At 48.2% G+C, this 57671-nt stretch carries 47 protein-coding genes, 2 other RNA genes and 2 pseudogenes (1 of these 51 running past the window's edge); 10 read left to right on the top strand and 41 right to left on the bottom strand.

Annotated features, from left to right (window positions below):
- The 11 genes from rodA to miaA form a co-directional block, all read right to left on the bottom strand.
- Nucleotides 1-216 carry the 5' portion of a rod shape-determining protein RodA gene (gene rodA, locus V6Z81_03225; protein ID MEG9861500.1) on the bottom strand. It extends 975 nt beyond the left edge of the window, so the window shows 216 of its 1191 coding nt (coding positions 1-216); the start codon lies at nt 214-216; the stop codon falls past the left edge of the window.
- Nucleotides 217-243: 27 nt separating this feature from the next.
- Nucleotides 244-2148: a penicillin-binding protein 2 gene (gene mrdA / locus V6Z81_03220; protein MEG9861499.1), complete on the bottom strand. Its 1905-nt coding sequence runs from the start codon at nt 2146-2148 to the stop codon at nt 244-246.
- Nucleotides 2145-2681 (bottom strand): rod shape-determining protein MreD, encoded by a 537-nt coding sequence (gene mreD, locus V6Z81_03215; protein ID MEG9861498.1) that lies wholly within the window; start codon nt 2679-2681, stop codon nt 2145-2147. The genes mrdA and mreD overlap by 4 nt, the downstream gene beginning before the upstream one ends.
- Before the next feature lie 55 nt (nt 2682-2736).
- Nucleotides 2737-3579: a rod shape-determining protein MreC gene (gene mreC, locus V6Z81_03210; protein ID MEG9861497.1), complete on the bottom strand. Its 843-nt coding sequence runs from the start codon at nt 3577-3579 to the stop codon at nt 2737-2739.
- 114 nt (nt 3580-3693) lie between these two features.
- The gene (locus tag V6Z81_03205) at nt 3694-4728 is read right to left on the bottom strand and encodes a rod shape-determining protein (GenBank protein MEG9861496.1); all 1035 of its coding nucleotides are present in this window, start codon (nt 4726-4728) and stop codon (nt 3694-3696) included.
- A gap of 177 nt (nt 4729-4905) precedes the next feature.
- Complete coding sequence (locus V6Z81_03200; protein MEG9861495.1) at nt 4906-6483, bottom strand: 2-isopropylmalate synthase; 1578 nt, start codon at nt 6481-6483, stop codon at nt 4906-4908.
- Nucleotides 6484-6823: 340 nt separating this feature from the next.
- The gene (locus V6Z81_03195) at nt 6824-7795 is read right to left on the bottom strand and encodes a LysR family transcriptional regulator (GenBank protein MEG9861494.1); all 972 of its coding nucleotides are present in this window, start codon (nt 7793-7795) and stop codon (nt 6824-6826) included.
- A gap of 358 nt (nt 7796-8153) precedes the next feature.
- On the bottom strand, nt 8154-9173 hold the full coding sequence (gene ilvC / locus V6Z81_03190) for a ketol-acid reductoisomerase (GenBank protein ID MEG9861493.1): 1020 nt from the start codon (nt 9171-9173) through the stop codon (nt 8154-8156).
- A gap of 45 nt (nt 9174-9218) precedes the next feature.
- Nucleotides 9219-9731, bottom strand: coding sequence for an acetolactate synthase small subunit (ilvN, locus tag V6Z81_03185; protein ID MEG9861492.1), 513 nt, complete (start codon nt 9729-9731; stop codon nt 9219-9221).
- Nucleotides 9732-9768: 37 nt separating this feature from the next.
- Nucleotides 9769-11529 carry an acetolactate synthase 3 large subunit gene (locus V6Z81_03180; protein MEG9861491.1) on the bottom strand — a complete coding sequence of 587 codons (1761 nt, stop codon included), beginning with the start codon at nt 11527-11529 and terminating at the stop codon, nt 9769-9771.
- A gap of 91 nt (nt 11530-11620) precedes the next feature.
- Nucleotides 11621-12574 carry a tRNA (adenosine(37)-N6)-dimethylallyltransferase MiaA gene (gene miaA, locus V6Z81_03175; GenBank protein MEG9861490.1) on the bottom strand — a complete coding sequence of 318 codons (954 nt, stop codon included), beginning with the start codon at nt 12572-12574 and terminating at the stop codon, nt 11621-11623.
- A 74-nt stretch (nt 12575-12648) separates the two neighbouring features.
- On the opposite strand from miaA, the gene serB reads away from it, so the two are divergent.
- Nucleotides 12649-13542, top strand: coding sequence for a phosphoserine phosphatase SerB (gene serB / locus V6Z81_03170; protein ID MEG9861489.1), 894 nt, complete (start codon nt 12649-12651; stop codon nt 13540-13542).
- 10 nt (nt 13543-13552) lie between these two features.
- On the opposite strand, the gene V6Z81_03165 is transcribed toward serB, so the two are convergent.
- The 4 genes from V6Z81_03165 to hflK are packed head-to-tail and all read right to left on the bottom strand — an operon-like array spanning nt 13553 to nt 17397.
- A complete protein-coding gene (locus V6Z81_03165) occupies nt 13553-15037 on the bottom strand; it encodes a Do family serine endopeptidase (GenBank protein MEG9861488.1) in 1485 nt (494 codons plus the stop codon).
- A gap of 30 nt (nt 15038-15067) precedes the next feature.
- On the bottom strand, nt 15068-15259 hold the full coding sequence (locus V6Z81_03160; GenBank protein ID MEG9861487.1) for a DUF2065 family protein: 192 nt from the start codon (nt 15257-15259) through the stop codon (nt 15068-15070).
- A gap of 9 nt (nt 15260-15268) precedes the next feature.
- Complete coding sequence (hflC, locus tag V6Z81_03155; protein ID MEG9861486.1) at nt 15269-16285, bottom strand: protease modulator HflC; 1017 nt, start codon at nt 16283-16285, stop codon at nt 15269-15271.
- On the bottom strand, nt 16282-17397 hold the full coding sequence (gene hflK, locus V6Z81_03150) for an FtsH protease activity modulator HflK (GenBank protein ID MEG9861485.1): 1116 nt from the start codon (nt 17395-17397) through the stop codon (nt 16282-16284). The genes hflC and hflK overlap by 4 nt, the downstream gene beginning before the upstream one ends.
- A gap of 128 nt (nt 17398-17525) precedes the next feature.
- On the opposite strand from hflK, the gene V6Z81_03145 reads away from it, so the two are divergent.
- The gene (locus tag V6Z81_03145) at nt 17526-18671 is read left to right on the top strand and encodes an Mrp/NBP35 family ATP-binding protein (protein ID MEG9861484.1); all 1146 of its coding nucleotides are present in this window, start codon (nt 17526-17528) and stop codon (nt 18669-18671) included.
- 63 nt (nt 18672-18734) lie between these two features.
- On the opposite strand, the gene V6Z81_03140 is transcribed toward V6Z81_03145, so the two are convergent.
- From V6Z81_03140 to thyA, 3 genes and pseudogenes are all read right to left on the bottom strand, one after another.
- Nucleotides 18735-19676, bottom strand: coding sequence for an SMP-30/gluconolactonase/LRE family protein (locus V6Z81_03140; protein MEG9861483.1), 942 nt, complete (start codon nt 19674-19676; stop codon nt 18735-18737).
- Nucleotides 19654-20202: a dihydrofolate reductase gene (locus tag V6Z81_03135; protein ID MEG9861482.1), complete on the bottom strand. Its 549-nt coding sequence runs from the start codon at nt 20200-20202 to the stop codon at nt 19654-19656. The genes V6Z81_03140 and V6Z81_03135 overlap by 23 nt, the downstream gene beginning before the upstream one ends.
- A 169-nt stretch (nt 20203-20371) precedes the next feature.
- Nucleotides 20372-21079 (bottom strand): annotated as a pseudogene (gene thyA / locus V6Z81_03130) (thymidylate synthase).
- A gap of 129 nt (nt 21080-21208) precedes the next feature.
- Here thyA and ssrA point away from each other — a divergent pair.
- The 7 genes from ssrA (at nt 21209) to V6Z81_03095 (ending at nt 29432) form a co-directional block, all read left to right on the top strand.
- Nucleotides 21209-21579, top strand: a transfer-messenger RNA (tmRNA) gene (gene ssrA, locus V6Z81_03125).
- A 63-nt stretch (nt 21580-21642) separates the two neighbouring features.
- Nucleotides 21643-22137, top strand: coding sequence for a ClpXP protease specificity-enhancing factor SspB (locus V6Z81_03120; GenBank protein MEG9861481.1), 495 nt, complete (start codon nt 21643-21645; stop codon nt 22135-22137).
- Between the two features lie 18 nt (nt 22138-22155).
- Nucleotides 22156-23550, top strand: a complete 1395-nt coding sequence (gene fumC / locus V6Z81_03115; protein ID MEG9861480.1) for a class II fumarate hydratase — start codon at nt 22156-22158, stop codon at nt 23548-23550.
- A 79-nt stretch (nt 23551-23629) separates the two neighbouring features.
- Nucleotides 23630-23923, top strand: coding sequence for a hypothetical protein (locus tag V6Z81_03110; GenBank protein ID MEG9861479.1), 294 nt, complete (start codon nt 23630-23632; stop codon nt 23921-23923).
- On the top strand, nt 23923-25296 hold the full coding sequence (locus V6Z81_03105) for a chloride channel protein (GenBank protein ID MEG9861478.1): 1374 nt from the start codon (nt 23923-23925) through the stop codon (nt 25294-25296). The genes V6Z81_03110 and V6Z81_03105 overlap by 1 nt, the downstream gene beginning before the upstream one ends.
- A 47-nt stretch (nt 25297-25343) precedes the next feature.
- The gene (locus V6Z81_03100; protein ID MEG9861477.1) at nt 25344-27554 is read left to right on the top strand and encodes a UvrD-helicase domain-containing protein; all 2211 of its coding nucleotides are present in this window, start codon (nt 25344-25346) and stop codon (nt 27552-27554) included.
- Between the two features lie 60 nt (nt 27555-27614).
- Nucleotides 27615-29432, top strand: a complete 1818-nt coding sequence (locus V6Z81_03095; protein ID MEG9861476.1) for an aminopeptidase P family protein — start codon at nt 27615-27617, stop codon at nt 29430-29432.
- Between the two features lie 440 nt (nt 29433-29872).
- Here the strand turns inward: V6Z81_03095 and ligA are convergent, their stop codons facing one another.
- The 23 genes from ligA to V6Z81_02980 form a co-directional block, all read right to left on the bottom strand.
- The gene (gene ligA, locus V6Z81_03090) at nt 29873-32014 is read right to left on the bottom strand and encodes an NAD-dependent DNA ligase LigA (GenBank protein ID MEG9861475.1); all 2142 of its coding nucleotides are present in this window, start codon (nt 32012-32014) and stop codon (nt 29873-29875) included.
- 8 nt (nt 32015-32022) lie between these two features.
- The gene (gene recN, locus V6Z81_03085) at nt 32023-33708 is read right to left on the bottom strand and encodes a DNA repair protein RecN (protein MEG9861474.1); all 1686 of its coding nucleotides are present in this window, start codon (nt 33706-33708) and stop codon (nt 32023-32025) included.
- Between the two features lie 19 nt (nt 33709-33727).
- A complete protein-coding gene (locus V6Z81_03080) occupies nt 33728-34534 on the bottom strand; it encodes an outer membrane protein assembly factor BamD (GenBank protein ID MEG9861473.1) in 807 nt (268 codons plus the stop codon).
- Nucleotides 34535-34733: 199 nt separating this feature from the next.
- Nucleotides 34734-35687, bottom strand: coding sequence for a UDP-3-O-acyl-N-acetylglucosamine deacetylase (gene lpxC / locus V6Z81_03075; protein MEG9861472.1), 954 nt, complete (start codon nt 35685-35687; stop codon nt 34734-34736).
- A gap of 192 nt (nt 35688-35879) precedes the next feature.
- Nucleotides 35880-37793 (bottom strand): cell division protein FtsZ, encoded by a 1914-nt coding sequence (gene ftsZ, locus V6Z81_03070; GenBank protein MEG9861471.1) that lies wholly within the window; start codon nt 37791-37793, stop codon nt 35880-35882.
- 64 nt (nt 37794-37857) lie between these two features.
- A complete protein-coding gene (gene ftsA, locus V6Z81_03065; GenBank protein MEG9861470.1) occupies nt 37858-39135 on the bottom strand; it encodes a cell division protein FtsA in 1278 nt (425 codons plus the stop codon).
- A 44-nt stretch (nt 39136-39179) separates the two neighbouring features.
- Nucleotides 39180-40085 carry a cell division protein FtsQ/DivIB gene (locus V6Z81_03060; protein ID MEG9861469.1) on the bottom strand — a complete coding sequence of 302 codons (906 nt, stop codon included), beginning with the start codon at nt 40083-40085 and terminating at the stop codon, nt 39180-39182.
- Entirely contained in the window at nt 40073-40990 is a 918-nt protein-coding gene (locus tag V6Z81_03055; GenBank protein MEG9861468.1) for a D-alanine--D-alanine ligase, read from the bottom strand. The genes V6Z81_03060 and V6Z81_03055 overlap by 13 nt, the downstream gene beginning before the upstream one ends.
- Nucleotides 40987-41940 (bottom strand): UDP-N-acetylmuramate dehydrogenase, encoded by a 954-nt coding sequence (murB, locus tag V6Z81_03050; GenBank protein MEG9861467.1) that lies wholly within the window; start codon nt 41938-41940, stop codon nt 40987-40989. Before murB ends, V6Z81_03055 begins: the two co-directional genes overlap by 4 nt.
- Nucleotides 41940-43367 (bottom strand): UDP-N-acetylmuramate--L-alanine ligase, encoded by a 1428-nt coding sequence (murC, locus tag V6Z81_03045; protein MEG9861466.1) that lies wholly within the window; start codon nt 43365-43367, stop codon nt 41940-41942. Before murC ends, murB begins: the two co-directional genes overlap by 1 nt.
- Nucleotides 43364-44590, bottom strand: coding sequence for an undecaprenyldiphospho-muramoylpentapeptide beta-N-acetylglucosaminyltransferase (gene murG, locus V6Z81_03040; GenBank protein ID MEG9861465.1), 1227 nt, complete (start codon nt 44588-44590; stop codon nt 43364-43366). The genes murC and murG overlap by 4 nt, the downstream gene beginning before the upstream one ends.
- The gene (locus V6Z81_03035; GenBank protein MEG9861464.1) at nt 44587-45765 is read right to left on the bottom strand and encodes a putative peptidoglycan glycosyltransferase FtsW; all 1179 of its coding nucleotides are present in this window, start codon (nt 45763-45765) and stop codon (nt 44587-44589) included. The genes murG and V6Z81_03035 overlap by 4 nt, the downstream gene beginning before the upstream one ends.
- A complete protein-coding gene (murD, locus tag V6Z81_03030) occupies nt 45762-47156 on the bottom strand; it encodes a UDP-N-acetylmuramoyl-L-alanine--D-glutamate ligase (protein MEG9861463.1) in 1395 nt (464 codons plus the stop codon). The genes V6Z81_03035 and murD overlap by 4 nt, the downstream gene beginning before the upstream one ends.
- Nucleotides 47157-47162: 6 nt before the next feature.
- Nucleotides 47163-48251 carry a phospho-N-acetylmuramoyl-pentapeptide-transferase gene (mraY, locus tag V6Z81_03025; GenBank protein ID MEG9861462.1) on the bottom strand — a complete coding sequence of 363 codons (1089 nt, stop codon included), beginning with the start codon at nt 48249-48251 and terminating at the stop codon, nt 47163-47165.
- 2 nt (nt 48252-48253) lie between these two features.
- Nucleotides 48254-49705: a UDP-N-acetylmuramoylalanyl-D-glutamyl-2,6-diaminopimelate--D-alanyl-D-alanine ligase gene (locus V6Z81_03020; protein ID MEG9861461.1), complete on the bottom strand. Its 1452-nt coding sequence runs from the start codon at nt 49703-49705 to the stop codon at nt 48254-48256.
- Nucleotides 49702-51165 carry a UDP-N-acetylmuramoyl-L-alanyl-D-glutamate--2,6-diaminopimelate ligase gene (locus tag V6Z81_03015; protein ID MEG9861460.1) on the bottom strand — a complete coding sequence of 488 codons (1464 nt, stop codon included), beginning with the start codon at nt 51163-51165 and terminating at the stop codon, nt 49702-49704. The genes V6Z81_03020 and V6Z81_03015 overlap by 4 nt, the downstream gene beginning before the upstream one ends.
- A gap of 11 nt (nt 51166-51176) precedes the next feature.
- Nucleotides 51177-52910: a penicillin-binding protein 2 gene (locus tag V6Z81_03010; protein MEG9861459.1), complete on the bottom strand. Its 1734-nt coding sequence runs from the start codon at nt 52908-52910 to the stop codon at nt 51177-51179.
- The gene (locus tag V6Z81_03005; protein MEG9861458.1) at nt 52910-53218 is read right to left on the bottom strand and encodes a hypothetical protein; all 309 of its coding nucleotides are present in this window, start codon (nt 53216-53218) and stop codon (nt 52910-52912) included. The genes V6Z81_03010 and V6Z81_03005 overlap by 1 nt, the downstream gene beginning before the upstream one ends.
- Complete coding sequence (gene rsmH, locus V6Z81_03000) at nt 53218-54234, bottom strand: 16S rRNA (cytosine(1402)-N(4))-methyltransferase RsmH (GenBank protein MEG9861457.1); 1017 nt, start codon at nt 54232-54234, stop codon at nt 53218-53220. The genes V6Z81_03005 and rsmH overlap by 1 nt, the downstream gene beginning before the upstream one ends.
- A complete protein-coding gene (locus tag V6Z81_02995) occupies nt 54227-54694 on the bottom strand; it encodes a hypothetical protein (protein ID MEG9861456.1) in 468 nt (155 codons plus the stop codon). The genes rsmH and V6Z81_02995 overlap by 8 nt, the downstream gene beginning before the upstream one ends.
- A 386-nt stretch (nt 54695-55080) precedes the next feature.
- An RNA gene (gene rnpB / locus V6Z81_02990) (RNase P RNA component class A) lies at nt 55081-55475 on the bottom strand.
- 32 nt (nt 55476-55507) lie between these two features.
- Entirely contained in the window at nt 55508-56239 is a 732-nt protein-coding gene (locus V6Z81_02985) for an N-acetylmuramoyl-L-alanine amidase (protein ID MEG9861455.1), read from the bottom strand.
- 491 nt (nt 56240-56730) lie between these two features.
- The gene (locus V6Z81_02980) at nt 56731-56913 is read right to left on the bottom strand and encodes a hypothetical protein (GenBank protein ID MEG9861454.1); all 183 of its coding nucleotides are present in this window, start codon (nt 56911-56913) and stop codon (nt 56731-56733) included.
- A 327-nt stretch (nt 56914-57240) separates the two neighbouring features.
- On the opposite strand from V6Z81_02980, the pseudogene V6Z81_02975 reads away from it, so the two are divergent.
- Nucleotides 57241-57671, top strand: a pseudogene (locus V6Z81_02975) (transposase).

The raw sequence follows: 57671 nt of genomic DNA, 5'->3' as shown, positions 1-57671 counted from the left end.
CACCAACCCTACGGCTGTGGCACACACGATGCCAATAGAAAAGCGTATCATTTGCTGAATAGGCCACGACTCCAGAACACCACGAGTGGCCGAATACAACAGAGCAAAACCTACACCAGCAAGCAATGTCAGTACCAAGACTAAACCCCAGTCTATACGCTGAACTTTTCCGTACAGCGTATCACTTTGTACCTTTTGTGTAGCTAAATTAAACATTCAACCTACCCCCTCAAAAGCTCTGCCTTAAACATCCTGACTATAAGGCCCAAGCGATGTCAGATCACGCTTGAGAACGTGAGTCATCAGATCACGAGCAATAGGAGCCGCCACCCGTGATCCACTCCCCCCATGCTCTACCACAACAGATATAGCATAACGCGGCTTATCTACCGGCGCATAACCAACAAACAGAGCATGGTCACGCATTTTCCACTCTAACTCTTCATTGTCCAAGACACCCGTAAGACGTTCACTTTCAGTAATACGACGCACCTGAGAGGTACCCGTCTTTCCCGCCAGAGCTACACCCGGAAGCCTAAGTCGCGCCCCATAAGCAGTACCGTCGGGAGTATTAGAAACCGCAATCATACCCTCCCGCACCACATTCAGAGCATAGTCAGACAATTTGGGAGAGGCCGTTTGAACATCTTGTGCTCCCAATGCCGCCCTTTCCCCATTCCACACAAGCCGAGGGGTTAGATCCAAATTACCACTAGCGAGGCGCGCCGTCATAACAGCAAGCTGCATCGGCGTAGTGAGCACATACCCCTGCCCTATACCCAAAATCAATGTTTCTCCCGCATACCAAATCTCACCAAAATTATCTTTCTTCCAATCTCGCGTTGGAATAAGACCTCCCCTTTGCTCCGCAAGACCTATATCAAAGCCTATGTTAAACTTTTGTCCTAACCCCAACCGACCTGCCATATCAGAAATCGCGTTAATTCCCACCTTACGGGCCAGTTCGTAAAAATAGATATCGCAAGAGTGTGTTATGCTCCCCACCAGATCAAGAGTGCCATGCCCCTCTTTTTTCCAACAATGAAACTGCCGTCCTCCAAAACTATAAACTCCCTGACACGTTATCTTGAGGGAAGGACTTATAATATTGTTCTCAAGAGCCGCAAGTACCACAACAAGTTTGAATGTAGACCCCGGCGGATATTGGCCAGCCAACGTGCGATCCAATAATGGTTTTTTCGGGTCCCGAAGAAGGCGTTGCCAATTTTCCTGCGTGATACCATCACTAAGCTCATTGGGATCATACGATGGAGCGGACACTATAGAGATAACGTCGCCATTTTGAGTATCCAAAACCACGCTAGCCCCACTTTTACCTTCTAACAAACGGGCAGCATAGGCTTGGGTATCCATATCCAGCGTTAGCGCTACATCCCGACCTGATTCTCCTAGTTTTCGATCTACCTCCCGTATTACACGACCAAAAGCGTTAACCTCAACCCGACTTACCCCTGCAGCACCACGTAGCAAGCGGTCAACACCTCTTTCAACACCGCGCCTGCCGATACGAAAATCCGGTAATTTCAGCAACGGATCAACAGTCTGACCATCATCAGAACTCTTACCCTCAAAAGAGATATCATCAGGAGAGGTAGCCCCTACATACCCAATAATATGAGCAGCCGACCCACGCCATGGATAATGGCGCTTATACCCCACCTCTGGATACAGACCTGGGAGATTCGGTACATTGATGTTGAGTTTGGAAAATTGCTCCCATGTTAAATTACTAGCCACCGTGATAGGGGCAAACCTCGGAGCTTGTTGGGCGTTTTCTATAACTCTGTTGTATACCGCCTCATCCAGCGTGATAATGTCCCTAACTTTATCAAGAGCATCGGGGATGCTCTCCACAGATTCGGGAACCAAAGCAACACGAAATTCTTGCCTATTAACAGCTAGAGAAACACCGCTACGATCTACAATACGGCCACGTAGTGGAATTAACAGACGAACTTTAATCCGATTGTCTTCAGCCAGCATTGAGTAATAATCATACTGCACGACCTGAAGATAAAACATCCTCGCCGCAAGACCACCAAATAATGCTGCTTGCCCCGCACCTAGTAACATCATACGCCGTGTCAACTGGCGTTGTTCAGTATCATAAAAATCGTCATAGCTCATGGTCTATCCACTCCCACTACTGCAAAGACCCGGAGGTTAAGAGCTTCAAATATAAAGCTCACAAGAGGATATAATGCTATCGCCAACAGATTATTAATAATGAGCGCCCAAATTGACCCATAACCGATAAAAATGAACCCAACAAAACCCGTCAGCCCACAAGCTATTATAACTACTACTGCAAATCCTAACCATGCTGTCTCAAAAACCCAGCGCATGCGCGTGGCACTTTGAGCAATCATGATGGCATATATCAGAGAATAAATAAGGGCATAAAATCCGGCGGGAGCCCCTATGAGAAAATCATGAAATAACCCTATAAGAAAGACTATCAGAGGGGTCATGGTTTTAGGTTGTCTTAAGGCCCAGAAATAAATCATCATGATAGGTAATCCCCCAAACAGAGAAATACTCTGGCCACTCGCAATCGGTACAATAGAAAGCAAAACACACAAAACACCAAGCACTAGAAGTACAAGTCGATGAGACAATCCGTCTGGGGGACCTATAATTTTTACTTGTGGCCAGCTCATCCAAAAAAATCAGCCATTACACTTAATTCTCATATCGGCTATCATTATTCTCAATTTAGTTATCAGAATGCCTTGGAACATCAAGATCCAAATTATATTTTAGAATACGCACGTTGTGGGTGGTTGATAAATCAGCAAAGAGCTTAACCGTAGACTTGCCCTCTTGTGACTCTGTCACAATACCGATAGGTAATCCTGGTGGTAAAAACCCCCCATAACCTGACGTAACAACTCTATTACCTCGTTCTACTTCTTGATCTGCAGGAAGATATGCTAACCACGGTGTCTCTGTATTCTTCCCAGCAAGAATAGCGTGATAATTACCCGGCTCCACCAATACCGGTATTCTGCTGTTCAAATCCGTCAATAAAAGCACCCGACTACTCCAACGGCCTACTGCAACAATACGCCCTATCAGACCAAGACTATCCATAACCGCCTGCCCGTTTTCTACACCTTGATTTTGTCCGATATTAATCAAAACCGTATGCACAAAAGGACTGTTTGAATCGCTGATGATACGGCCCGTCAGATATGTTATTTCCGGTTCAGATTGAACATTAAGAAGAGACTCATACTCAGCAATGCGAGATTCAAGCAGTAATGCCCTTTCCCGCCACACTCTAAGACGAGCTGTTTCCTCTCTTAGCTTCTGATTATCGTCAAAAACGTTAAAATAATTCTCAATCCCTTCACCCCACTGAGAAATAGTTTCTGCTGGACGTGATATGATAAGCAAAACAGGCGATAAAACATCCATTGATATTTGGCTAGCTTTTTCTAAATAGTAAGACTCAAAGCGACCAAACATCAAAAGAGTCAACCCCATAACAATAAAAAACAAAAGCGGTGCATAAAGACGCGATAATCTTTGTAACAGTTGGCTTAATGCTCTCACAGCGAATATCTTTCACTTAGGCGTATCTTACACCGTGCTTTTAGGGGTACACTTTTGATATAGCTATCATGGCAACAAACTGAAATTCCTCATGTTAAGAACTCAGTCAATGCTTTACGATAACGTATCTTTCATAGTTTTGATATGCTCAAGAGCCCTACCCGTTCCCAGCGCCACACAAAGAAGAGGTTCATCAGCTACAGAAACCGGTAAGCCTAATTCCTCCGAAAAATATTTCGTTAGATTACCAAGCAAGGCGCCGCCTCCAGTTAAAACAATACCCTTATCTACAATATCAGCAGAAAGTTCCGGTGGTGTTCCTTCCAATGTCACTTTGATCCCCTCAACAAGCTGATTGAGCGGATCAGCCAGAGCGGACACAAGAACATTACTTTCAACGTTAATTTCCTTAGGTATACCAGCCCTTACATCACGTCCCCGGATTAAAATCAGATCATTGTCCGCCTCTTCATCCGAAATAGTAGCTTTCCCATATTTCAGTTTAATGGATTCTGCTGTTGACTCCCCAATGAGCAAATTATGATGCCGACGGATATACTGGATAATGCTTTCATCCATTTTATCACCACCAACACGTACCGAATTAGAAAAAACAATACCGCCCAGTGAAAGAACGGCAATCTCGGTTGTTCCTCCACCTATATCAACAACCATAGATCCCGTTGGTTCGGTAACAGGCAACCCTGCTCCTATTGCAGCAGCCATAGGCTCTTCAATTAGAAAAACACCTCTAGCACCAGCCCCCAGTGCAGATTCTTGAATGGCACGACGCTCAACAGTAGTTGATCCGGTAGGAACACACACCACAATAAGAGGGTTTGCAAAAGAGCGGCGGTTATGAATTTTTCTGATAAAATATTTTATCATTTCCTCGGCGACGGTAAAGTCTGCAATAACCCCATCACGCATAGGCCGAATAACACGAATATTCATAGGCGATCGACCCAGCATTGATTTAGCCTCATCGCCAACGCTTAATACTTTTGAGCGTCCCCCTTTCTCATAAACAGCCACGACCGACGGTTCATCTAGAACAATCCCGCGTCCTTTGACGTACACCAATGTGTTTGCTGTGCCAAGATCAATCGCCATATCAGCGGAAAAGAAACCAAGAATAGTGGAAAGCATAATAATTCAACATCCTCTCAACAAAGGTGGCAGTGAGACAGAGCTAAAATCAGTGACGCACTCTCTTGCCCACCCCTGCCTTACTCATGGCTAACGTCTAGCATAATCTGCCATTGAAGGCCACATTCGCCACTGAAATAAAGGTGCAACTCGCTTGTAATGCCCCTACGGAGAGCGCTACTGGGTAAGTGCCATATCTTCCAGCACTTGTTTTTGGCGCTTTAATAGAAGACGATTGAGAGCGCTGATATAGGCCCGTGCTGACGCGACCATGGTATCGGTATCAGCCCCACGCCCTGTAACAGCGCGTCCTTTTTCTTCAAGCCGCACACTGACCTCCGCCTGAGCGTCTGTGCCCTCGGTGACCGCATGCACATCATAAAGAAGCAATCGTGCCTCATGGGCAAATAGATTGCGAATGGCAATAAAAATTGCATCCACCGGACCATCCCCATGCGACACAGCCGTTTGCTCCTGCCCATCAATTTCAAGGGTTAATTCAGCGGTAGGTTTCTCCCCAGTACCTGCAACAATTCGTAAAGAAACCAGTTTTACTCTGTCTGTTCCCCGCGCCATGCCATCGTCAACCAGAGCAATAATATCATCATCAAACACATGCTTCTTGCGATCCGCTAAATCCTTAAACCGCGCAAAGGCATCCTGCAGAGCATTGGCTCCTAGATCGTACCCTAACTCTGAAAGTTTCTCTCGAAACGCATGACGGCCTGAGTGTTTACCCATAACCAGAGACGTCTTTGCAATCCCAACACTCTCAGGGTTCATAATCTCATAGGTCTGATTGTTTTTCAGCATGCCATCTTGATGAATGCCTGACTCATGAGCAAAAGCGTTACGCCCCACAATAGCCTTATTGTATTGCACTGGAAAAGATGTAGAAGACGATACCAATCGTGAAGCTCGCGCCAGCAATTCCGTATTGACGCCTGTTGTATAGGGCATGCGATCGTTACGCACCTTGAGGGCCATAACGACTTCCTCAAGAGCCGCATTGCCAGCCCGCTCGCCAATACCGTTGATGGTACACTCTACCTGCCGCGCGCCTGCAGCGATGCCGGCTAGAGAATTTGCGACCCCCAGCCCCAAATCATTGTGGCAGTGAACAGAAAAAACCGCCTGATCGCTGTTCGATACACGCTCCCGCAACATGGTGATAAGATCGTAAAATTCCTCTGGCACGCTATAGCCCACAGTATCGGGGATATTAATCGTACGAGCTCCAGACTTGATGGCAGACTCCACACATCGGCACAAAAAATCATGATCTGTGCGGGTAGCATCCTCCGGTGACCATTCTACGTCTGCTGTCAAATTACGAGCCGTGGTAACACTCATAATAATAGCGTCGTGGACGTCTTCTGGCTCCATTTTCAGCTTATGCTTCATATGAATAGGACTAGTGGACAAAAACGTATGAATGCGAGGATTCCGTGCACCCACTAGCGCTTCTGCTGCGCGACGAATATCGTTCTCTCCTGCACGAGCAAGGGAGCACACAGTAGCCTCTTTCACGGTAGCGCTGATTTCCCGCACCGCTTCAAAGTCGCCGTTAGAGGCGATGGCAAAACCAGCCTCAATTACATCAACGCCAAGTATATCTAGAACGCGAGCAATTTCTACTTTTTCTTCCAGTGTCATTGATGCACCAGGCGATTGTTCGCCATCGCGCAATGTAGTATCAAAAATTACAATTTTCTCACCAGTTTCTTGACGAGGTTTGGTTGAATTATCAGTCATGGGCTTTATCCCTATTGCGGTGACCTCCGAGCCTATCATAACGCCTTGTCATGATGGATGGGCGATTCACGTAACTTAACGTATATGAAAATTTTGCTTTTATGAAACAGACTTTTTGTTTCGGTAAACCTATCCCCTGAGAGCCCGACCTACGTTATGAACGTCTATCAACGCTCAGGGGCGCATAAGGAGTAGCACAAGCACTCGTAACTGACCGGCATCACTGCTCATCATGCTCTGGACTTTCCAGTTCTTTGTGTTCCCTATGGACATTGCCGCTACCTGTATAATCATAGTGTTCCACACCATTACATATTTTTTCAGCCAACACAAGTCTTTATCATTGATAAACAGGGGCTGTAGCTTCATGGCCTATAAGAGCAGGACGAGCGGCCTCAGCGGTATTGATAATGAAATCCATTATCCGACGCACACGGTCCACATGAGCCATATCATTGCGAACCAACAGCCATAATTCCAGAAAGCCAATTTGCTCTGGGCCAAAGACGCGGGTGAGTGATGGCTCACAGTCAGCCACCAGACAAGGCAACACTGCCAATCCTCCATGACCCAAACAAACCGCAAGGCGTGCCCTAACACTAGACGACCGAAAGACAACCTCCGTTTCCCCCATAGTCCCATCTTCTCCTCCTATATTCCTTTCCATGCGCGACAACCGCCAGACCGGCCCTAGAGGTGGCTCGCTATGGGCGAATCCGATGAGCTTGTGTCCTGTGTGCAAAGCGTCCGTTTCGTGGGGATGTCCGTGAGCCTCTATATAATTATTGGTTCCATATAGACCGTAGGCCATGACTCCGATTTTGCGCACCAATATATCGCCTTGAGTAGGCCGCGAGGTACGCACAGCGATATCGGCATTCAGCAGAGGGTTCATAATGCGGGGAGCTACAGCGGCTTTGGCCATAAAAGACTCTGCCATCAAGTCAACAATAACACCTGATTGCGTCAGGGTTCCTTGGGTAATGGCGGGAGCTAGCAGATATCCTGCAACAGTCTCACCAGCTGTCAACCGCACCACACCTTCAGAGCCGGAGCCTCCTGCCAACACATCTCTCTCCAGTGCATTTAGGCGTTGTTCGACGGGGTCTAGGGCTTCCACCAATCGCTGTCCAGCGGCGGTCAGGTGGTACCCAGAGCGAGCGCGCTCAAAAAGGCGTTGGTCTAGAAGACTCTCCAGACGACCAACGCGGCGCAGAACCGTTGTGGTGTTGACTCTCAGGTTCTGGGCAGCAGCCGAAAGGCTTCCGGCAGCTGCTACAGCCATAAAATATCGTAAATCGTTCCAATCCATCAATTTTGTGCTAGCGGTGGATATACTCTTTGGCGTCTATTATAGCCTATATTTATGCACAACTGCCTTGCAAAAATGCAAATTGTTTCAAAGACCGGAAAACTTAACTGCTATTCAAATTGCCCGCGCCAATCAACTACAACACACTATCAATATTGGCTCAAGACCAGCCTTTGGTACTATCGGTCTTACTATTCCAGTTGTTCTGACCCTACCCTTATTACAGGTAAGACCATCGTGTTGGGCCTAGTCTTTCTACATTATTCTGTTGACCTTCACCTTGCTACTAAGCGCCATTATCTTTGCTAGATTCCGCACCAATATGCTACGAGGGCGGGACATTTAACACTGTTAGTCGCTAATTCTTTTTCTCATCTACTAGGCGGTTTTCAGAAATCCACGGCATCATACCTCGCAACCGACGACCAACTTCCTCAATGGGATGAGCTTGAGCACGCTCTCGCAAGGCCTTGAAACTTGTCTGGTTGACTTTGTTCTCTAATATCCAATCACGAGCGAAACGTCCACTTTGAATATCTTCCAAAATACGTTTCATCTCACGCTTTGTATGCCTGTTGATAACCCGAGGACCTGAAACATATTCTCCATACTCCGCTGTGTTAGAAACAGAATAATTCATATTGGCAATGCCACCCTCATAAATTAAATCCACAATCAGTTTCACTTCGTGGAGGCACTCAAAATAAGCCATCTCTGGTGCATATCCGGCTTCTACCAGCGTCTCAAAACCAGCGCGGATTAATTCAACAAGCCCACCACACAAAACAGCCTGCTCACCGAATAAATCGGTCTCACATTCTTCACGAAACGACGTCTCAATAATACCAGCCCGACCACCACCCAAAGCAGCCGCATAAGAAAGCCCCACATCATGCGCATTGCCAGAGGCATCTTGATGCACAGCCAGCAAACAAGGCACACCGGCCCCGCGTACATATTCTCCTCGTACCGTATGGCCTGGCCCCTTCGGTGCTATCATAACGACATCCACGTCAGAACGCGGCTCTATAAGGTTGAAATGTATATTCAAGCCATGGGCAAACAAAAGAGCAGCGCCAGATTTCATTGTCTTTTCAAGAGAGTTCTTGTAAATATCACCCTGTAGTTCATCAGGGGTTAGCATCATTATGATATCTGCCCAACCTGCGGCCTCTTCAACACTGATTACTATCAGGTTTTCGGCCTCTGCCTTGCGGGATGACAACGAACCTGTGCGCAATGCCACAGCAAGATTACCTATACCCGAATCCCTCAAGTTAAGGGCATGAGCATGACCCTGGCTACCATATCCAATAATGGCAATGTTCCGGTTTTTTATCAAATTGACATCCGCATCGCGGTCATAATAAACACGCATTCGCTTCCCGCCTTCCTGATTTACAAAGAATTTACCCAAGCGAGTCTACATAGGCTCAGGCCCGCGCGCAATGGCAACAACGCCTGTGCGTGATACATCTACTAGCCCCAAAGGGCGCATTAAATCCACAAAGGCATCAATTTTATCCGGAGCGCCCGTTATCTCAAACACAAAAGATGAGTGAGTAGTATCCAGAACCCGTGCCCGAAACCCATCAGAGAGCCTTAAAGCCTCAACACGCTTCTCTCCAACACCAGCTACTTTGACGAGGGCCATCTCTCGCTCAATCCCTAGCATCTCACGAGTTAAATCTACCACCTTGTGAACTGGAACTAAACGCCCTAACTGGGATTTAACCTGTTCAACTACTATAGGCGTGCCACGGGTAACCAACGTAATGCGCGACATGTGATATTCAGAGCTAATCTCAGCTACAGTTAGGCTTTCAATGTTATAACCCCGTCCAGAAAACAACCCAATAACGCGTGCAAGCGCACCCGCTTCATTATCTACCAATATGGCAAGGGTATGACTCTGAATTTTTAACTCTTCAGTCATAAGAACTCTCAAAAGATAAATACCAACAAAAAACGTACTAAACCATAATCTTGCCTTCATCAGACACATCCGGCGTAGCCTGCCCTTCATCCCCAAACCACATCTCATTGTGAGCGGAACCTGAAGGTATCATGGGGTAGCAGTTTTCATCCTTATCTACCACACAATCAAACAAAACTGGTCCGGTGTAGTCAATCATAGCCAAGACTTTGTCGTCCAATTCATCCGGTTTTTCTGCCCGCAGACCCAACGCCCCGTAGGCCTCCGCCAATTTGATGAAATCCGGCAAAGAGGCCGTATAACTATGAGAATACCGCCCATCGTGTAGCAACTCCTGCCACTGACGCACCATGCCCATATATTGATTGTTCAAGATAAACACCTTAACCGGTAATCTATGCTGGACAGCAGTAGACATCTCCTGCATATTCATCAAGATGGAAGCCTCACCGGCAATATCTATCACCAACGCATCAGGATGCCCCATCTGAGCACCAATAGCCGCTGGTAGGCCATAGCCCATCGTCCCCAACCCTCCAGACGTCAACCACCGCTGTGGCTCATTAAAATGATAATGTTGTGCCGCCCACATCTGATGTTGTCCCACCTCTGTAGTGATATAAACATCGCGAGATTTGGTTAGCTCATAAAGACGCTCCACCGCATACTGTGGCTTGATGACCTCATCGCTGGTTTTATAAGACAGAGATTTACGCGATCGCCATGTATCAATCTGCTGCCACCATCCCTCAAGAGCTTGCTTGTCGGGGTTATGGGCCGAGGTTTTCCACAAGCGCAACATATCCTCTAACACGTGAGCACAATCGCCCACAATGCCCACATCAACAAGAACATTCTTGTTGATAGACGAGGGGTCAATATCAATATGGATTTTTCTGGAATCTGGCGAAAAGGCATCGAGGCGACCCGTTACCCGATCATCAAATCGAGAACCAACAGCAATCATCACGTCACAATCGTGCATAGCATTGTTAGCTTCACACGTACCATGCATACCCAACATGCCCAACCATTGCGGGTCAAGAGCCGGATATGCTCCCAACCCCATCAATGTCGAGGTGATGGGATAGCCCGTTAAGTTCACAAACTCCCGCAACAATTGACTGGCTGCCGGACCAGAGTTAATAACGCCACCACCTGTATAAAAAATTGGGCGTTTGGCGTCTGCGACAATATCAACAGCTTCTTTAATTTTGCTCAAGTCACCCTTTAAGGTGGGTTGGTAAGGTTTGTGCGCCATAATACCCGGCGGGTTATAAAGCGCACTATCAAATTGAATATCTTTGGGAATATCCACCACAACAGGGCCTGGTCGCCCGCTTGTGGCAATCAGAAAAGCTTCATGGAGAGTCTGTGCAAGAACGTCCGCTGACCGCACCAGCCAATTATGCTTCGTGCAGGGACGTGTTATACCAACCGTATCGGCCTCTTGAAAAGCATCACTGCCAATCATGTGAGTTGGCACTTGTCCAGTAAGACACACGACAGGAATTGAATCCATCATAGCATCCGCAAGACCAGTAATCGCATTGGTAGCCCCTGGGCCTGATGTGACCAACACAACGCCTGGCTTACCTGTAGAGCGCGCATATCCTTCTGCCGCATGAACTGCTCCCTGCTCATGACGCACCAACACGTGGGCAATGCCGGTTTCTTCAAACAGCCGGTCATAGATCGGCAAAACCGCACCCCCCGGATAGCCAAATACAACTTTGACCCCCTGATCTTTCAGAGCCTTAATAACGATTTCAGCACCGCTCATCTCAACCGACGCCATGTAACCTCCCTTGATTATATGTCTATGTTTCACCACAGCAGACAGCGAAACTACTAAATTTCCTTGAAAAACGGGATAACGTACTGCTTTGCTAAGTGAGGGTCAACAATTTTTTTGAAATAATAGAGAAAATTATATCTATATCATTTTCCAATTGTTCCGAGTTTATTGTCTGCCACGAAATCATATTTTGTTTTATCCACGTCCCTTGGCGCTTGCCATAGCGCCGTGTAGCTGTCTTTATGGCCTCTAAAGCCTCATTTTTGGAGATATTCCCCTGCAACAAAGCCATCAAAGGCTTAACTCCCAAGGCCTTCATGGCTGGAAGGGCCGGGTCAAGCCCAAGGGCTGCAAGGGTGGCGACTTCCTCCACAGCCCCTGCCGCTATCATCCTCTCTACCCGACGTGCGCCTCTATCATGGAGCCAACCCCGAGAAGATGTCAGCACCAACCCTATCCAACCCTTCGGCAAGGCCAGTGACAGAGACTGGGACTCCTGCCACCATTCTGTCAAAGACTTACCCGTCGCCCGAAAAACCTCCAATGCTCTGGCAATACGCTGAGTATCGTGCGGATGTACACGAGCAGCAGCGAACGGGTCTATGGCCCTTAACTGCTCATAGGCTACCTCCACCCTTCCACGGGCCATACTATCCCGCACCTCACGGCGAATAACATCGGGAATATCCGGCATAGCATCCAATCCTCTAACGAGGCTCGTCATATAGAGGCCTGTGCCACCAACCACGATGGGCAGTTGCCCCAAAGCGGCAACTTCATTGATGGTACGGCGGACGACCTCCAGCCATGCCGCAACAGAAAACCTCTGTAAGGCCGGTATCATTCCATAAAGATGATGAGGAACTTGGGTTTCTTGCTCTGGTGTGGGGCGAGCAGTTAAAATTCGCAGTTCGCGGTATACCTGCATGGAATCAGCATTGATTATGGCTCCATTAAAAGCACTTGCCAATTTAAGCGCTAGGGCAGACTTGCCGCAGGCGGTTGGTCCTGTGATAAGAATGAGGGGGATATTAAGCTTTGGCATTATGCAGAATATTGTCAAGATTCAAGATGGAGTGTTTTTCACCCAAAAATCAAAGTGCATAGACGGGAGAACTGATGAAATACATTATGACACTGATTGGCAGATCAGATAGTTCCGCCTTGAACGATAAAACTGTAATGCAAGCCGCCGCTACTGTGCAAGGGGCAGGAGAACCCCGCTGGCTTGCCCCCCATAAAGCCTGTGATATTCCCTTTAATACCCCTGCCCCCTCCGAAGCGCTAGCCGCTGTGCAGAGAGTGCTAAAAGATTTGCCTCTTGATGTCGTGGTACAACCCACTGGGGGACGCCGCAAAAAACTGCTGCTGGCGGATATGGACTCCACCATCATTGAGCAAGAGTGTCTTGATGAGATTGCTGAAAAAGCCGGCCTGGGTGATAAAGTGGCTTCAATCACCCGCCGTTCCATGACAGGTGAGATTGAGTTTGAAGAAGCTTTGCGAACGCGGGTTGCTTTGTTGGCGGGCAAACCTGTCTCTCTGCTAGATGATGTCTGGCACATGCACATCACCCTCACTGCCGGAGCGCACTCTCTTGTAGCCACCATGAGCGCTCATGGCGCAACTACAGCTCTCGTATCAGGGGGGTTTACGTATTTTACCAACAAAATTGCTAAGGCTTTAGGTTTTGATTATCATCGGGCGAATGTTCTGCTTCAGCAGAATAACTGCCTTACCGGAAAAGTAGAGGAGCCAATCTTAGGACGGGATACCAAATACCGCCTCTTGCAAGAAATGCGAACCTCCTTGGGATTAACCCCTGAGGAAATAGTAGCAGTGGGCGATGGGGCCAATGATTTAGATATGGTGCGCGGGGCAGGTCTTGGAATTGCCTTTCACGCTAAACCTATCCTAGAGACTGCCGCCTCAGCTTGCATCAGGCACAATGACCTAACAGCCCTACTTTATATCCAAGGCTATACTGCCGAGGAGATTATCACCCCTTCATAGAGTTGATCTGTTAAGGGATATCATCCAGCCGCAGAGCAACAAACCGTGCTCTCTCTTCACTCTCAAGTTTCATCAAGACAGAACGGCGACCCTCGTCACGAGCCTTGTTAATTTGCGCCTTCACATCTTCAAAACTGTTCACAGGATTCTGCCCTACTTCCGTAATAAGAGCACCCGGCAAGATATATTTTTCAGACGCTGGACTGTTTGGTGCTACCCCAACAACCACAACGCCCTTTGCCTCCTCATTCAAACCATAACGTTGACGCAAGTTATCATCAAGAGCCGATAATTTAAGACCCAAAATCTCTTGTGCCTCACCCTTGCTATCATCCTTTTTCTCGTTTCGAGCCTCAACCTCTCTTTCACCCTCCTCAAGACGAGCAACCACCGCCGCAAGGATTTTTTCTTCACCATCACGAAAGACGATTACATTGACTTGCTCACCAATAGGTGTATCAGCCACAATGCGGGGCAAATCGCGCATCTTTTCAACATCTATACCGTTAAACTGCAAGATAACGTCCCCCGCTTCAATGCCTGCTCTATCTGCCGGACTGCCAGATTCAACAGAAGCCACAATAGCTCCTCTTGCCTCGCTTAGATTAAGACTCTCAGCAATTTCATCACTTACGGTTTGAATCTGAACCCCAAGCCAACCCCGACGAGTCTCACCATACTTACGTAACTGCTCAATGACACCAACTGCAATAGAAGCCGGCACCGCAAATCCAATGCCAATAGATCCGCCAGAAGGTGAAATAATAGCCGTATTCACGCCGATTACTTCACCATCCAGATTAAATAACGGCCCACCAGAACTCCCACGATTGATAGCAGCATCTGTTTGAATAAAACTGTCATATGGCCCCGCATTAATGTTGCGATTAACAGCAGAAATAATACCCGCTGTAACCGTCCCCCCAAGGTCAAAGGGATTTCCAACCGCCAATACCCAATCTCCAACTCGCGCCTTATCAGAATCGCCAAACTTAGCGTAAGCTAGTTTTTTTCCCGGCTTTACCTTAATCACAGCCAGGTCCGTTCTAGGGTCACGACCTATAAGCGTTGCCGGCAGCGATTCTCCGTCAGTAAAATTGACCGTTATTTCATCCGCATTAGCAATGACATGATTATTGGTGATAATTATCCCATCAGGATCAATCACAAAGCCAGAGCCCAGTGAATTCACCTGCCGTGAGGGGGGAGGAAGTGGGCTTGCGTCTCCCTCACCGCCCCGTTCCCAGAAATCCCGAAAGAAGGCCTCAAATGGCGTCCCAGGAGGAATCCCTGGCGGCAAACCACGAAACCCGCTATTCCCAGAAACTTTTTGACTAATGGAGATATTAACGACCGTAGGTGATAATTCTTCTATTAAAGAAGCAAAACTTTCCAGAGAAACCCGCGCTTCAGCTACACTGATAGACAAGGCAAACAAAGCTAGAACTCCCGCTGGCGTTATGATGCTTCTACTGTTTTGACGTTTTTTCATCATACTCCTTTTCACTTCTTCATTTGCGCCACATCAGTTGCGTATAAACCAGATCAATATAACACCAGTAATGACAGCAACACCTCCGCCCATACGCATTATGCTGTCAGGAAGATCAAGACCTCGCCGAATGAGATATTTCATAGGCTCCGTCATAAAAGCATAAAAACAACCTTCCAGAATCAAAAGAAGCCCCACGGCTACCAGAAAATCATTCATCAACATGACTAATCATTAGGGCGTTTGAGAGACAGGCAACGCGCCTACTTCTGGCTTCATCTTGTCTACTTCAGGACAGAACTCACTGCGCAATGTCTGACCGGCTCTAAAATCCGGTAAGGACGAAGAAGTCGTTTGTGGACGGGGTACCCTGCTACTGTGTTCAGTTGCTGCATTGGGGTCCCTGAAAAAGCGGAAAAATTCGCTATCCGGTGATAAAACCAGCGCTGTATCCCCTTGATTCAAAGCCTCTTCATAAGATTGCATAGAGCGATAAAATGCAAAAAAGTCAGGATCCTGACCATAGGCGGCGGCGAATATCCGATTGCGACAACCATCCCCCTCACCTCGTATAATTTCAGCATCGCGATTAGCATCCGCCAAAATAACTGTTACTTCTTTATCTGCTTGAGCGCGGATTTCACGAGAATCCTGCTGTCCTATGGCGCGGATTTCAGCAGCTTCTTGTTGACGCTCCGTTTGCATGCGACGAAAAATCGCCTGACTGTTAGCTTCCGGCAAATCCGCTCGACGAATACGCACGTCGACAATCTCAATACCCAGAGACTGAGCCTGCTGATTAACAAGAGCACGAATGCGCTGCATCAGTTCAGCACGTTGGTCACGCACCACAGCAACAAAAGATTCCTTACCCAACACGCTACGTAGGGATGAACTCAACAAAGTTGACAAGCGAGACTCTGCTGCCTGAATACTGCCAAGTGTCTTATAAAACTCAAGCGGATCAATAATTTTGTATCGTGCAAAAGCATCCACCACCAAACGTTTTTGATCTGACGCAATAACCTCCTCAGATGAAGACGTAAGGTTCAAAATACGCTTGTCTATGTAGACAACATTTTGAATAAACGGCAACTTAATGTGAAGCCCTGCCGTTTCTTTGACGTCTTTTGGATCACCAAACTGCAACACCAATGCCTGCTGCGTTTCGTTGACAGTAAAAAGAGAAGCGTAAGCCACAACGGCGATAACTGCCACTACAACACCAATAATAACCAATAGCCGGTTCATTGCGACCCCCCCTCTGATTCAGGGTTACGCCGTAGTTCATTTAAAGGCAAATAAGGCACCACGCCTTGTCCCCCTTCTGCCTGACTATCTATGATAATTTTGTCAGAGCGCTTTAGTACACGCTCCATAGTCTCCAAAAACATACGTTGGCGGGTGACATCACGGGCATCTCTATATTCGTTATAAATGGCAATAAACCGCTGCGCTTGGCCCTCAGCCTGAGCAACTGTTTCTTCACGATAGGCCTCAGCTTCATTGCGCAACCGAGCCGCCGTACCACGAGATTCCGGCACCACTTTGTTACGATACGCGTTGGCCTCATTACGCACTCTTTCTTGGTCTGCCCGTGCTGCCTGTACATCACGGAAGGCATCAATCACAGCCCCGGGCGGGTCAACCTTCTGCATCTTAACCTCTGTGATTTCAATACCCGTGCCGTAACGGTCAAGAGTTTCCTGCATCAAGGTTCTCACCGCTTCTTCTGTGTCTTGGCGTTGCTCAGTTAGGATGGGCTGAATGTCACTCTTGCCAACAATCTCACGCATGGTGCTCTCTGCCACCGCTTTAACTGTTGCCGGTGGATTCTCAACATTAAATAGATAATCCCCCGCATTCTTGATAACCCAGAACACAGAAAAATCTACGTCCACAATGTTTTCGTCGCCGGTAAGCATTAAGCTTTCTTCCGGCACATCCCGCCGCACACCCGGACTTTGACTGTAATAATCATCACCGCGGATACCGATATCCATTCGGTTAACGCGGGTTACTTGAGGGGTGAGTACGGTCTCAATCGGCCAGGGGATATGATAATGCAAACCCGGCAGTGTAGTTTCTACCAACTGACCAAAGCGCAATTTAACACCTTGCTCATCTGGCAAAACCCGATAGATACCACTCGCTGCCCATAGGGCCATCAGAACCAACAGGCTGATAATCACAATTCGGCTAGGGGGTGCCCCTGATGGTAGAACTGCCTTGAGACGTTCCTGACCACGGCGTAGCATTTCTTCCAAATCTGGTGGGTGCTGGCCGCCGCCACGAGGTGAGGACGAACCTTGCCCCCAAGGACCGGGATGATTCCCACCGCTGTTTTGATCGTTCCAAGACATAAAAACTCCCGTGAAGATTAATTTCATGGCACACTATGTAATAGGTATCTATTGTAAGGCAGTATCTAGCAGGGCGCAACACTCAGCCCTTATGGCCTTACGTTTGAGGGAACCACCGAGAAAGCACCATGACATTATCAATAAGTCGCGAGGAGATTGGTAATATTCTTAAACACGTGGCCATACCGAAAGAACTTGCGCCAGAGGAGCCGATGGGCACTTCTTGTGCCGATATCTTGCTACAAGGGTTTACTGTTCATAAGAAGCGAATGAGCGTTATTCTCAGTGTGCCTTCTGAGCATGCTCAAGAGCCTAAACGAATTCAGGAGTATGAGTCGTTACGTATTGCCTGTGAGGAGGCTTTGCGCCACGCACTGGATATAGAAGAGGCTAACGTTATTTTGACAGCACATCGAGAGACGGGCACCCCCGCATCTGCATCTCCCCCTCTCCCCAAACGACATGGCCATTGTCCGGATGGGAAGAAGTTCAAGGAGGCTCTCACCCTTAAGAACATTCACTCTATTGTGGCGGTGGCCAGTGGCAAGGGCGGCGTGGGGAAATCTACGGTAGCTGTTAATCTGGCCCTTGGTCTTGCTGCTCTTGGGTTGCGGGTTGGTATTTTGGATGCCGATATCTATGGTCCCTCCCTGCCTCGCATGATGGGTCTTACCGGTAAGCCTGACAGTGATGGTGGAAAAAAAATTGTTCCCATGGAGCAATACGGTCTGAAGTGTATGTCCATCGGTTTGTTGGTAGAGGAAGATGCGCCGGTTATCTGGCGTGGACCGATGGTGCAAAGCGCCTTTATTCAACTCCTCAAAGACGTGGCATGGGGGGATTTGGACGTTCTGGTACTAGATATGCCACCCGGCACAGGTGATGTTCAGCTCACGCTAGCTCAACGTGTACCCTTAACGGGCGCTGTGATTGTTTCTACTCCACAGGAAGTTGCACTCGCAGATGTAAGACGTAGCGTTAATATGTTTCGTCGCACCGGTATAGACGTACTTGGTGTTGTGCAAAACATGGCGTGGTTCACGCCTCCCGGCGGGATAGATAAGTTTTATCCCTTCGGCAAAGAAGGCGTACGCCGCACGGCAGAACAGTTGAACCTTGAGTTACTCGCAGATATTCCTCTGGAAATTGAGATTCAAGAAGGCATGGATATAGGCCGCCCCCTTATGGGGAGTGCCCCTGATAGCCCCAGCGCACAACCCTTCAAGGCGTTGGCAGAAACTGTCGCCAAGCACCTTAAGAAGGTGGGTGCTTAAAGCACGATTACACCATACCACATAATATTTTCTACTCATGTATATGATTCTCTATTTTTTCTATCAAACTTCTTGATAATTAAGCATCAAGCCTGCTATCGGCCAATCGGCAGCTACAAGACGGCCCGAAGAAGACAATGTTATATACGCAGTCTTCATATCATCGCCCCCAAAGCAGATATTTGTTGTCAGTCTGTCATCGGTAGGAATATGTGTTATGGTCTGGCCATCCTGCGATATACGTGTGATGCCACTGTTGAAGATGGTCGCTACATTGACGTGTCCTTCGGCATCAACCGCTAGCGAATCAAAAAACTGTAAAATAGAAGACCCCATAATAAAGGCATCACTTCTGGGCAATACCGAATGTCCCTCTCCGGCAATCTGACCGGGTTCGGCAATGGGGAATCCCCACATCCGGCCTGTAATTGTCTCAGCAACAAACACGGTCTTTTCATCAGGACTTAACCCTACCCCGTTGGGCATTTCCATCGGGTAGACACACTCTCGAATAAGTGAACCATCAGGTTTGGCATAATAAAGGGCACCCCTGTCTCGCAACCGATCATGAGTCTTACCTAAATCGGTAAACCAGAACCCACCGGCCTTATCAAAAACGATGTCATTCGGACCAATCAGAGGTTGCCCATTGCACGCCGTATAAAGTACATCCACCCGACCTGTATCCAGCTCAACACGCTCAATACGACCCCCCGAATAATCCTCGGCCATATCACCAGGAATCAACATTCCTTCGTAATCGTGCCACGCAAAACCTCCATTGTTGCAAACATAAATGGCCCCATCTGGTCCACGGGCCGCCCCATTGGGGCCGCCACCCAAATTGGCTACTACCTCAACACGTCCATCAAGCGTTGCCCTGCTCAACGTACCACGGGCAATCTCAACTAAAATGATGCTGCCATCTGCCATGACCACCGGCCCCTCAGGAAACAAGAGACCTGAAGCTACCTCACAAAACTCAATCGGAGAGAACGATACCATCTCTGTTCTCCTCTTTCCGCTCTAACACCACAAAACTGTACGGCAGGTTGTTATCTCCTGAAAGGGGGCGCGCTTTGCGCATAATTTCCCGCCATTCTTGCCGGTCAAAAGGCGGAAAATATACATCCCCCTCAGGAGAAGCCGCAATTTCCGTCAAATAAAGCCGACCTGAGCGAGGCAAAGCGGCCTCATAAATCCGGCGACCACCAATGGCCACCACCTCGTCAACTCCTGCCCTATCAGCTAGCCTAGATGCCCGCGCCAACGCCTCCTCAAGAGAGCGTACCCCATAAGCACCCTCTGGCAAAGTCAACGCTCCACTGCTCACCACGATATTATCGCGACCCTTAAGAGATTTGCCGCTTCGGACCGTAATCGACTCCCACGTAAGCCGCCCCATAATAACAGGTTTGCCCATGGTCACCTCCTGAAACCAACGCAAATCATCCGGCAAATGCCACGGTAGACGCCCTTTATAACCAATGACGCCATTTTCAGCTACTGCCGCCACAAGGGCTATACGCATACTCCCCCACACTTTGCCCCTATACCCCCACTGGAGTGGGAGTATGAGAAGACAGGATCTTCTTATTGGCTGTTTCTACAGTTTGAATTAAAACAGAAAATTCTGATGCTTCCATCATAGCACGATAACGCCCTTCTGAAGCTTCTATTTTGTGCCTATGATAAACAATTCAAAAACCTTCATAACGGAAGTTGAATATATCCTTGATGGTAGGATTCATAAAAAGAACCGGCAAAGGTTTGGGGGTGCGCTTTAAAACTGCTGGCGCACTTGAGTGAAATGGTTCTTATAGAGGTATGCATCTCCCATCGTATGAATAAATTCGCCTGACTTTAGCGCCATTATGGCCGTAAAGCAAGGCGTAGGAGGCTATGTTAAACAGTACTCTCAGAAAAAACCCGCTGAGCGTCGGCACAATTGGCAGGACAACTGGCCCCTCCGCTACATGAAATTGAAACAAGCAATGACACGGCAGTAAAGCCATATCCTCAAGGTCACCGGTATTTCAAGCACTCACAATAAGGTGCCTCAAGTTCGGATTGCTTTTTTGCATTATTCACCACTGTGCTTATTTGGTCAATGGCTTCACCATTACGTCCCGACCACGAAACGCCATCGATGGCCATAAACCAAACCAAGATCACCCTTCTCATCGGCCCATTCGTCCCAAATAATCACACCATTATCATTTAAGGTGCTAACATTCGTATCACCCTGAAGAAACCACAACAATTTGCTGTAAGGAGAGGAGAACTATCCGCCAGATCAAACCGCATTAGACGTCCAAACACGCTTCAAGCCCCACAGTACCAGTGCAATCTGTCCGATCAACGCCAGTTTCCAGAATATCAGCCATGAATTCAAGATACTGGCGCATGAACGACAGTATCTGCGAAACCTTGCCTTATGCCATCAATTTCTCATCATTCCTCTGTCGTGTTAACTCTCTCAACACACTCTTTTAGGTTTTTTACACTTCGCTCTTTGCGACTCATCCCAGAAGGGCGTGTTTGCATTTCTCACCCCTGTCCCCTATAGTTAACAGGCTGACTCTGTCAGCTATAGCGATAAACGAATCGCATAATAAACTCATCGGACCCGGGGGCAGTACCCGGCGCCTCCACCATTTATCCACATAATCTTTCACAATGGGCAGTTTGATTTTTTGGGGGCGAGATAGGATCGACGAGGGTGTAAAAGCGGCTCTTTCGCTCGGCATGGCACCACTGTTATCGGGCCAGACTTTATAGTTGCCAACGACAACTATGCGGAAGCACGTCTCGCTGCATAAGCAGTGCGACAGCTTCGAATAACGTCCTGACCGGTCGCGCGGTCAGGCGGGGTCAGGCGGGCACCCGGCAACAGAAGCCCGCCGCTACTCTCTGGTACTGATTTGTATTTCTGCTATTGTTGGTTGCTGTTCACCATGAGGTCAACCACATGGATCAAAAACCGCCCAAAGATCTTATAGGCTACGATCAGATAACCAAAAGAGCCATGCGTAGTATTGTTCGTGAAGCCTTGTTGTTTGCCGCCCGCGAAGGGCTGCCCGGCGGACATCACTTTTACATTGGCTTTAAGACCAACCGCTCGGATATCTCTTTATCTGATAGGTTACGCGAAAGGTATCCCAAAAAAATGACCATCGTCTTGCAACATCAGTTTGAAGAGTTAACCGTTGGAGAGAGTGAGTTCTCCGTAATATTATCCTTTAACGATATTCGCGAAACCGTTAGTGTTTCCTTCGCGGCCATTACCTCTTTTGCTGACCCGGAGGTTCAATTTGGTTTGCACTTAGCCGAAAGTGACGACAACAAAGATGATAGTAAGAACAACAACTACGATGAACAGACCCCAGAAGAACAAGGAGAACAAAGTCGCATTGTCTCTCTTGATAGCTTCCGCAAAAAAAGAGCACCTAATCAAGACCAATAGTCAAGGAGCAACCTAGCCATGACCACCACCCGCACCGAAACTGACTCCTTCGGTACCCTTGAGGTGCCCACCGATAGATATTGGGGTGCTCAAACCCAACGCTCTCTCAGCAATTTCAGAATCGGCGGTGAAACCATGCCACCCCCCCTAATACGCGCCTTTGGAATTATTAAACAAGCCGCTGCACAAGTGAATATGTCTCAAGGCATTCTAGATGAAAAAATAGGTAGGGCAATTATCAAAGCTGCACAACAAGTATCAGATGGCGCTCTTGACAATCATTTTCCTCTGGCAGTCTGGCAGACAGGTTCCGGTACTCAATCCAACATGAACGCCAATGAAGTCATCGCCAACTACGCCATTGAAATACTCGGCGGCGAAAAAGGCTCCAAAGATCCCGTACACCCCAACGACCACGTCAATAAAGGGCAATCCTCCAACGATACCTTTCCAACCGCCATGCACATCGCCACCGTAGAGCAGATTACTCGCCAGCTGATACCCAATCTACAGCATTTGTTGAAAGCTCTCAGAGCTAAGTCGCACGACTGGATGAGCTTAATCAAAATCGGACGCACCCACCTGCAAGATGCAACACCTCTCACCCTTGGTCAGGAGTTTTCCGGCTACGTCGCACAGGTTCAATACGCTATAGAACGCCTAGAGGATGCGTTGCCCCGTCTACGTCATTTAGCTCAGGGTGGTACGGCCATAGGTACAGGCCTCAATAGCAAGAAAGGCTTTGACATAGCCTTTGCCGCAGAAGTATCCCGCATAACTAACCTAGAGTTCAAAACCGCTAACAATAAGTTTGAAGCCCTTGCAGCCCACGATGCTATCGTGGAGGCCTCCGGCGTTCTTAATACGATTGCGGTTGGGCTGTTCAAAATCGCCAACGATATTCGCTTGCTGGGCTCTGGCCCTCGTTCTGGTCTTGGCGAATTATCTCTGCCGGAAAATGAACCTGGCTCTTCTATCATGCCCGGCAAGGTTAATCCTACCCAATGCGAGGCCATGACCATGGTTTGCGTGCAAGTTATGGGAAACCACACCGCCATTACGATGGCAGGTAGTCAGGGACATTTTGAACTAAATGTTTTCAAACCGGTCTTGATATATAATTTGCTACAATCCATCCGCCTGTTGGGTGACGCTGTCGTTAGTTTTACAGATAATTGCATTGTCGGCATAGAGCCTAACAAAGCCCATATTAAATCCCTTATGGAGCGCTCCTTGATGTTGGTGACGTCCCTAGCCCCGCATATTGGCTACGACAAGGCAACGGAAATTGCTAAATCAGCCCACAAGAATGGAACTACTTTGCGGGGTGAGGCCTTACGTCTGGGTTATGTGACGGCGGAAGATTTTGACCGACTTGTTAATCCACAAGATATGATTAGCCCTGCGGATTAAGCAGAGAGTCCATACCCTCACGCATCCCCCCAAGCGGGTCGTAGTATTGGTTTGGGTCACAAAAAACTACATTGAACTGATGGATTTTTTAAAGCAAATCATCGCTTTTTTAAAAAGCGCTCTTACCGGGCCTTGGCGCACTCTAATGACAGAACGTCGTCCTCTTATCTGGTTGCTAGCCCTTATTATCGGCATTGCTACAGCTTATGCCATCTGGTTATTTCGGATGTTAATCAACTTCACCCAATATGTCTGGACAGGCTCAGAGCTACCGAAAACTATGACCTCAATCACCTCTACCTTACCTTGGTGGCAAATTATGGCGGGACCAGCCATGGCCGGATTGCTGGCGGGGTATGCTTACAGTTTGTAATGAAACGCCATCGTTTTTTAAACGTGACAGACTTTATTGTCTCTCATGCTCATGGAGGCAGACAACTCCCACTGAAAGACGGGTTGATGAATGCTTTCTTAACGGCACTCTCACTGGGAGGCGGTGCTAGCGCCGGACGCGAGAGGCCTGCGGTGCATTTGGGATCTACCCTTGCCGATGCTTTTGTCACTCGCTTTTCTCTACCACCACGCGCTAGGAGAATATTACGGGGATGCGGCGTAGCAGCAGCCGTTTCGGCCTCTTTCAATGTTCCCATCGCAGGTATTTTGTTCGCCCATGAAATTATCTTGCGCCATATGGCCATACGCGCCTTTGTTCCTATTACCATTTCCAGTTTTTCAGCAACCGTTGTCATCCACAATCAGCTGGAAAATGATTTAGCTTTCACAATCCCCGATTATTACATCTTGTCTTATTATGAATTTCCCGCCTTCTTTCTGCTTGGTGTGCTGTGCGCTTTTATTGCAATTGTTTTTATGAAAAGCTGCTTTGCGGCGGACAGTTTTGCAGAAAAAATATCGATTCGATTTACCCTCCCTTTGTGGAGCCGTCCAGCACTAGCTGGAGTGATGGTAGGTACCATGGGTATTGCCTTTCCGCAAGCATTGGGGGTTGGTTACGAGGCAACAGATGCTGTCCTTAGAGAAGGGTATCCCCTGATGCTTCTCCTAATTTTGATTGTCGTTAATATCATCTCTACAGCCACCACCTTTGCCGGGCGCTTTGGGGGTGGTGGTATCTTCAGCCCCTCTCTTTATCTTGGTGCTATGACTGGTGGAGCATTTGGGTTGGGGCTCGCCTTCTTCCTACCAGACACTATATCCACGCATGGACTCTATGCTATTGTCGGCATGGGTGCAGTGGTAGCTTCTGTTCTGGGAGCACCCCTGTCCACAAGTTTGATCATATTTGAGATGATGGGGGATTATCAGCTTACCCTAGCCCTCGTGTTCACCGTCGCTATTGCCACAGCCCTTACTTGGATCATCATGGGAAAGAGCTATTTTCACAGTATGCTAGAGCGACAAGGCATTTTTCTCAATGACGGGCCACATCAACGTATTCTCCACACGGTTTTAGTGGGAGACATTATGAAAGTAGCGGACGAAAGAGGAAATCTCACCGACTGGCAGCAAGTCCCCCAAATTACCGGACAGATTCTATATGCCAATGACAGCTTAAATAGAGCCTTAACCTTAATGGAGCGCTTACAGTTGGATAGTTATCCTGTCAATGAGGTAGAAACGGGAGATGAAACATCAAGGCGAATCATTGGTATTGTGGCATATCATGATGCCTTGAAACGTTTTAATGATGAACTCGTCGCCACTTCTCTTGAAGAGCATCGTTAAAACATTGCACTGTGCTCTTAATCTAGAATGTCTTAGATAACCCACCTATGCCAGATACCCTTCCCTCTGTATTCTCCAACAGCACCCCAAAAAATACTCCTAATTGGCTGGATACCCTTAATAAGGCACAACGCACTGCCGTGGAGGCCCCAGATGGGCCAACGCTGGTTCTAGCAGGAGCAGGTACCGGCAAGACGCGGGTGCTGACAAGCCGTATCGCTTGGTTGCTTGCGAATAGCAAGGTATGGCCCAGCCAGATTTTTGCTGTAACTTTTACTAATCGCGCTGCGAGAGAAATGAAGAAACGTATTAGTCAGTTGGGAGGTGAAGCGGTAGAAGGCATGCCGTGGCTTGGCACCTTTCATGCTATGGGAGCGCGGATTTTACGCCGTCATGCAGAATTGGCGGGATTACAGTCAAACTTCACCATTTTGGACACAGACGATCAACTGCGCTTACTCAAACAATTAGTGCGGGCCAGCAACATAGATGAAAAACGTTGGCCTGCTCGACAGTTGGCCGCTCACATTGATGGTTGGAAAAATCGTGGCCTAACACCCGATACAATACCGACAGAAGACGCCCACCTTTATGCTGATGGCCAGAGCATAGATCTTTATAAAGCCTATCAGCAGCGCCTTAAAACCATCAATGCTGCTGACTTTGGTGACTTAATTCTTGAGGTACTGGAAATATTGAAAAATTATCCAAATATTTTGACGTCTTATCAAAAGCATTTTCGCTACATTTTGGTAGATGAATATCAAGACACCAACACGGCACAATATCTTTGGCTTAGGTTGTTAGCTCGCAAACATCATAATATCTGTTGTGTTGGGGATGATGACCAATCAATTTATGGCTGGCGTGGGGCGCAAGTTGGCAACATTTTGCGCTTTGAGAAGGATTTCCCAGACGCTCAAATCATTCGACTGGAACTGAATTACCGCTCTACGCCGCATATCTTAGGAGCGGCCTCAGGATTGATTGCAGGCAACAAGGCGCGCTTGGGAAAAACCTTGTGGACGGAGCAAGGGGCAGGCGAAAAAGTCTCCGTACGCAGTGTTATGGATGGTGGGCAAGAAGCTCGCCTCATTGCTGATTATGTAGAAGCCATGCAACGAGACCAACATGATCTTAATGAAATGGCCATCTTGATGCGGGCTGGTTTTCAAACTCGCGAATTTGAAGATTGTTTTTTGGAGCGCGGGATTCCTTATCGGGTTATCGGGGGGCCTCGATTTTATGAGCGTGCTGAAATCCGTGATGCCAACGCTTATTTTCGCCTTATTCATCAACCAGCGGATGATTTAGCTTTTGAGAGAATCATCAATCTACCGCGACGTGGGCTTGGTAGTACCACCCTACAGACCATTCATAAATTAGCGCAAGCGCAAAATTGTTCTTTGATGGGGGCCTCAGAAAAACTAGCAGCCACGGAAGACCTCACCCCGCAGGCGCGATATTCTCTCACCGATTTTCTGAATATGATGACTCAATGGCGTCACGTTACCAAAACTATACCTCTTACAGAGTTTGCCAGACAAGTCCTAGATGAGGCGGGGTATACCACCATGTGGCAAAATGCTAAAACAGCCGATGCCCCGGGTCGTCTAGATAATATCAAAGAACTAGTGCACTCTCTGGAGCCATTTGAAACCCTTGAGGCCTATTTAGAACACATAGCCCTCGTGATGGAGGCTGAGCAAAGCGATGTAGCAAGCCGCATATCTCTTATGACCATTCACAATGCTAAAGGTCTTGAGTTTGATGCTGTTTTTCTGCCTGGCTGGGAGGAAGAATTATTTCCTCACCCTCGCACTCTTAATGAGTCAGGTCTTGAAGGGCTGGAAGAAGAACGCCGCTTGGCCTATGTAGCCCTTACCCGCGCCAGAAAGCGGGCGTTTATATCTTTTGCAGCCAACCGGCAGGTTTATAATCGCTGGGTGCATACCGTTCCCTCTCGCTTTATTGATGAACTACCACCAGAACACATAGAAACCGACATCATAATAGCGGATATTCCCCCTACCCCCTCTACGATAAAACGCTATCATACTCAGAGTGCTGCGAGCAAAAACTCCGCCATTTCCGTAACGAAAAGCAAAGGCGATTTTGTTTCTGGTGAGCGGATTTTTCATCAAAAGTTTGGCTATGGCCATATAACCTCCATTGAAGATGACAGATTTACTATTGAGTTTGATAAGGCGGGTTCTAAGAAAATCATGGTGGATTTTGTAGAGAAGGTCACAACTTGATCCAACCATGGGCTTTACCCTTGCACAGGGTGGTCTTGTGGCGGCATACTTAAGCCCATTATGTTTCAGGATTTTACGGATTCATCAGACGCCAACGCAAGTGCTGCACGAACGATCAGCCTACGAGAACACCTTAAGGCCTACGCCCTTGATGGCTTTATTGTGCCTCATGCTGACGAATATCAAAATGAATATCTACCTCCCCACGCAGAACGGCTAGCATGGCTTACGGGGTTTACCGGTTCAGCCGGAAGTGGCGTGCTATTAAGATCAAAAGCCGCCGTGTTTGTTGATGGACGTTATGTGCTGCAAGCCGGAATTCAAGTAGATAAAACCCTCTATGAAATCTGTCTCACAGCCAAAACGTCCCTGATAAGCTGGCTAGCACAAAACCTTGAAGAGAACATAACCCTTGGCTATGACCCATGGTTGCATACTGTCAATGAGGCACACCACATCAGAGAGGTTTGCACACGGGTAGGTGCAACGCTTGTGGCCATTGAGGACAACCCTATTGATGCACTCTGGCACGACCGACCAGCTTTACCTTGCACCCCTGCCGTAGCACACCCCCTTGCTCTAGCGGGAAGAGACTCCCTTTCAAAGCGCGAATCTATTGCTGCAACTCTAATCAAAGATAACATTCAAGCCGCCCTATTAACCCAACCGGATTCCATTGCATGGCTTCTTAATGTGCGTGGGTTGGATGTGCCCCACACACCTTTGGTGTTGTCCTTCGCACTACTTTATTCAGATAGCAGCATTGATTGGTTCGTTAACCCCGACAAAACTGGCAACGAGCTTTTAGCAAACCTTGACAAGGGCATTCGCCCGTGCCCCCCCGCTGATTTATTTCCTGCACTGGAATCTATAGGAGCCAAAGGAGGCCGCGTGCATCTTGACCCCACCTCTACTGCCGATTTGTTAGCGCAACGATTGAAAGATGCCGGTGCTGATAGCATTCACGGACTCGACCCTTGCCTGTTACCCAAAGCCTGCAAGAACCCAACAGAAATATCTGGTGCGCGTGCCGCCCACAAAAGAGATGGGGTAGCGCTGGCGGTTTTTCTGTGCTGGTTGGAGGAACAAGCTCCCCAAGGCGGAGTAGACGAAATTAGCGCGGCTCACTTTCTTGAAGAGGCTCGCGCCAAAAGTGGTGCTCTTAAGGACCTTAGTTTTGACACTATATCTGGTGCTGGTTCTCATGGAGCTATTGTGCATTATCAAGTGACAGAAAAGACCAACCGCCCTATTGAGTCGGATATGCTGTATCTGGTGGACTCAGGTGCGCAATATGCCGATGGTACTACCGATGTCACTCGCACTGTTGCAATTGGTACGCCTACTGATGAACAAAAAGACCGCTTTACACGGATCCTCAAAGGACACATTGCACTGGCCAGAGCTCGGTTTCCCGATAAGACCACCGGCGCACAATTAGATGCACTAGCACGTTTACCTTTATGGCAGGCGGGGTTGGATTTTGGCCATGGCACAGGACACGGCGTTGGCAGTTATCTATCAGTCCATGAAGGGCCACAACGTATTAGTAGCAATATGGACTCTGTTGCGCTTCAATCTGGCATGATTTTATCCAATGAGCCCGGCTATTACAAAGCAGGAGACTATGGTATCCGGATTGAAAATTTATTGGTAGTGCAAGCACCCCAAAAGCTTGATGGCGGTGAGCAACTCATGTTGGGATTTGAAATCTTAACCCTTGCACCCATTGACTTATCACTGGTTGTAAAAACACAACTCTTGAGCGATGAGCTGGCGTGGCTTAATACCTATCATGCCCGTGTGCGTGATGAGATATCTCCCTTGGTAGATGACAAAACTCGCCTCTGGCTAGAGCATGCCACCCGCGCTTTGTAGCGTTTTATATCTACCAGCGCAAAACAGTTTGAGAAACGGGGAGAGCACGATAGTATTCATCCTATTCACAAGGCTGAGGTCTAGAGGTATATCCGCCCCAATGTAACGTACGAATTGCAAGCCAATCTGAAGCATAAAGTCAACCATGCACACTCTATCGCCCCCTATGCATGTCCTACAGTCAGCCAGCAACCCCTCAAGATAATCAAGAGGTATTTATGTCTGCTTTTTAATTTCAGCAGAACTAACAGGGTCAGGAGGAAATCCAAGAGGCGGGCTTTAATATGGGCATAAGCCCCTATAGGATTAACCGCCGCATCTCAACAATACACTCTAAATCTCACATCTTATGACGTGTCACAACATCACCTTCCAAAAGCACCTGGTGGGTTGGGGGCTAATGAAACCATATACAATTTCATAAGTGTATCTCCCGATAATTATGTTCTTTGAGACAAAGCTATCCACTTTGCTTCGTCAATGATGCGAAGTCCTAGCTCTTGCGCCTTTTTACGTTTTGAGCCGCTACCCTCTCCAGCAACCACAATATCAATGCGCTTAGAGACAGCACTGGATACCTCGGCCCCCAACATCTCAGCACAAACCTTGGCTTCTAGACGTGTCTGGTGTTCCAAAGCGCCAGTAAAAACAATCGTTTGACCTGCTAAGGGCGAGGTAGCATCGCTTTCAACTTTTGCTACCGTCTGTGGCATAACACCGGCTTCCTTCAGACCTTTCAAGACATCTCGATTGTGTGCCTCTTCAAAAAAAACTACTACCGCACGAGCGACTCTTTCTCCAATACCCTCAATGGACATCAACCGCTCCCATGCCTCCCCAGTTTTCTTGTTAAAACTTCCCACAATAGCATCCATCACTGCCTCCAATGCCTCAAGGCTACCAAAGTGACGTGCTATCCGGCGCGCCATCATCTCTCCTATGTGACGAATACCCAAAGCAAACAAAAATCGTTCCAGAGAGATTTTACGTCGTGCCTCAATAGCAACAAATAAATTACTAACAGACAACTCCCCCCATCCCTCACGGCTGGCAAACTTTGCTTTGCTCTTTTCATCATGAGCAACAAGTGTAAAAATATCATCTGGGCGCTTTATCAAACCATCTTTGAAAAAAGCAGCAATCTGTTTGTTTCCCAAGCCCTCTATATCAAAAGCATTGCGAGAAACGAAATGCCTCAACCGTGCCTCGGCTTGCGCCGGACACACCAGCCCTCCCTCACATCGGCGAACTGCCCCAAGAACGCCTGTTTCATCTTCCTCCCGCACTGCTCTACTGTCACAGACGGGACAGCATTCTGGAAACGCAAACCGCCGCGTTTTTCCGCGACGCTTATCCTTTAATACCTCTACCACCTGTGGTATGACATCACCGGCACGTTGGATAACAACCTTGTCACCCACACGGATATCTTTGCGGGTTATTTCATCTTCATTATGAAGAGTGGCATTAGATACTATAACACCGCTTACATTGACAGGTTCCAGTTTGGCAACTGGCGTTAGAGTTCCTGTTCGCCCTACTTGTATATCAATAGACTTCAGTATAGTTATAGATTGCTCTGCCGGAAACTTGCGGGCCACCGCCCAACGGGGCGCACGAGAAACTGTGCCTAGACGGATTTGCCAATCCAAGCAATTGACTTTGTAGACAATCCCGTCAATATCGAAATCTAAATCGGGACGTGCTACCCTCAACTCATCATAAAGCCCCGACATATCCTTCATTCCACTACATAACCGACTATAGGGAGGCGTTACAAACCCCCAACCGCGCAAACTGTCTTGAATCTCTTGCTGGCTTTGCCAGAGCACTTCACTGATCTCCCCTAGCCCATAAGCAAAAAACCCCAAAGGACGCCGCGCCGTAATACTTGAGTCCAACTGCCTTAAAGACCCTGCCGCTGCATTTCGGAGATTAGCAAAAAGATCCTCGCCTTCTTTTTCCCGTTCGGCATTAAGTCTCTCGAAATCTGCCCGCCCCATATAAACCTCACCCCGCACCTCTACCACATCAGGCACGCTTTCGCCCTCAAGACGTTCGGGTATTGTTTTTACCGTGCGCAAATTAGCAGTAATATTCTCCCCTACCTGACCATCACCCCGTGTTGCCCCTAAAATAAACACCCCCGCCTCATACCGCAAAGACGCTGATAATCCATCAATTTTAGGCTCAGCGGCAACCTCCACCACCTTCTCTTCAGGAAATCCCATAAAACGACGCACACGGTCAATAAAGGCTGCCATACCGTCTTCATCAAAAACATTATCCAGTGACAGCATCGCAACTTCATGCGAAACCTTACCAAACCCCTCAATAGGAGTCGCCCCTACCCGCAAACTTGGACTGTCAGGCCTGACAAGGTCAGGAAACTTTGCCTCCAGAATCTCATTGCGGCGGCGCAAGGCGTCATAGGCGGCGTCCGAGATTACAGGTGCATCTTCTTGATAGTAGAGTACATCATGTGCTGCAATCTCCCGCGCTAAGCGTTCAAGCTCTTGTGCTGCCCCTGTCTCATCTAGGGTGTCTACAGAAATCCAATTTTCTGCCCGTTTTTGCACCATAGTAATTATTACGAAAGCCTTTCTTTCAACAGGCGTTTGGCAGCAGCACGAGCCTCCTCGGTAACTCGCGCCCCTGCCAACATACGAGCGATTTCTTCTAAACGATCATCTTCCGAAAGACATACCACCCGCACCGAGGTGAGAGTCATATCATTCTGCTCCTTAGAAATAGAAAAATGTTTATCCGCTCGTGCCGCCACCTGTGGAGCATGAGTGACCACCAGCACCTGAGTTTTCTGTGCAAGGCGCGCTAAACGCTGACCTACGGCATCTGCAACAGCACCACCAATGCCTTGGTCAATTTCATCAAACACCATAACTGGCATCACACCCCGATTAGCTAGCGTCACTTTCAGTGCCAGCATAAAGCGCGATAATTCACCTCCTGAGGCAATACGATTCAATGGCCCGAGAGATAAATCAGTATTGGGGGCTACTTCAAAGTATACTCTATCCCAGCCTTCAACACCACCGTCACGTGTTTCGTCCAAATTTTCAGGACGCTCAACACGAGTCACAAATATAGCACCGCCTAATTTCAAAGGTTCAAACTCCTGACAGACCTCCTTGTCTAACCTTCCCGCCACCTTAATCCGCGCTTTTGACAAAACCTCCGCAGATTGAGTATAGGCGGCAACAGCTTTATCTAGACAGGCCGCCAACTCACAACCTCTATCAACTTGAACCTCAGTCGAGCGCAACCGGGTTTGAAATTTCTCCAAAAGGTCTGCTAACTCATCTGGTTGTATATTATATTTGCGACCTGCCTCCCGTAACGCAAATAAGCGTTGTTCTACCTCTTCTAACTCCGAGGACTTGTCTGCCAACCGCTCTACAATAGCGGTTACTACATGACGGGCATCCTCCATCTCGGCTAAGAGTTTATCCAGAGTCTCTATAATCTCGTTTAACTGACCACCTCCTTCTGGCACCAACCGCTCCAGATGGCGCACCACAGACCCAAGGCTATTCTCAAGATTGTTATCCTGCCCGAGAATATCAAGGGCTTGCGACAGAAAAGATGTAACGGCAGCCCCCTGTCTTAAAAACTCTCTTGTCCCCGCCAGTTCTTTTTCTTCACCAACTTTAGGATTGAGAGCTGTCAATTCATTAACACTATGCTCAAGATAATCCACCTCACCAGTTAAATGCGAGGCCTCCGCCTCATAAGCCTCCAACGCCACCCGCGCCTCATAACGCGCTTCATAAGCAACACGCACTTCCTCCAAAAGCGGCACATACTCGCCATAGGCATCCAACATACGACGCTGAGATGCCTCATCAAGCAAACTTAACGTGTCATACTGGCCATGCACTTCAACTAACAGTGCTCCCAGTAGCCGTAATAAAGAGACGCTCACAGGCTGATCATTCACAAAGGCACGAGTGCGACCATCACCTGTTTGCGTACGCCGCAAAACAAGAACCCCCTCACACTCCATGTCCCTCTCACGCAATAGCCTACAAGCAGGGTGGTCAGGAAAAACTTCAAAAGAAGCTGTCACAGAGCCTTGTTTAGCACCCATCCGTACTAAGCCAGAATCAGCACGACCCCCAAGAGCAAGCCCTAACGCATCTAGCAGGATAGATTTACCTGCACCAGTTTCTCCTGTCAGAGCACATAATCCCCGCCCAAGGCCCAAGTTGAGACTATCTATTAGTACAATATCGCGTATGAACAAGCTGGCCAGCATAGCTAAGCCTCGCCTAAGTTCAAGAATCTTCTGATGCTGAGGGTTTTCTATCTTGAGACGATGGGTTCAAGGATTGCTCGTTGGCAAAGGCTTCCAGACTAACACCTTTCTCAACCAACAGATTATAACTATCCTGATACCACTCACTGTCAGGATAGTTATGTCCCAACACTGCCGCTACTGCTCGAGCCTCATCAAGAACCCCAAGAGCCATATAAGATTCTGTCAACCGGTGTAGCGCTTCCGCCGCATGAGACGTTGTCTGGTAGCGATTGATAACATTACTGAATCGCCCTATGGCCGCTACATAAGAGTTCTTTTTCTGATATTCGCGGCCCACCGCCATCTCTTTACCCGCTAAATGGTCAAAGGTTAGGTCAATTTTAAACCGTGCATCTTGCGCATATTCGCTTTGTGGATAGCGCCGCACAATTTCTTGAAGAGCTACAAGTGCCTGTTCCGTTGATTTTTGATCACGCTCTACATCGGAAATCTGTTCATAGTGACTCAAAGCGATGAGATAGTGAGCATAAGCCGCCGCCTCATTGCCAGGAAAAAGAGATATATAACGCTGCGCCGCTATAATAGTTTCATCGTAGGCATTTTGTTTGTAATGGGCATAAGCTGCCATAATCATGGCACGCCCCGCCCAGACAGAATAGGGATGCTGTCGCTCAACTTCATCAAACTCTTGAGCCGCTTTTATAAGTTTACCCTCTTTAAGAGCCTCCCACGCGGTGTTGTATATTTCTCCTACAGGACGCTCATCATAATCACCATCATCGGACGCGCAGGCCCCTAAAAAAAGAAGAACTGTAACCAGCATAAAAATCATCACTGATCGTATCGGGAGGTTCTCCCTGTTAAGGGTAGGCATATTAGACTCCGTCATAAATCTCGGCTACGCAAGGCCAATTTTACTGTCTCAGAAAGCCCCACTGGGGATTCTATAATCGTACCCCAAATAGGCTTCAAATACCAGTATCAATGTTGCCCCGAATTCAACGCAAATGACAGGTGAATGTTCAAGCGGCAACAGAAGGTAGACCCTGTATACGTTTACCCCTAACTTCAACATCAGTGGTAGAAGCCAGCATTGGTGCTATATCCCACGCTTCAGGACGCATAAACAAAGCCCGCAACAGCGCATTATTGGCAGCGTGTCCTGGACGTATCCCCCGATACAATCCCTGAATACGCATAGCCGCAAGGAAGAGATCTCCCATCGCATCTAAAAGTTTGTGATGAACAAACTCATGGCTATGGCGCAACCCATCAGTGTTCAAGACATGGCCACCACTGATGACGATAGCATTGTCCAGAGAGCCTCCTCTAACTAAGCCCGCCTCTTTCATGGCCTCTAAATCCTCAAGAAAACCAAAAGTGCGCGAGGCTAGAACATCGCGAATAAACGTCTCGTCTTCAATAGAAGAGCGTGCCTTCTGATGTCCTATAACTGGCGTAGAGAAATCAATCTCGCATTCAAAGACACACCCCTCATGAGGATACAGTCCTACCTTTGTTGCACCCTTTTCAACTACAATCGGTTCCAAAATTCGGATGAACTGACGCAGATCTTCTAAAATAGCCACGCCTGCTCGCTCTATCATCTCAACAAAAGGAGCCGCACTACCATCCATGATAGGCACCTCAGGCCCGTCAATATCAACACAAACGTTATCCACACCGCATCCGGCAAGTGCAGCCATTAAATGCTCAACCGTACCTACACTCACGCCCGCTTCATTGGTAAGGACAGTGCACAACCGAGTGTCACTCACCCAGTCATATCGAGCAGGAATGATATTATCATCGGTGGATATATCTGTGCGACGAAATATGATACCTGTTCCTGCGGGCTTGGGGTGTATCGTCATCACCACAGACACGCCACTGTGAAGGCCCACGCCAGCGCACTGAACACTGGCCTCCAAGCTGGTTTGACATGACGCATTAACGTTTATGGATTCTGTTTGCATAATATTTGGCTTAACAACTCCTACCTACGCTACACTTGGTTGCGCTACATAGATCGTGGTTAAAAAATCCCCTTTGATGTTAAAAGTTAATAAAAATATGGAAAAATATCTAATCACTCTTTCCTACCTTTTATTGCAAAAAAGAATACAGCTGACGGAGGGTAAATAAAAATCCCCTGCCTGACCTGTTTCTTAGCTCACTGGACGCCGCAAAAAAGCCGGTATTTCAAGATGTTCCTCATCCAAACGAGGATAGTCAAAGGACGAAGGCGGAGCAGTCTCCATATCACTATGATCATTACTCTTGCTTTCTCTGTTGTCTCCGATAGCGAAAGGCTTCACGATCGGTGCTATCTCTGTCGCTTCTGGCATTTCTGGAGGTACACTCTCTCTGACTTGCCCAGACGCCAGCTCTGGCGATGGCTTTTGCCACCCCCGTCGTGCATTAGCAAACCTCTCCAACAAACCCCATTTACGGCCAGCTGCCTCTGGAGACATCATGTGAGTTAGCGAATGAGGTGTTATATTTTCCTCTATGGTTGCTTTTGACTCTGCCATAGCCACTTCTTGCATTGATGATTCTGGCGCACAGGACTCTGGTAACGTAGAGAGTTCGCCAGCATCAATAACACTTTCATCCTCCACTAACCCTATCGGCGTTGCACTCTCTACGGAGGCTGTTTCAGCCTCTGCATCTGGCCCTTTCTGCTTAGAAGCTTTAAAAACAGGAGCGGACCCTACCTCACTCTCGATCTCCTCGTGTTGATGACCATACCCTAAAAAGGGTGCTATCGTCTCAGCATCACCCTGAGGCCCTGCTGTTACAGCCCCTTCTTTCACATCAAGCTCATTCACCTCAGCCATACTAGCAGACAGTGCTTGTGCGTTACCACTTACCGTTACAATTGGTAGCGATGGTGGTGCTAGCGATGGCGGCGGAGGTGGAGGAGATGGTGGGCGAACAATAACGCCAGACGCTACGTCCGGTGCGGGATAACCCGAAATACAAGACGTTCCCTGTGGTTTATGTGCAGGGGGCTGCGGTGAAGGGGCCGGAGAGGTTGGAGAACGTCCCCCCACTCCATGCAATGCAACGGGCCTATGTGAGTACGCCGATGATGATGCTCCCTCACGCATCTCCTCTGGCGTAATGCCTGTGGCTACCACCGAGATACGTATGACGCCCTCCAACGCATCATCAAAGGTTGAGCCAATGATAATGTTGGCAGTTTCATCCACCTCTTCACGGATACGATTAGCTGCTTCATCTACCTCATAGAGTGTCATGTCCCTATTACCGGTTATATTAATCAATAGGCCACGTGCGCCCTTCATGGAGACTTCATCTAGAAGTGGATTAGAAATAGCCATTTCCGCCGCTGTAACCGCCCGATTGTCACCAGCCGCTTCACCTGTTCCCATCATGGCCTTGCCCATCTCGTTCATTACAGAGCGAACATCAGCGAAATCCAGATTGATGTGACCTGGACGCACCATCAAATCCGTAATCCCCGCAACACCTGAATGCAACACCTCATCAGCCATAGCAAAAGCATCAGCAAAGGTGGTCTTTTCTGTTGCAAGACGAAACAGATTCTGGTTCGGGATAATAATTAGCGTATCCACATATTGCTGCATCTCAATAATACCTGCTTCAGCAATATCTAACCGCCGTTTACCTTCAAACTGAAACGGTTTAGTAACAACGCCAACCGTAAGAATGTTTTGCTCCCGTGCTGCTCGCGCGATAACAGGTGCAGCTCCCGTGCCTGTGCCGCCACCCATACCAGCGGTAACAAAAACCATATGTGCCCCTTGAAAGACACTTTGGATTTCAGCCAGAGATTCTTCTGCAGCTGCACTTCCAATCTCTGGGCGTGAACCCGCCCCAAGACCATCTGTTACAGAAGCCCCAATCTGTATGCATCTTTCAGCGGTGCTATAGGAAAGAGCTTGAGCATCTGTATTACCGACAACAAAATCAACACCCTGCAAACTGCTGGCAATCATGTTATTGACAGCGTTACCGCCAGCACCTCCAACACCAAAAACGGTTATCCGAGGCTTCACTTCCGATGCTTTCGGAAAAGATAGATTAATACTCATTTTTCTACTCCTTGTTTATGTGTATACTTATCTTCATCTGCATCATCGCCCCCTATAGGCGATTTCAAAAATTTTCCTTTAGCCATTGACTAATATGGGCAAATTGCCCCCGCAATCCCGCGCTTGGATACCCAAACGCTGAAATACTATCGCTATACCCCCCCACCTGTCGGGCGTAGGACAAAAGACCCACACAAGCCGAAAAAGCCGGTCCTTCGGTAGCGTCTGCTAAACCCTCAACCCCCATCGGCCTGCCAATACGTACCTGACAACCAAGAATCTGTGTAGCCAAATTGCGCAGGCCAAGTAATTGGCTACCTCCGCCTGTCAACACAATCTGCTTACTGGTTAGATGAGAAAATCCACTAGTCTTGATACGGTCACGCACAATCTCCAAAATTTCTTTAACCCGCGGCCTAATGATGCCGGTTAACACTGAACGAGGGATGCGCTCCGCATCTCCCTCCTGTTCATCACTGACAGTTAGAAAATCAACAATATCCCGATTGTCATCCACATCTGTCAGCACGCAGCCATAAAGAACCTTTATCCGTTCCGCATGAGTAATCGTTGTAGACAACCCATAGGCAATATCATTAGTAATATGACTGCCTCCCACCGGAATAATATCGCAATGGACAAAAGCCCCTCCATAGAAAATCCCTAATGACGTCGTCCCACCCCCTAAATCAACACAAATGACACCTAACTCTTTTTCATCATCCGTCAAACAAGATAAACCAGAGGCATAAGAGGATAGTGTTAAGCCGAAAACCTCCAGATGACACCGCTCAACGCAAGCAATTAAATTAGACAACGCTGCACTTTCAACACTCACAACATGAACAGTGCCTGCCAACTCAGCCGCTACCATGCCACGAGGATCACGAATGCCGCCACAGCCCCCAACAACAAAATCACACGGCACAGTGTGAATTACAGTGCGATCAGGGGCTGACTGATAAGTACGCACTTCATTAAGCACCTCCTTTATGTCTGACCCCCCAATCTGCCCCCGTACTGGCGTGCGCACCCGTATCAATTCGCTTCTTGGTCGCCCGCACGACACATTGACCACGACATCGTGCACCGTAACTTTAGCCATCCGCTCGGCAGCTTCCACACTGGCTCGAATAGCACTTTCCGTAGCCTTCATATCAATAATGCTACCGCCTTTCACACCAGGAGATAAGTGATGCCCAATGCCAATCACCCGTGCATTATCATCGCGCTTACCTGTGTACAGATTACCTGTCTGGACTACAAAACAACTAATTTTGGAACTTCCAACCTCAACAGCCGTCAACACATCCAAGCCCATATCATTGAATTGGCGAGGCATAAATGCAGATCTCTTTGTTGCGTTACGTAGAGAAGCCGTGGTGCTCATGTTCGCCGACCCCCTGTAACAATTAGCTCTCGTTCTGACTCTTCTTGGATGTCTGATACCATATCTGGATATAGTGGACGCGTGTCATCGCCCATGCGAATAGTCACTCTATCGGACAAGCGTAAATCAATAACCTCAGGGCACCGCTCTAGTATCTTATGAGAGCTATCAATTGTCATAAGATACGCCAACACTTCAATTGGATTTTCTTCTGGTAGATAAATCTCTGAACCATTATCAAGGCGAAGGTTCCAACGCCGATTACCAACCCGCACCGCCACTCGAATACGAGACGACAACGCTGGCAGGCTAGAGAGATTATTAAACAAATTTCCAGCTCCTCGCGGTGCACCAATTCCTTTCAGTAGAGGAAGCGCTGTAAACTTGACCACGCCTGTATCTGTGATTACATAACCCTCACGGTCCAGCAAAAATACCGAACCTTCCTCAGCCCATCGCGCAAAAGGGATACGCTCATGGAGTGTCACCAGCAGACGGCCCGGCAACCGCCTAGAAACTATGGCCCTTTCAATCCAACCGAGCTGTTCAATACGTGCCTGTACGTCCTCAATGTCTAGAAACAGACTAACCCCTAATGAGGGTATCGGCCCCAAAGCCTCCCGCAACACATGACGGGGCAGATTTTTGCGACCTTGAATCATCACAGTATCAACAACGAACCCCGACTCTTTGAGGGTTTCGTTTATATGCGCTTGCCCCATGGCAATAACCCGCGCTACATGGCCTCCCCACACAAGGCCATACCCGATACTGAATAACACAAACCCAAAAACTAACCCCACAAGAAGCCAAACTCCAAAAGCCTCGCTCACCAACCTCTGCCACAATTTGCGCTGCAACCAGCGCCTTACATAAAGCATATGCTGTTTTAACGGCTGCATGAAGCGTCCTCCACCATGCGGCATACTAAGTCGCTATAAGAAATGCCTTCGTAAGCTGCCAGTTTCGGTACCAGCGATACGGGCGTCATGCCTGGCTGAGTATTTATCTCAAGTAACACCAGTCCGATGCCTGAACGTGACTCATCAAAGCGGAAGTCCGCCCGTGTTACCCCTTGACATCCAAGCAGATTATGAGCTTCAAGGGTTATGTTCTGGACACTCTGATAGATATCCACCGGTAAATCAGCCGGCAAAACATGCTCTGACTTGCCAACCTCATATTTGGCTTCATAATTGTAAAAAGATTCACTTGGAGTAATTTCTATTACCTCCAAAGCCCGATTTTCCATAACGGCACATGTTAACTCTCGACCTGGAACATAACGTTCCACCATCACTGCTTCCCCCCCAAGCTTCAAACCCAGAGCATCGGGGAGGCTATTATCTCCAACGTGTATAATATACACACCAACGCTAGAGCCTTGATTGATGGGTTTTATAACATAAGGAGGTTTCATGGGAGGCACAGAGAGCACCTCTTGCCATGTTGACGTAATACTATCTGCTACTGGTAGACCAGCATCTCTAAAAATAGCCTTGGCGTAATGCTTATTCATAGCCAGAGCCGAAGCCGATACTCCCGAATGGGTATAGGGTATCTTAAGGATTTCCAGTAGCCCTTGGATACAGCCATCTTCACCGCCTGGACCATGCAAGGCGTTAAATACTACATCGGGCTTTGTCTCCATTAATGTTTCGGTGATGGTAAAATCCACATCTATTTCCGTTACCTGATACCCATGCTCGCGCAAGGCCTCAGTGCACCCTCGACCTGTGATGAGACTTATCTCTCGCTCTGCCGAGCAACCACCCATCAAAACAGCAACATGAGAATGAGCCGTCACGAGACGGCCTCCCCAATTCGCCGAATTTCCCATTGCAGATTAACGCCACTGTTTTCAAGAACACGCTCCCGCACCATATTACCTAGGGTTTCCAATTCTGTCGCGGTGGCCTCTCCTTGATTGATGAGAAAATTACAATGCTGTGTAGAAACAAGCGCATTGCCATAAGATAACCCTCGACCGCCTGCCGCATCAATTAACTGCCAAGCTTTGCGCCCACCAGATACAGCCTTTGGGGGATTTTTAAATGTACTACCTCCGGTTCGAGTGCGCATGGGTTGAGATACTTCTCTGGATTCTGTGATTTTTATCATCGTAGCGGTAATAGACTCCCGATTACCTGATGCCCCCTGCAATAATGCCTCCACAAAGAAGAGGCCTTTATCTGCTGCTGCCGTATAGCGATAAGAAAAGCCCATATTCGCTGGATTCAGGTTATGATACGTCCCCTGACGATCTAATGCCGTAACTTCTACAATTCTCTCACTAATCTCAGAGCCATAACAACCGGCATTCATAGCCAATGCACCACCTATTGACCCAGGAATACCACGTAAAAATTCAAACCCGCTAATTTCTACCTCCAAAGCCGCCCGCGCCACCGCACTATCTAGAGCTCCGACACCAACTCTTATTTTGTGGTTAGGCTCAACAGTAACACTCCCCAAACCTGCACCAGGCCGCACTACCACGCCGCGAACACCACCATCCCGCACTAAAAGATTTGACCCAACCCCCATCATCATGACCGGGATGTCTTGTGGCAGTTCCTGAAAAAAGGCCGCTAAATCATCGCCATCTGCCGGAACAAATAAAAAGTCAGCAGCACCCCCCACCCGAAACCATGTAACGGGAGCAAGGTCTGCATTTCTCTTGAGGTGTCCCCGCGTTTGCGGTATAGATAGCGCCACATTTGGATACGAAGATGCACTAATAGATATCTGACTCATTATGCTACCCTCCCTGCTTGGCAGAAAAAGGTCTCAAGAGCCGCCGGCAATGCATGCGCCCAGTCGGTGATGTTGCCAGCTCCTAGGCAAACAACTGTATCGTCTGACTGCAAATAATCTGCCAGCGCTGACGCTAAATCTTCATGATTATCTAAAACGCTTGCCCCACGATGACCACGCGCCATCAAACTGCTCGCCAAGGCCTCATGAGTGATGCCTTCCTGTGGTGCTTCACCAGCAGCATAAACAGGTGTAACAATGACTCTATCGGCTTCGCTCAGCGAGACACAGAAATCATCAAAAAGAGCCTGCAAACGACTATACCGATGGGGTTGCACGACTGCTACGAGCCGTCCTTTTGTCATCTCACGAGCAGCCTTGAGAACAACAGAGATTTCTGCCGGGTGGTGACCGTAGTCGTCATAAATCCGTACACCATTCCATGTATCCACAAGAGTAAAACGCCGGTGTATACCGGAAAAATTTGATAATCCCTGACGAATAACATTGCTATCCACCCCCAAATTAAGAGAAACCGCAATGGCTGCCAAAGCGTTCAACATGTTATGCCTACCAGGCATAGGCAGATAAAAATCTTTCAGCGTTTGTTCTGCCGAATCCCGTTTTCCAGTGAGTGTTACGTCAAAAACCACACCGTTTTTCTCATAGTGCATACTGGAAGTTCGCACATCGGCCTGCGTGTTCATGCCATACGTAATCACCCGACGGTCCCGGATACGCCCCGCCAGCGCTTGCACATCAGGATGATCTATACACAAAACCGCAAACCCATAAAATGGAATGTTTTCCAAAAATATATGAAACGACTCTTTTAGAGCATTGAAATCTCCATAATGATCCAAATGCTCTGGATCAAGATTGGTCACCACAGCAACTGTTGCGGGCAAGCGCATAAAAGTGCCATCAGACTCATCTGCTTCTACCACAATCCAACCCCCGGCCCCCAACCGACCCGTTGCTCCATACGCATTAACAATGCCGCCGTTAATCATGGTTGGATCAAATCCCGCTGCATCCAAAATGGCAGCTACCAAAGCCGTAGTGGTGGTTTTACCGTGAGTGCCTGCAATTGCAACGCTAGACTTAAGACGCATCAACTCTGCCAACATTTCTGCACGACGCACAACCGGTATCCCATAAGCGCGAGACGCCACAAGTTCTGGGTTATCTGTCTGCACCGCGGAGGATACAACGACAGCGTTCGCGTTTTTTATATTGTCTTCATGGTGCCGCACCTCAACAGGAACACCCAATCCCCGCAAGCGCTTCACATTGGTGTTTTCGCTAATATCACTGCCCTGCACCTGATAGCCCAGATTATGCATAACTTCTGCAATACCGCTCATGCCAACACCACCAATGCCAACAAAATGAATAACACCTATATCTACAGAAAGAGCTGTCACGAGATTTGACCTCTCCAACTCCGGTATTTCAGCATTATGGCGAGGAATTCTATAAAGTTTTGAGATGATGAGTCCTGTCGCCCTGAGTGTCGCTTGCGTCCTTTGTTACCGCATAATTCTTCTACCAAATCAGCCAATAAGCATACCGCATTAGGACGTCCTTCCTGCAAAGCCGCATCAGCAACTTTTTCTAGTTGACCCGGCGTTGTAGCTAATTCTACTAGCAGAGTTGATACAGCTTCAGGGGTAAATGACTCCTGTGGTATCACCCAAGCAGCGCCAACGTGACTAAGATATTGAGCGTTTGCCACTTGATCACCGTCCAACGTGCCCGCAAGGGGTGTTAAAACAGACGGACGACCTATGACCGCTAACTCACTCACACAAGAAGCCCCCGCGCGTGCAATAATAAGATGAGATTCCATCATCCTCTTCGGTAAGTCGTTGTAAAAATCCTCTACAATGGCCGAAATCCCCGCCTCTTTATAGGCGTTCCGCACCCTTAACGTATTTTCTGGACGACATTGCTGAGTAATCCGCATACGTGCCTTCAGAGCTAGTGGCAAATTAGCACAGGCGCAAGGCATTACATCATCCAGCAACCGCGCACCCTGACTACCTCCAACAACTAAAAGTCGGAAGGGGTCGGATCCTTGTGAAACTTGATAAGGTGAAGACGCATACTTCTGCACAACGCTCCGCACTGGATTACCGGTTATCGTTAAACGTTTGCGTATCGCCGCTTTAAACCCGATTGGCTCACTAAATCCTGCGGCCACACCAGAAGCACCAAAAGCCATAAACCTGTTCACACGTCCCATAACAGCGTTTTGCTCATGAAGGCAAAACGGAACCCGTCTCAACCACGCTGCCACAAGCGGGGGTAAACTTGGATAACCTCCAAAACCAACAACAACAGCCGGACGTAGTTGCCTTATAATCTTCCATGAGCGCCATACTCCGCGTAGAATATTGCAAAAAGCTACAAGTAGCATGATGTTACGTCGCCCTGAAAACGTGGCACTAGGCAGGACGTAAATATCGCCTACCTCAAAAGAACTATGAGCAATCGTAGCCATGCGTTCATCTGTCATTAAGACAACACCATACCCTCGACGGCCTAATTCTTCTGCTAACGCTAGTCCTGGAAACAAATGTCCGCCAGTGCCACCGGTAGCAATAGCCACCAGACGTTGATCTTTACTATAAAATCGTGACTTCATGAAGACTCTCTCAATGGGCACGAAAGAACAATCGCATATGCACACCCCGGACGGCGACGAGTTAATGCCAACGCCATACCCATAGTCAGCGACAATGCTAACAAAGATGACCCACCATAAGAAATAAACGGTAAAGTCATACCTTTAGATGGCAACACATTGAGATTAACGCCTAGATTAAATAGAGCTTGCGCCCCGAACAGACCCACAAGGGCAGAGCCAGAAAATTGAGCAAAACGATCACTCTCCTTCATACTACGCAACAAACTGCGCAACACAATGAAAGCAAACAGGACAATAATCAGCGCTCCAGCGATAAAACCATATTCTTCTACAGCCACAGCAAAGATGTAATCGGTATGAGCATCCGGCAAGATGGCCTTAACTTGCCCTTCACCTGGTCCACGCCCAGTAAAGCCTCCAGCACGAAAGGCCTCTAATGCTTGGTCTATCTGATAATTATCTCTTTGCTCTGGATAAAGAAAAAGGTCAATGCGGCTTGTTACATGAGGCATCCACAGATAAGCTCCTCCCGCAAAAGCCATCGCTCCCAACCCAAGCCCCCCGACCCATATCATAGGTAAGCCTGCAACAAAAAGCAGACCACCCCAAAGTGCTAATAACAACACAGCCTGACCAAAATCAGGCTGCAATGCTAAAACAATAACCACCACACCAACCAAGGCTGTAGAAATAGATTTACTGTATAAGGTGGGCGCAGAATTTCTGCTACCCCCATAATCGGATGAACCTTCTGTCAATAACCAAGCTATAAGCACCGTTAGAGATGGCTTCATGAACTCTGAGGGTTGAATCGACAACCCCCCAAGGGAAAGCCAACGGGTAGATCCATTGACATCAGGCCCAATGATAAGTGTCATCACCATAAGAACGTAGCTCACAACAAAAAGTATAGCGCTTACACGAAAAACCTGTCTTGGCGTTAAAAGTGAAGATCCTATCAATACTACAAGAGCAGGAACCAGAAAAACAAACTGGCGGTAAATAAAATGGAATGGGTCAAGGCGTAATCGCACAGCGACCCCTGGGCTTGCCGCCAAAATAAGAACAGCACCGATAGATATCAAGGCTAACACAGCGGCTAACGCCCAACGGTCTATGGTCCACCACCACTCACCAATTAAACTTTGGTCTGTGCGGTTTATCGTCATCATGAGGGCATCCTCTCCATCACATCCTGAACCACCGCCCGAAACACCTCCCCTCGTACCTCAAAATTGGAAAACTGATCGTAAGAAGCACAGGCAGGCGATAACAGCACAACAACAACACCTCGGCCAGAACGCGCCTCCATCCACGCATCATGAGCTGCCACTCGTATTGCATCCGCTAGAGAATCATAACACCCATGATCAACCTTATCGCCAAGTTGGTGCGCAAAGTCTGCCGCTGCCTCACCAATCAAATATGCCCGCACTAGGTTCTCAAGAGGTAAAGCCTCCACGCCTGCGTCATACTGCTTGGTAACACCCCCTGCAATCCAGAAAATACGATCATAAGTTGCTAAGGCCTGAGCTGTTGCTGCCGCATTGGTAGCTTTACTATCGTTAACAAAACGCACACCATCTCGTTCGGCAACCATCTCCATGCGGTGAGGTAATCCAGAGAAATCAGAAAAAGCCCCTACAATAGATGTCTTCTCAACACCAAGGCTACGGGCAATACCATAAGCAGCAGCAGCGTTTTGCCAATTATGAGGCCCTGACAACACCCTTGTGGTTTTGAGGTCCGCGACTGCCTGCGCAGAAGCCTTCATTGCATCAAACAAAACACCATTCCTTACATAGAGGCCACCCTCGCAATCGTGACTTATAGAAAGTGGAACAAGTTTAACTGGCGTTCTATCCTTTAACTCATTCATCAACTTACGCCCATGGAGGTCGTCTACACCAATAATAGAGACATCACCCTCACTCTGTCCGGCAAAAATACGCGCCTTCAAACCAGCATAAGAATCCAACGTATGATGACGCTCCAGATGATCCGGAGATATGTTCAACAAGACAGCAATATTAACAGCTAAATCACCCGCCGTTTCTAGCTGAAAAGAGGAAACCTCCAATACATAAACTTTCTCAGGTTTGGGCGGAGAGAGTTGCAACGCTGGCACACCAATATTGCCGCCCATCTCAACTAACACACCCGCTTTTTGCAAAATGTGATTAACCAGAGCGGTGGTAGTAGACTTACCGTTAGTGCCAGTAATAGCAACCAACCTCACGAAAGGTGTTGTTCTCACTGCGCGACAGAACAATGCAATATCGCCAACGATATCCATGTTGCACGCACGAGCTGCTTCCAAAGCACTGTGAGTGGGCATAATACCGGGACTAGGCATCATAGCTTTAGCCCCACGCCACAGAGATGTTTCTGGGTCGGCAATAACAAACCCTTCCGCCACACCATCATCACACCGAGCCGGATCATCATCCCAAGCAATAACTTGCGCTCCGCCCGCATCAAGCGCTTTTGCTGTAGCCAGACCCGAACGCCCAAGCCCCAACACTGCTACGGTTTCTCCTTTGTACTCTGTGACGGCAATCATGGGCAGCTATCTCAACTTCAACGTGGAAAGGCCGATAAGCGCTAGGACAAGTGCGATAATCCAAAAGCGGATAACAATCGTCGATTCCACCCAGCCCTTTTCTTCAAAATGATGATGAACAGGAGCCATGAGAAAAACCCGTCGTCCCGTTAGTTTGAAAGATACTACCTGCACAATGACTGAAATGGCCTCCAAAACAAAAATTCCCCCTACAACAGCTAATACCAATTCATGTTTGGTGGCGATGCTGATAGCCCCAAGCGCTCCGCCCAAAGACAATGAACCCGTGTCTCCCATAAACACCATGGCGGGCGGAGCATTGTACCAGAGGAACCCTAAGCCAGATCCGACAAGTGCTCCGCAAAACACTGTTAACTCGCCCGTGCCAGGCATGGCATGGAGATTAAGATATTGTGCAAACTGTGCATTACCGGCGAGATAGGCAATAATGCCGAACGTCGCTGTTGCAATCATCACCAGTACAATAGCAAGGCCGTCCAACCCATCTGTCAAATTTACTGCATTGGAAGCACCCACAATCACAAACACACCGAACAGCAAAAACCCACCCCCTAAAGGAATAAGCACAGATTTGAAAAAAGGAACGGCAATCGTATCTGTTAAGCCTACTGGCGCATGGAGAGTCAGTAGATAAACGCCCACCAGCGCAATAATTCCCTCTAACCCCAGTTTGATCCAACCCGGCAAACCAACCGAAGACCGGCGCATCAGTTGGCGCATATCATCTGCAAAGCCAACCATGCCAAAACCAACCGTTACCATTAAAACGATCTGGACGTATGGATTGCGAATATCCGCCCAAAGCAACGTAGAGATTACCAACGCCATAAGAATGAGCAAACCACCCATGGTAGGAGTGCCTTTTTTAGAAATCAAATGGCTTTTGGGACCATCACCTCGTACCGGCTGGCCTTCGCCTTGTTGCCTGGCAAGCCACCGTATGATGGAGGGTCCTGCGAGCAGGCTAATAAGCAGTGCTGTCATAAGTGCGCCTGCTGCGCGGAAGGTAATGTAGCGAAATAAATTCGCGCCACTAACATCAAACAAAACTTCAATGAACAGGGTATACAGCATAACTATACGCTCCCGTTCGTTGCAGTATTGGTTGTAGCTGGGCTTATATCACCGGAAAACAACAAAGCGCCGCCCTCAAGGGAACGAAGAGACTGAACGACAATAGACATACGAGAGTCATGAGACCCCTTAACCATCACTACATCACCCGCCCCCACAACGCTTTGAACTATAGGAACGAGAGCAGTAGCATCAACACCATGCCCCCCCCTATAACGAGAAGGCAATGCCTCATAAAGATTTCTCATGTGCGGCCCACAGGTGAACACTAAATCAACATTGGCTTGTTCAATGGTGGGAGCCAGCCGACGATGCCAGTCATCGGCAGTTGCACCCAACTCCATCATGTCCCCCAGTACTGCAATTCGCTTTGCTTGACGTGAAACACGTGCTCTGCCCAACGTTTCAATGGCTGCTACCATGGAAGCCGGATTAGCGTTGTAACTTTCATCCACCAAAGTGAACCGTCCGCTCACGCTGTCTACAATGTAATGAAGTCCCCGCCCCGCAAAGATTCTCATACCCGCCCACTGCAACGCTGCCCGTGTAAGATCAGCCCCAAGAGCCTTCAAACATGCCAACCATCCCAGACTATTCATAACAAGATAACGCCCTGGCGCGCCCAGCTTATAAGTGATTCTTTCCCCCATCACATCAACTCTCACACAAGAACACTCTCCGTGAAGGCCCATCTTAAGAAGTCGCACGTCAGCATCAGAAGCCCCACCAAATGTAATAAAGTGATCAACTCCCTCTGCATCGGCCGCTTCCCTCAGTTGCTCATAATGGGCATTGTCCCGATTGATAACGGCAGTCCCGCCCGCTTGCAGACCACTAAAAATTTCTGCTTTAGCAGCCGCTACCTCTTCTATACTATTGAATGCAGCCAGATGCGCTGCTTCTACATTGGTAATCAGCGCTACATGAGGCGAAACCATGTGCGAAAGAGGTCCAATTTCTCCAGCATGGTTCATGCCAATCTCAAACAGGCCATAGTTACTACCGGAGGCCATACGCGCCAGACTTAACGGCACACCCCAATGGTTGTTATAGGAATGCGCAGAAGCATGAGCCACACCCTGAACTTCCAGAGCGCTAACAAGCGCCTGTACCGCGCCGGTTTTGCCAACACTGCCCGTAATAGCAAGAATACGCGCTTGTGTGCGTTGCCTAGCAGCGCGTCCTAAATCTCCAAGCGCCTGCAACGTATCCTCCACTTGAATCAGAGCGCCGGATTCTGCCCTGTCTGCACGCGATACCACTGCTGCGACCGCACCCGCCGCAAAAGCATTCGGAAGAAAATCATGACCGTCAAAATTAGGACCTTCAAGAGCAACGAACAAATCCCCTTCTACTAGAGTGCGCGTATCAATGGAAATTCCCTCCGCCCGCCATCCCAAAGGCCCCGTACCACCAATGGCCGCCATTGCATCAGCCGCAGTCCACAAGGTCATGGCTTTGCCCCCACTAAAACAGAGCGTGCAACCTCACGGTCACAAAACTCTATTACCTGATCGCCAATAACCTGACCCGTTTCATGACCCTTACCCGCAATAATTAACGCATCATGAGGAGTCAATGCTCTAATAGCCTCCGCAATGGCTATCGCACGATCATCTCGCTCATCAGCATCAGGACAAGCCGCTAAAACAGCTGCCCGAATAGCTGCTGCATCTTCTGTGCGGGGATTATCATCCGTAACCCAAACCTTATCAGCAAGACGAGAAGCTACCTCTCCCATCTCTGCCCGCTTGCCACGATCTCTATCTCCACCGCATCCAAACACCAATAACAACTGCCCCCCAACATGTGCTCGAACAGCCCGCAACACATGCGATAAAGCATCGGGGGTGTGCGCATAATCCACATAAACCGGCGCGTTTTCAGTTGTACGACCTACTTCCTCCATACGACCCGGCACACTTTCAAGAGTCGACAAAGCTTCAAACACCAATGCAGGGTCTACTCCAAGCCCTATTACCAAAGCGGCAGCCATGAGTGCATTAATAGCTTGAAACTCCCCTACCAAAGGCAGGTTAGCCCTATAACACTGCCCCTCATAAATAAGCGTCAGACGTTGCCCTTCAGAATAAGGGTCAACGTCTGCAAGGTAAAAACTGCCCCCTTTTCCGCCAACAGTTAGAATGCGATGACCACGTTTACGGCACAGAGAGTCAAAATCAGGATAATCATCTACAGCACCATTCAAAACCGCAAGCCCACCCTTAGGCAACAATTCATTGAACAAACGCAATTTAGAATTTTTGTAAGAACTAACATCTCCGTGATAATCCATATGATCGCGACTTAAATTGGTAAACACTGCCGCCGCCAACCGCACACCATCCAAACGATACTGCGCTAGACCATGACTGGATGCCTCCAGCGCTACGTGAGAAACACCGGCTCTGGCCAACCTACTCAACATCCTATGCATGCTCACAGAGTCTGGCGTCGTTAGGGTTGGCTTGCTTGCACCCTCCATTCCCCCCTCAACTCCCAACGTACCAATACTAGCCCCTGTAATGCCCAACGCTCGCCACAAAGCATTGACAAAAGAAACCACTGATGTCTTACCATTGGTACCGGTAACGGCTACTACCACGTCGGGCTGAGACTCATAAAAACGCGCTGCCATGAGAGATAGGCGGCGGCGTGGATTATCGTCTATAATGAGAGCAACCTTTGTGGCATCTTCTGGCAGATGCGTATCCAGCGGTGCTAGAATGGCACTAGCTCCCCGCCCTATGGCCTCCCCAATAAATTGAAGGCCATTGTTATGCTCTCCCGGTAAAGCTGCAAATAACCATCCCGGTTGCACCTCTCGACTATCTGCTGTCAGACCCGTGATGGTTTTTTCTGCCAATGACGCAACCACAGAATCATCTGTATTCACCAATCCTCTAAGTGTCACGACACCCCTCATCATCTCGACCTTGCGTAAGAAACCGCTATCGCCTCAAGTCCCGATGGTGCTTGTTGATCTTTAGGCCTAAGGCCCAACAAAGGTGCTATCCGCGCCACAATACGCCCTGTCACAGGAGCCGCTGTCCACCCCGCCGTGGCAAACCCGTACGTGCTTTCATTACCATGGGGGTCATCTAGTAAAATTAACATACCATAGCGCGGTGCTTCCGCCGGAAATGCACTAAAAAATGATGTCAACAATTGCCGTTCTTCATAACGCCCATTGACAACTTTTTCTGCTGTGCCAGTTTTACCAATGACGCTATACCCCAAAGTGGCAGCTTGTCGACCTGTTCCCTGTTCAACCACCATCTTCATCAAAGACTGCAAAGCCTCACTGGTATGTCGCGAAACAATACGCACCCACTCACCTGCCAGTTCTTGCGGCTGATCTCGCTCGCGCACAAAAGTAGGCTGCACCCGAAAGCCACCATTCACCAAAACGGCCATAGAACTCATCAACTGCAAGGGAGAAACTGCCATGCCGTAACCGTATGATATGGTAACGCTATTAATTGTCCGCCACCGTTTAGGAATAAGAGGGGCCCCAACCTCCGGTAGTTCTACGTGGAGTGGATTCAGCAAGCCCAGTCTTTTGAGAAACGTCTGATGATTATTACTGCCTACATCCATAATCATCCTCGCTGTACCTATATTAGAGGAATGGATAAAAACCTCCGGAACTGTAAGCCAACGTTTTTCTGGATGAAAATCGCGAATGGCATAGCCTGATACATAAATAGGCTCTGTGGCGTCGTACTTATCTGTCAGTTTTGCCGTCCCGGCCTCTAGCGCAATGGCGGTTGTAAAAGCCTTAAACGTTGACCCCATCTCATATACCCCAAGAGTTGCACGATTAAACCGCGCCCCATCAGAAAACTTGTTAGGATTGTTAGGGTCAAAATCCGGCAAAGACACCATAGCGATGATTTCACCATTGTGAACATCCATCAACAGACCCATAGCGCCGGAAGATCTAAACTCTTCCATGGCCTTTTTTAATTCATCGCGCACCACATGCTGAACAGCAAGGTCAAGGGTGAGAGCAACAGAACTGCCGGAGTTCATATCATCACGAGTGTCTATATATTTTTCAATACCGGCAATACCTTTATTGTCTACATCCACATACCCCAAAACATGAGACGCAACAGGACCGCTAGGATAAACCCGTTTTATCTCCTTGACAAACCCCAGCCCAGGAATACCAAGATTGTGAGTTTTGTAATGTTGAGCCGGTGTTAGTTTACGTGCTAGCCAGATAAATGGCCGCTGTGTTTCAAGACGCACCCTAACATCATTTTCCTCAAGGATGGGCAATGTAGCCGTTAAACGGCTCGCGACTACATCAATATCGGGAACCTGCGTAGCATTGGCATAAAGAGACACCGTTACAAGGTCAGTTGCCAGCAAACGGCCATAGCGATCCGTCAGGTTAGGTCGTCTTATCTTATCTTGGGCAGTACCAATTTGACGCAAGCCACTGTCAGGGGCGTCTAACAAAGCAACATCAACCAACCGTCCTGATAAAGCCGCAAACGCCAAACCAAACAGGCCTGCCATAATAGCTAAGCGGCGGTGACCACCCGCTATCACTTGTCCATGGGCGTGGGCGGTACCAGACCACATGGCCATATCTTGCCCGATGAATGTATCTCTAGGCAGACTATACCCTGACGAACGCCACGACATTATTTCGCACCCTCTTGAGAGACAGGAAGAGTCGTTAGAGGTCTCAAATCATTCAGAGTTTGTATTTGGCCTGCCTGTAATGGCTGAAGAGTACCGTGAGCGCGCACGATATCCTGAAGTCGGGCTGGGTCATTGAGATAGCTCCATTCTGCCTCAAGAATCTGAATAGACTCCTTCTCATGAAGGATATAATCCTGTAAAGTGGCAAGGGTGATATGTTTATCCCTTACGTCATATTTCACTTGGTAAAGAACAAACGAGAACACTACGGTCAATATCACAATACCAATTTGCAAGGGGGTACTCATTATCTACCTCCTGTTAAAGAGCACTCAACCATAGGAAGAGACAGAGATAAAAAATCCAGAGGATACGAACATGCATCTGTGCGTTCAGCTGCTCGCAAACGAGCTGAGCGCGCTCTGACATTTACCGAAACTTCTTCACTACTTGGCTTTTTCACTCCCCTAAATAACAACCGAAAAGATGGAGGTGGAGAAGGTACATCAGGTAGATGCCGCGACGTGGATATGCGCCCAGCACTTCTTTTTTCCAAAAACCTCTTAACAATACGATCCTCAAGAGAATGAAAAGAAACCACAACAAGCCGCCCACCTGCCCGCAAGCATTGCTCTGCGGCACCAAGGGCACTGGCTAGCTCGCGCAGTTCATCATTCACAAAAATCCTCAACGCCAAAAAAGTACGCGTAGCTGGATTTACACCTCTTTTTACTTGTGAAGCCACCCTTGGCGTCACACGCGCTATAAGGTTTGCCAATTCACTGGTACGAGAAAGGGGTGCTTTAGCACGAGCTTCAACAATTGCCTGGGCAATCCGCCTCGCATGACGCTCCTCACCATAGGCCGAGAGTATATCTGCCAACACAGACTCATCCAGCGTATTCAAAACCATCGCCGCACACGGACCCGTACCACTCATACGCATATCCAAAGGCCCATCATGCTGAAATGAAAAACCACGCGCCACATCATCCAACTGCAACGATGACATGCCGATATCCAGCACCACTCCATCAACTGATGCAATGTTTCTCTCATCTAGCAAACGTGCAAGGTCACCGAAAAGGCCCTCAATGACTGCCATGCGACTCAAACACTCAGCCCCTATCTTCCTAGCGCAAGCAATGGCATTAGGATCACGATCTAGCGCTACAACCGAACAATCCGCCGCATCCAAAATAGCGCGTGTATATCCTCCACCCCCAAAGGTACCATCTACATAAAGACCGCTATCTTTTGGCGCTAATGCTGCCAACATCTCACCTACCATCACTGGCTCATGAACCAAAGTGCTCCTATCCATCACCCGACCCCTTGTTTAGAGAACGTAGTAAAAAGCGATTTTCACGCGCCATGGCGCGCGCCTGAACGTAATGATCCTGATAGGCTTCTGGTTGCCAGAACTGAAACTTGTTACCCAACCCAACAAACGTAACCGACGATGTTACGTGCGCTATCTCGCGTAAGGATTCTGGAAGGGTTACTCGACCATCCTGATCCATCAATAATTCTTCACTAGCCCCGATTAGGGCATGGGATAGAGCTTCCCGCTCGTCAGAATAAGGATCTAAGCGATTCAGCATACCATCTAGTTCGTCCATCAGACGTCGCCCGCCAGCCTCTACAACATCCTGCTTAAAGGAGGGATAGCAGATGACACTATTCAGTTCGTCCTTCTCAAGGACAGCACGAAACCGCGCTGGAATAGAAACGCGCCCCTTAGCGTCCAACTTGTTCGTGTGTATGCCACGAAATCCGTACATTCTTCTGTTCTCACTCGCAATACCCACCATTGACCTCTTGCTGTTAATTAGTTCCGGTGGGCGCTCCCTTCATTTTTTTCAAATTTTCCAGCATTTAATCCCAACTTTTCCCCACTAACTGGTCTGCTAGTCAACCCACTGCAATCTCCGGGTTAGTTTGGGCTAAGTATAGAATTATATGGGGTACTATGGGATAGTATGGGTGTCAATGGGAATATAGATACAAACAGTAGAAATATGGCAAGGCTTCATCAAAAAAAGAACATAGAGAGAACAATTATGCTCACCCAAGAACAAAAGCCTTTCAACATGCTAAACAGCCTTCCCGCCTAAAACAAAGCAACAGAGTCAAGCGAAACAACACAGATCACATAAAAATCAAGAAAAAAGCCAGATGGCCTATAAGCCGGGTTCTGTATTCCACCACAAAATAGTGAAATGATGACCATTCATCTAGGATATCCGTTACCGAACACCTCATGCAACCTACCCAGGCGACAATCCGGAAACAGATTCGGCCAGCAGTGCTGAACCATGCGCCTCTATTCGATCTTACTCCCGGTGGGGTTTACCCTGCCACCTCCGTTACCGAAGGCGCGGTGCGCTCTTACCGCACCATTTCACCCTTACCTATATACACAGGCGGTATATTTTCTGCGACACTTTCCCTAAAGACAACCCTGTCGTTAGGTCGTCCTCGCCGGGCATTATCCGGCACCGTATTTCCGTGGAGCCCGGACTTTCCTCTATCTGTTAAAATAGTGGTCATCCAGCCATCTGACGACGGTATCATGGCGGGTGGATTTTTCAGCGTCAAGCAGTACTCACACCAAAAGGCCGCGCCGCAGAAAGCAAAACCTCGAGAGTAGACAGTGTTGAGGCATCCGCCATACCATCAATGCGTGCTGGGCGAAAGTGACGCTGAAACGCACGTATGACTGCACGTGTTTCATCATCAAAATATCCTGTGGTAGGAATCTGGTATCCATAAGCGCCGAGCAAGCGCTGTATAATAGCGGCATCTATCTCGTCGTTAGCCGATGCCTTTATAGGGGCAGGCTCAACCCACATCCCCACACTAGCGCTAGCTAGCAGTGCCCAATCAAAATGCTCACCTGGATCTCTTCGACGTAAGGGTGCTACGTCCGAATGACCCAAGACCTGCGGAGGTTTAATCTTATGGCGTGTTACAATGTCTTGGGCCAACTCCACAACGGCAACCATTTGCGATACCGGAAAATTCTGATAACCAAACTCATGACCCGGATTAACAATCTCAATACCTATTGATCGACTGTTGATATCCTCACGCCCCGCCCAGCAAGAGGCCCCCGCATGCCACGCACGGTTTTTTTCTGCCACCAATTTATGAATTGCGCCATTCTGATCCACTAGATAATGAGCACTCACCTTTGCTGTCGGATCACACAATCTAGCAAGGGCTGCCTCTCCCGATGCCATGCCAGTATAATGCATAATCAACATATCCACTGGCATATCTGCCGGACGGATATTATAATTGGGAGAGAGAAACAATTCGCCCATCACGAAAACAGGCTTTCCCCACAAATTTTAAAAACTTGTAAGGAAACACTCTCTAAAAGAGTCTGACTACTACGGCTTATAATAATAAGAACTCCTGCCATAACCATCACTCATCCTAATAGACAACAGACGTGCTACATCGCCATAGGGCATGATCCCTCAATATAATACCAAAGACAGGCACCATAAGATCCAAAGAAGAGATCAACACTATCTCATAGTATTACAATAGACAAAACATGCTCACGTGACCAAACAAACTCGTCCCCAGCTCCGTATAAATCACGCCTCCCCATACCTCTAAAAAAGCCACCATATATTAATACATTCACTAAGAAAAAGTAGAGATAGCAATATGAAAAATGATCATCCCAGTTGTACTACAGTGACAACAACCAACACATTATCTGAGAGAGATAACTCTCCTAAAAAAGAGAAAAACGAACAGGCCTTACGGTGACCACAACAACTACCACCTTGCTCATGCAGAACTACACCTGTATTATCAAAGTGGTAATATCACCACCAACAACAAATACCGAAGGCTCATGAAAGATACAAACAGCATCCCCTCCAATCAGATTTCTATCAATAGAAGTAAAAGCCCGCACCGCATGAATTAAAACAATCAAGACAAAAAGCGATAACGTTATAGAGCGTGGGTTGTAGTGCACTTTGACCAAATCCGCCCAACAAAAATTTACGCCGTCCGCTTGGGTTGGACTTTGTTACAACCCAGAGGCCTTTAATTGTAAAATTGCCTAATTAGAAGAATGATACATTTTAGTGGACGGATTCCCAGTAAGGCCTCCAGAATACTAACGTTTTTAGTCGGTTAAATTTTCTCAAAGATCTTAATCCTGAAATATGTGGAGGCATCTGTGAATATGGCGGGAGAGAAGTAAAAATAAAGCAAAAATCATTCTGTTATCTTGACCCTCCTCCATTTAACTGGTCCACCCTGAATGTTAGTAACTATATGAAACAGGAGGGGTACCGGTATGGGAAAGAGATGGCACAAACCCGAAGAGATTGTTAGCAAACAACGCCAGATTGAGGTTCTGGTCGGCCAGGGGAAAGGTCGTGTTGACGCAATCCGTCAGGTCGGGATCACGGAACAGACATACTATCGCTGGCGGAAGCAGTATGGCGGGATGGGGACGGACCAGTTGCGTGAGCTGAAGCGTCTACAGAAGGAGAACGAGCGGTTGCGCAAGGCCGTATCGGATCTGACGCTGGACAAGCTTATCCTTGCTGAAGCCGCCTCGGGAAACTACTAAGCCCTTCTCGTCGCCGTCAATGCGTCGATACTGCTCGGGAGAAGTTTGGCATATCAGAGCGCCGCGCCTGCAAGGTGCTCAGGCAGTATCGATCAACACAACGCCGTGTTCCACAAGGCCGTGCTGATGAAGAGCGTCTTGTGGCAGATATG

The sequence above is a fragment of the Parvularculales bacterium genome, assembly GCA_036881865.1.
In the GTDB taxonomy this organism is placed as follows: Bacteria; Pseudomonadota; Alphaproteobacteria; order JAPOUT01; family JBAJNM01; genus JBAJNM01.
This window is presented reverse-complemented; position numbering and strand designations above follow the sequence as displayed.

What these genes read in the sequence shown, in the direction of transcription:
- V6Z81_03205 (MEG9861496.1), bottom strand. Translation starts at nt 4,728, where the DNA reads ATGCTTTCCACTATTCTTGGTTTCTTTTCCGCTGATATGGCGATTGAT.
- V6Z81_03160 (MEG9861487.1), bottom strand. Translation starts at nt 15,259, where the DNA reads ATGTTGATGAATGATTTTCTGGTAGCCGTGGGGCTTCTTTTGATTCTG.
- V6Z81_03100 (MEG9861477.1), top strand. Translation starts at nt 25,344, where the DNA reads ATGCCAGATACCCTTCCCTCTGTATTCTCCAACAGCACCCCAAAAAAT.
- ftsA (MEG9861470.1), bottom strand. Translation starts at nt 39,135, where the DNA reads ATGCCTCGCCAATTCAATGATATGGGCTTGGATGTGTTGACGGCTGTT.
- ilvN (MEG9861492.1), bottom strand. Translation starts at nt 9,731, where the DNA reads ATGACTGAAGAGTTAAAAATTCAGAGTCATACCCTTGCCATATTGGTA.
- V6Z81_03110 (MEG9861479.1), top strand. Translation starts at nt 23,630, where the DNA reads ATGGATTTTTTAAAGCAAATCATCGCTTTTTTAAAAAGCGCTCTTACC.
- V6Z81_03080 (MEG9861473.1), bottom strand. Translation starts at nt 34,534, where the DNA reads ATGCTGGTTACAGTTCTTCTTTTTTTAGGGGCCTGCGCGTCCGATGAT.
- V6Z81_03010 (MEG9861459.1), bottom strand. Translation starts at nt 52,910, where the DNA reads ATGTCGTGGCGTTCGTCAGGGTATAGTCTGCCTAGAGATACATTCATC.
- V6Z81_03200 (MEG9861495.1), bottom strand. Translation starts at nt 6,483, where the DNA reads ATGACTGATAATTCAACCAAACCTCGTCAAGAAACTGGTGAGAAAATT.
- V6Z81_03140 (MEG9861483.1), bottom strand. Translation starts at nt 19,676, where the DNA reads ATGGTATCGTTCTCTCCGATTGAGTTTTGTGAGGTAGCTTCAGGTCTC.
- V6Z81_03135 (MEG9861482.1), bottom strand. Translation starts at nt 20,202, where the DNA reads ATGCGTATAGCCCTTGTGGCGGCAGTAGCTGAAAATGGCGTCATTGGT.
- hflK (MEG9861485.1), bottom strand. Translation starts at nt 17,397, where the DNA reads ATGTCTTGGAACGATCAAAACAGCGGTGGGAATCATCCCGGTCCTTGG.
- V6Z81_03105 (MEG9861478.1), top strand. Translation starts at nt 23,923, where the DNA reads ATGAAACGCCATCGTTTTTTAAACGTGACAGACTTTATTGTCTCTCAT.
- murB (MEG9861467.1), bottom strand. Translation starts at nt 41,940, where the DNA reads ATGAGTCAGATATCTATTAGTGCATCTTCGTATCCAAATGTGGCGCTA.
- lpxC (MEG9861472.1), bottom strand. Translation starts at nt 35,687, where the DNA reads ATGCAAACAGAATCCATAAACGTTAATGCGTCATGTCAAACCAGCTTG.
- V6Z81_03145 (MEG9861484.1), top strand. Translation starts at nt 17,526, where the DNA reads ATGACATTATCAATAAGTCGCGAGGAGATTGGTAATATTCTTAAACAC.
- murG (MEG9861465.1), bottom strand. Translation starts at nt 44,590, where the DNA reads ATGAAGTCACGATTTTATAGTAAAGATCAACGTCTGGTGGCTATTGCT.
- murD (MEG9861463.1), bottom strand. Translation starts at nt 47,156, where the DNA reads ATGATTGCCGTCACAGAGTACAAAGGAGAAACCGTAGCAGTGTTGGGG.
- V6Z81_03120 (MEG9861481.1), top strand. Translation starts at nt 21,643, where the DNA reads ATGGATCAAAAACCGCCCAAAGATCTTATAGGCTACGATCAGATAACC.
- V6Z81_03060 (MEG9861469.1), bottom strand. Translation starts at nt 40,085, where the DNA reads ATGCAGCCGTTAAAACAGCATATGCTTTATGTAAGGCGCTGGTTGCAG.
- V6Z81_03180 (MEG9861491.1), bottom strand. Translation starts at nt 11,529, where the DNA reads ATGGCGTCGGTTGAGATGAGCGGTGCTGAAATCGTTATTAAGGCTCTG.
- mraY (MEG9861462.1), bottom strand. Translation starts at nt 48,251, where the DNA reads ATGCTGTATACCCTGTTCATTGAAGTTTTGTTTGATGTTAGTGGCGCG.
- serB (MEG9861489.1), top strand. Translation starts at nt 12,649, where the DNA reads ATGAAATACATTATGACACTGATTGGCAGATCAGATAGTTCCGCCTTG.
- mrdA (MEG9861499.1), bottom strand. Translation starts at nt 2,148, where the DNA reads ATGAGCTATGACGATTTTTATGATACTGAACAACGCCAGTTGACACGG.
- hflC (MEG9861486.1), bottom strand. Translation starts at nt 16,285, where the DNA reads ATGAACCGGCTATTGGTTATTATTGGTGTTGTAGTGGCAGTTATCGCC.
- V6Z81_02995 (MEG9861456.1), bottom strand. Translation starts at nt 54,694, where the DNA reads ATGTACGGATTTCGTGGCATACACACGAACAAGTTGGACGCTAAGGGG.
- V6Z81_03095 (MEG9861476.1), top strand. Translation starts at nt 27,615, where the DNA reads ATGTTTCAGGATTTTACGGATTCATCAGACGCCAACGCAAGTGCTGCA.
- mreD (MEG9861498.1), bottom strand. Translation starts at nt 2,681, where the DNA reads ATGAGCTGGCCACAAGTAAAAATTATAGGTCCCCCAGACGGATTGTCT.
- rsmH (MEG9861457.1), bottom strand. Translation starts at nt 54,234, where the DNA reads ATGGATAGGAGCACTTTGGTTCATGAGCCAGTGATGGTAGGTGAGATG.
- V6Z81_03035 (MEG9861464.1), bottom strand. Translation starts at nt 45,765, where the DNA reads ATGATGACGATAAACCGCACAGACCAAAGTTTAATTGGTGAGTGGTGG.
- ilvC (MEG9861493.1), bottom strand. Translation starts at nt 9,173, where the DNA reads ATGCGTGTTTATTATGACCGCGATGCGGATGTCAATTTGATAAAAAAC.
- miaA (MEG9861490.1), bottom strand. Translation starts at nt 12,574, where the DNA reads ATGCCAAAGCTTAATATCCCCCTCATTCTTATCACAGGACCAACCGCC.
- V6Z81_03020 (MEG9861461.1), bottom strand. Translation starts at nt 49,705, where the DNA reads ATGACCTTGTGGACTGCGGCTGATGCAATGGCGGCCATTGGTGGTACG.
- V6Z81_02985 (MEG9861455.1), bottom strand. Translation starts at nt 56,239, where the DNA reads ATGGGCGAATTGTTTCTCTCTCCCAATTATAATATCCGTCCGGCAGAT.
- V6Z81_03195 (MEG9861494.1), bottom strand. Translation starts at nt 7,795, where the DNA reads ATGGATTGGAACGATTTACGATATTTTATGGCTGTAGCAGCTGCCGGA.
- V6Z81_03165 (MEG9861488.1), bottom strand. Translation starts at nt 15,037, where the DNA reads ATGATGAAAAAACGTCAAAACAGTAGAAGCATCATAACGCCAGCGGGA.
- ligA (MEG9861475.1), bottom strand. Translation starts at nt 32,014, where the DNA reads ATGGTGCAAAAACGGGCAGAAAATTGGATTTCTGTAGACACCCTAGAT.
- ftsZ (MEG9861471.1), bottom strand. Translation starts at nt 37,793, where the DNA reads ATGAGTATTAATCTATCTTTTCCGAAAGCATCGGAAGTGAAGCCTCGG.
- V6Z81_03005 (MEG9861458.1), bottom strand. Translation starts at nt 53,218, where the DNA reads ATGAGTACCCCCTTGCAAATTGGTATTGTGATATTGACCGTAGTGTTC.
- fumC (MEG9861480.1), top strand. Translation starts at nt 22,156, where the DNA reads ATGACCACCACCCGCACCGAAACTGACTCCTTCGGTACCCTTGAGGTG.
- recN (MEG9861474.1), bottom strand. Translation starts at nt 33,708, where the DNA reads ATGCTGGCCAGCTTGTTCATACGCGATATTGTACTAATAGATAGTCTC.